Genomic DNA, 57,083 nt, shown 5'->3' with positions numbered 1-57,083 from the left:
CCAGGGCGATCGCAACGGAGAAGAACGTCACCACCAGCGAGTTGGTCAGATAGGCGCCAAACTGCTTCTCCGTGAACAGCCTGATGTAATTGTCCAGTGTCGGGACATGCGGATAGAGCGTGCCCTCCTGGGTGATCTCGCGATTGGACTTCAGCGATGTCGAGACAAGCCAGTAGATGGGCAAGAGCACGATGGCCAGCACCGCGCTCATCACCCCGATCCGGGCCAGACGACTGTTCATGACGCGTCGACCCTGCGCAAAAGCCGCACAGCGCTGAAGGCCAGCGCAAGCACGACGAGACCGATGGTGACGAAAAGTGCTGCTGCATAGCCCGTCTGTTGGAACTTGAAGGCAGTGTCGTAGCCATAGATCGAGACCAGCCGCGTCGCCTCGCCCGGTCCGCCCCGGGTGAGCACGAACACCTGGTCGAACGTGCCGAAGGCGTCGATTGTTCGAAGCACGATGGCGATCGCCAGCACGGGCCGCATCATCGGAAAGGTCAGGTCGGCAAACACCCGCCAGTTGCCGGCGCCGTCGACGCGGGCGGCCTCGAAGGGTTCGTGCGGCAGCGACTGCAGGCCGGCCAGCAGGATCAGGAACATCAGCGGCGTCCATTCCCAGACATCGAGAACGACAAGGCCGAAGAAGGCCTTGACGGGGCTGCCGAGGATCTGCGCCTGGCCGCCGCCCATCCACTCGGAAATCGCCGTCAGCATACCGGCGTCGCTGGCATAGATCAGCCGGAAGACGATGGCGACGACGACGGGCGTTATCACCATCGGGATGATCAGGATCGTCCTGAGCAAGCGGATGCCGCGAAACTCCCGCAGGCAGAACAATGCCAGCGCAAAGCCCAGGATTGCCTCGAAGGTGACCGACAGGGCGACGAATTCGACCGTCACCCGGAGCGAGTTCAGAAACTGCGGATCGCTCCACAGCTTGATGTAGTTCTGCATGCCGACATCGGCGACGACCGAGCCGTAGCGATAGACCTTGGTGCTGGCGCGCAGACCGTCCCACAAGGGATAGACGAGCACGCCAAGCACGATCAGCAGGCCTGGCGCCAGCATGAGATAAGGGAGGGCGAGGTCGAGCCCCGCCCCCTGCAGACGGTATTTGCGGCTCTGCGTCCCGCCATTTGCCATCAGTAGTAGCCGACCGAAGACAGGTAGTCCTTGACCTGCTTGGCGGCATTGTCCAACGCGGCGCCGCCGCCCGAGCCGGCCTGCAGCGCCTTGTTGAGCTCGATGCCGAGCAGCTCCTCGACCTTGGCCCAGTCCGGCGTGCGCGGCCGCGGCAGCGCGCCGGCGTCGAGCTGCTGCAGAGCGACCGGGATCAGCCGGTTGCCGGGCTTGGCGATGCCAAAGGCGCTGCGCTTGACCGGAATGGAACCTGCTTCCGACAGCTTGGCCTGGATGTCGGCGCTGACATACCACTTCAGGAATTCGACCGAATTGGTCTTGTTGGGCGCCGATTTCGGAATGCCGGCGATGAAGATGCCCATCTGGGCGATCGCCGCGGTCTGCTTCGGCACGACGCCGAAATCGAGCTTGCCCGCGACTTTGGTCTGCGTTGGATCATCGGCCTTCAGCGCATTGCCGGAATACTGGATGATCGCGCCGGCCTCGCCGCCCAGGATCGCCGCACCTTCCTGATCGGAGTCGAATTCGACGACGCCGCTCGGCGCGTTCTGCTTCATCGTGCCGACGAAGAATTCGGCGGAGGCCTTGCCTTCGGCGGAATTGAAAACCGGATTCCATTTGTCGTCGAAGAAGGAGCCGCCAAACGACAGGAAGACCGGATACCAGCTGGTCACGATCGGATTTCCGGAAACGCCGCGGAACACGACCGGATATTTGATCTTGCCGGCCGCAACGCCTTCCTTGCCCTTGGCGATGACCTCGTCCCAGGTCTTCGGCGCGCCGCTCGTGTAGACATCGTTGCGGTAGGTCAGGGTCTGCAGATCGCCGACGAACGGCACGCAGATCAGCGTCGGCGTGGCAGTCTCGAAGCCTTTCACGCGCGCGCCCTTCTGCGGCGGCCAGTAGCCCATGTCGATCATCGAGCCGATCCAGTCCTTGTCGCCGCCGTCGATACCGGCCGCGCCGAGATCCTCGAGCACATTGGCGGCGCCGAACTGCGGCACCCATGGGTCGTCGAGAAGATAGAGGTCGTACTGGCCGGCGCTGTTCTTGGCGTCGGCGAACCACTTCTCGAGCGTTACGCCATATTCATCCTCGAGGAATTCGATGTCGAAGCCGGCATCCTTGGCCAGTGGGATGATCTTCTGCTTGAACGGCGTCAGGCCGCCATCGGCGAAGGCCCCAATGATCACCTTCTTGCCGGCCGCCCTGGCCGGGACAGGCAGGCCGATTGCGGTAAGGGCGGTGGTGGCAAGCGCCAAGCCAAGTCCTCCCTTGAGTACGGAGCGGCGAGTAAGTCTGCTTCTGCGGGACTGCGTCATTTCACTCTCCATCACTGTTGACCCTGTGGACGGCCGTCAGGCCGGCCGAATTGAAGAAGCATGCGTTCGACACATCAAAAGTGACCGCGATATTGGCGCCTACCGCGCCCCTGAAGTCGCGGCCCGCGCGGACCGAGACATTGCCGCCGCCAAGGCGCATGTTGACCAGCGTCTCGTTGCCCATCGGTTCGACGACATAGATCTCGCCGGGCAGTGCGTTGGGGGCGCCCGGTTCCGCAACGCTCATGTCTTCCGGCCGCAGGCCGATCTCGACTACTTGCGCCGCGCGGCACGCCGCCAGCCGGGCGGCGGGAATCGCAACCGGCGTTCCACCGATCGCGATGCCTTGGTCGGCCAGTGTGACCGGAAGGATGTTCATCGGCGGATTGCCGACGAAGGTGGCGACGAAACGGTTGGCCGGGCGGTCGTAGATGTCGGCCGGCGGAGCCATCTGCTGCAGCTCCCCGCCGTGCATCACCGCGACGAAGTCCGCCATGGTCAAGGCCTCGACCTGGTCGTGGGTGACATAGAGGGTGGTTGCGCCGAGCCGCTGGCAAAGCCGCTTGATCTCGCCGCGCATGGTCAGGCGCAACCTTGCGTCCAGGTTCGACAGCGGCTCGTCCATGAGGAAGGCCGCCGGATCGCGAACAATGGCGCGTGCAAGCGCCACGCGCTGCCTCTGGCCACCGGAGAGCTGGCGCGGTCGGCGATCAAGCAGGTGGCCGATCTCGAGAACCGCTGCGACCTCGTCGATCTTGGCGCGACGCTCGGCATCCGGCATGCCGCGGATCCACAAGGGATAGCCGATGTTCTCGCCGACCGTCATCTGCGGATAGAGCGCGTAACTCTGGAAGACCATGGCGATGTCGCGGTCGCGCGGCTGCAGCCGGGTGACCTCACGCTCGCCGATGAAGAGCTTGCCGGCGCTTGGCATGTCGAGGCCGGCCAGGATACGCAGCGCCGTCGTCTTGCCGCAACCCGAAGGACCGAGCAGGGCCAGGAACATGTGGTCGGGGACGGCAAGGTCAAGCGACCGCAAGACGTTCAGCGCGCCGTAGTTCTTGACCACACTTTGGTACAGGACAGAACTCATTGCCGCTCCCCGGCGCCCCCGAAGGGTATCAGTTCTTCCGTTCCTTGACCTCGAAACCGGCTTTGAGAGCCAGATCGCGCAGGTTGCGATAGCCCATCGTCGCATAGGTGAGCGGGTGGGCCTTGGCCGGATCCTGTTCGGCCTCGACCACCAGCCAGCCAGCATAGCCATTGTCGGCCAGCACCCGCAAAAGCGTCAAATAGTCAATGGACCCATCTCCCGGCACGGTGAAGATGCCTTCCATCACCGCGCCCATGAAGCTCATATCCAGGGCGCGAGCGCGCTTCAGCACATCCGGTCGCACATCCTTGCAATGCACGTGGACGACGCGGCCGACATGCCGCCGCAGCAGCGCCTCGGGATCGCCACCGGAAAACAGGCAATGGCCGGTGTCATAGAGGAGGCCAACGGCTTGCCCTGAACCGGCCATCAGCCTGCCGATCTCGTGATCCGTCTCGACGATGGTTCCCATGTGATGGTGAAAGGCCATGCCGACGCCGAAATCGGCGAACCGTTCGGCCAGTCGCGTTATCTTGTTGCCGTAGGACTTCCACTCGCCGTCGGCAAGCTTGGGACGCTGCGAGATAGGATCGTGAATGGCGCCATGCCGGCCGCGCGACGTATCGGCGTATACGACGTGCTTGGCGCCGAGGTCGCGCAGCAGCGTCAGATGCGGCAGGATGGCCTCGAATTCCTCCTCGACCTCCTTTTCGCAGATCCGGCCATCGTACCAGCCGGAGACGAGTTTAAGGCCATGGGTCGCGAGAACCGCAGCCAGCACCTTGCTGGCACGTGGGAACTTGCCGCCGAGCTCCGTTCCCGCATAGCCGGCTTCAGCAGTTTCGGAAAGGCAGACTTCGAGTGGCGTATCCCCGCCCAGCTCGGGCACGTCGTCGTTGCTCCATGTGATCGGATTTATGCCTATGCGGACAGCCATCATCGCTCCTCATCGGACAGGCCGTGCCATTGCTGGCGGCGCCTCATCCGAACCAATCAGGTCGGTGAAGGCGTTCCGCTTGTGGTCTGTCTGGCCCGTCGTTCCCTCTTTTCTTTTCATCTAAGCGCCGATCTGTCTCCATCGCGAGAGCCAGTTTGATGGGAAGTGAAGGTGCCAGTTTCAATCGGCGCGGCGCTCGCCTAAGCTCGATCCGCTCTCATGCCGCGAGGCTTTTCCGATGCAGATATCAAGGCGAAGGCGCCAAGCCTTTCCGATGGACGCGCTGATCATCGATCGAACAATCGATGAACCGATCCATCGCCAGCTCTATCGGCAGATTGCCGCGATGATCCGTGGGCGTCGTCTGGCACCGGGATCGGAATTGCCGTCGACGCGCGCGCTGGCCGAGGATCTGGGCCTCGCCCGTAACACTATCGTCGGTGCATATGACCAGTTGGCGACGGAAGGCTATCTTGCAAGCCGGCAGGGCGCGCGCCCGGTGGTCATCGACCTGCCCGTGAACTCTACCGATCAAGGCAGCAAACCCGTGGCCACGGCAATCCATCGCCCGCTTTCCAGGCGCGGCGAGAGCCTGATGCAGCAACCCTTTCATCACGGATCGCCGGGACGCTTTGCCTTTCATCCGGGCATGCCGGACCCGCAAAACTTCCCGTTTGGCGTCTGGGGCAGGCTGCTCGCGCATCGGGCAACGTATGGCGCCGACATGTTGTTCGGCACCTATCATGTGACCGGCCTGCCGGCGCTCAAGGAGGCAATTGCCGGCTACCTGATCTCGGCCAGGGGGGTGCGGTGTTCTCCCGAACAGATCGTCGTGACGACGGGAGCGCAGGCGGCGTTCGATCTGCTGGCGCGTCTGCTGCTCGATCCGGGCGACACGGTCTGGCTGGAGGAACCGGGCTATTACGCGGCCAAGGCGACTTTCACCGTCGCTGGCGCCAATATTCTGCCGCTTGTCGTCGACCGCGACGGCTGGCAGATGAGCCAGCCCGAGGTTTCACCGCGCCTGATCTATGTGACGCCCGCCTGCCAGCATCCCTTGGGGATCACAATGCGCATGGACCAGCGGCTGCGGCTGTTCGAAATCGCCGAGCGCAACAATTCCTGGATCATCGAGGATGATTTCGACGGCGAGTACAGATTTCAGGGAAGGCCGGTCCCCGCCATACAGAGCATGGATTACGCTGACCGGGTCATCTATGTCGGCACTTTTGCCAAGTTGCTGTTTCCGGCGCTCCGGCTGGGGTTCATGGTCTTGCCCGTCGCCTTGTGCGAGGGCATTCCGCATGCCCTGAGCACCACCGGGCAGTTCGCACCCCTGGTGCTTCAGGCGGCGTTGGCCGATTTCATCGATGAAGGCCACATGAGCCGCCACCTCAAGCGCATGCGTCGCATTTACGCCGAGCGACGCAAGTTTTTCTACGAATTGTGCGAGACCGAACTGGCCGGTCACATGACCCTTTCGGCGGCGGAAGCCGGAATCCAGGTCGTTGCCTCGCTTCACGAACGTTGCGACGATCGGGCGGTCGTGCATTGCGCAGACAAACTCGGCGTCAACGCATCGCCGCTGTCGAACTATTACTGGTCATCCTCCGGTAATGGCCTGGTGCTTGGCTATGCCGCCTGCAACAAGGCCGAGAGCGAAGCGGGAATCCGACGTCTGCGCCAGGCCATCGAGCACGTGCGGAATTTGTCATGAGCTCGCCTGCCCGCGATGAACCAGTGGTTGGCCCTCGATTTGAACAGTTTCCGCGATACTGGGCCGAACTGCAGGGCCTGGCCAGCGGGCTCGAATTGAGGTTCGATGATGTCTTCCTGTGGAACTGCCGCGGCGACATATGGGCGATGGCTCCGGATGGCTGCACGACCGTGCAATTGCCCGGTTCACCGCATGTCATCGGCCACAATGAAGATGGCGACCCGGATTTTGCCGGCCATTGCGCACTGGCCCATGTCGCTTCCGAAGGCGGCAATGCATTCACCGCCTTCGTCTATCCCGGCTCGCTGCCCGGCCATACATTCGCGGTCACGTCGAGAGGGCTTGTGCAGACGGTCAACAACATCCGGCCGCTAGCCGGCGGCGCGGGAACGCCGCGCATGGTGCTCGCCCGAGCTATGCTCGACGCACCCGGTCTCGACGCGGCGCTGACGCTGCTCAGATCGGCACCGCGCGCTGGCGCCTTTCACCTCACCTTGGCGCAAGCTGGAGACGAGCGGCTTCTCAGCGTGGAGTTCACCGCTCAAGCCCTGTCGGCCGATCGTGTCGAAGCGGCGCGTGTCCATTCGAACCATCTGATCCATGCCGACACCGGACGCATGTCGCAGATCGTCACCGGTTCGTCGGGCGTGCGCCAGCGGCGGGGCGAAGCGGCTGCTGGATCAGGCGCCTCAGTCTGAGCCGCAAAGCCGCGCGCTCGGCATATTGTGGGACGCGGCGGACCAAGAGCTGCCGATCGATCGCACCGATCCGGCCGACAGCGATGTCGAGAATACACTCGCAAGCGCCGTCTTCCGCGTCGGGGCTGACAAGGTCGAGTGGGCTGTCTACGATGCAACACACGAAGCAGCGCGCTTCGAAATGCGGGATAGGCTGGTGCCTGTCGCGACGTGAACAGGAACGGGGCAATGCCAGACGAAGTCGTCGCTGAGTCGCCGCGCACCATCGAGGATCTGAGAGCGCTGGCGCTCTCGGTCGGCCGCGACGAAGCAGGTTTTTCCCTCGGGTCCAAGGCGCATGATGTCTTCGCCAAGCTGGTCGACGCGCCCGAACAGTCCGCGGTCCGCTCGATCTCGGAACTTGCCAGTCAGTTCGGCATCAATCCGTCGACGCTGACCAGGCTGGCCAAGCGTCTCGACTTCGAAGGCTTCAGCGATTTCCAGGCCGTCTTCCGCAAGGCCATCGCCTACGATCAGCAATATTTCTACAGCCGCCAGGCAGGAAGGCTGATGACCACGCCGTCGGCAGGCGGCGCCGAAGTCGGGGTCTTCGAGCGGCTGGCGCGGGAAACGGCGGCGAATGTCGACGGCTTCCTCGGCCAGTTGGACGGTGCCTCGCTGAAGGGCGCGACCGCGCGGCTGGCCAGCGCGCGGCGCGTGCGCGTGCACGGTGTCCGCCAGTTCCATTCGCTGGCGAGCTTCCTCACCTATTGCCTTGGGATGGTACGCTCCGACGTGGCGCTCCTGGACGCGCCGCGGTTGGGCGTCGCCGAAGCGCTGTCACAGCTAGAGCCGGGCGATGTGGTCATCGTCGCAAGCTGCGCGCCCTATACATGCAGCGTCGCCGAGGTCGGCCGGGTTGCAACTGCGAACGGCCAGAGCGTGATCGCGATCACGGATTCCCGATCCTCGCCGCTCGTTCCTCCGGCCGAGCATGCCTTCTTCATCCCGCACGCCAGCAGTTTTTACTCGAACAGCATGGGCGCATATATTGTCTTTTGCGAAGCGCTGCTCAACCTCGTCGCCCGCGAACTGGGCGATAAGGCGCTAAACTCACTGGCCGGGCGCGAGCGGCTCATTGCGGAGATGAACATAGAGGTTGGCTGATCGCGGCAGCCGCTCTGCTTTCAGCAAAGCCAAGTTCCGTCTGGATGATCGCGTCGACATCCTCGGCTTCTGACCGCGATGCCAGCTTTCCGGTGCGTTCAAAGCAAAGCTGGCCGGCCGAGATGCAAGGCTACATTCGCCCCGTGGAACATGTCGTCTTAGTCGGTGGGCGATCCATGCTGAGTTGTGGCTCGTTACAACGACGCACCCTGTACTGTTCGAGGCTCGCGGTGATCGCCAACTCCGAAAGCGTTAGGGTTAGAGGCGCAGTCAAAACCGATCCGAAGCAAATGCCGCCAAGCGCGCCGTATCTCCCCGCCCGGCGATCACGTCGGCGACCAGGCAGGCAGTGATTGGCGCCAAGGTGAGCCCGAGATGACCGTGGCCGAAGGCGTGGATGACGCCGGGAGTATTGCGCGACGGCCCGATGACCGGACGCGAATCGGGCAGCGACGGACGGAAACCCAGCCATTCGGATGACGGCCGGCCGAGTTCGGGAAAAAATTGCCGAACACCCCGATCGAGCAGCGTCAGCCGTCGCGGATTTAGAGGCGCCGCAAGCCCGCCGAGTTCGACTGTGCCAGCAACTCGCAGCCTGCCCTCCATCGGCGTCATGTAGAAGCCGAGATCAACCGGGCATACCGGCCGGTTGAGCAAAGGCGCGGCGGTCGGAAATTCCAGATGATAGCCGCGCTCGGTGTCCAGCGGGATTCTATCGCCCGCCTGCGTGGCGAGTGCCCGCGACCAGGCGCCGGCCGCGATCACTGCAGTCCGCGCGACGGTGGCAAGGCCCGGGCCGCTCAGCCGGACGCCGCCGGCCTCCGACATCAGACCGGTGACCTTCGCCCGCACCAATTGGACCCCGAGGTCCGCAGCAGCCGCCGCCAGCCGCTGCATGACCGTCTTGGGATCGCAGACATTGATCGAGTCCGGGAAAAAGAGGCCCTGCGCCTGAAACTCAGCCAGTCGCGGTTCCAGCGCGGCCACCTGCTCGGCGGTCAGAACTTCCTGGTGGACGCCAAGCTTGGCGCGCATGGCCCGTCCGCCAGCTGCGGCAGCGAAATCGCTCTCGCTACGGTAGATGTAAAGGCAGCCGTTGCGACGCAGCAGGTCGGCGACGCCAGCCTCGGCCGCCATCTCCTCCCAGGCCGGCAAGGACTCGGCAAGCAGTCCGGCGAGCGCCAGCGCATTGGCGTGGGTGGCCGCCGGAAGCGACTGCCGGACGAAGCGGAGCAGCCACGGTGCGAGCTGGAAAAGTGCCGCCCAGCGCAACGCGAAGGGGCTGTCGCGATCGAAAAGCAGCTTCGGCAGCGCGCGCAGCACTCCCGGGTTGCCGACCGGCATGCAGGCGTACTCGGCGACCGTTCCGGCATTGCCGAACGAAGCGCCCGAGCCCGGCTCGTTGGGATCGATAAGCAGCACCTCGCGGCCTTCGCCGGCAAGCCGCAATGCTGTCGCTAGACCGACGACGCCGGCGCCGACAATGGCGATCTCGACGGTTTTCGGTGCCGCGGCGGGTATGGAGATCATGATCTAGACGAAGCCAGGCAGTTGCAGATGGCCGGCCGCGAGCAGCTCGGCCATTGTGGTGAGTGCTGAACGCAAATCATCCTGGGAACGCGCGGCGCCGACATTGATGCGCACGCCATGCTGCACCGGCTCGCGCCCGACCGCGAAGGCATCGCCCGGCAGCACGGCCACGCCGCGTTCCAGGCAGGTGCGAGCAAAGCCGGCGCCGCGCCAGGGCTCGGGCAGGCGCAACCAGGCATGGGTCGATGTCGGATGCGCCTGGATGTCGAAGCGGCCGAGGATCTCGCTCAGGATCGCCTGGCGCTGGCGCAGCTCCTGTTTCTGGATCTCGATGATGCGGGCCGCCGCCCCCTCCTCGATCAGCCTCGCGCCGATCAGCGCCGTCAATGGGCTGATGCTCCAGCAGTTGATGCGCAGCGCCGCCGCGATCTGACCGGCGATCGGGCGCGGGGCGATGACGAAGCCGAGCCGCAGGCCCGGCGCCAGGCATTTCGACAGCGCGCCGAGATGGATCGTCAATTCGGGCTCAAGACTGGCGAATGACGGCGGCGGATCATCGGCCAGCGGCCGGTAGACGTCGTCCTCGATGATCAGCACGTTGTGGCGCCGGGCGACCGCGGCAAGCTGGTGCCGGCGCTCCTCGCTCAGCGTGATCGTCGTCGGATTGTGCAACGTCGGCACCAGGAACACCGCGCGCGGACGCAATTGCACGCAGGCGGCGTCGAAGGCGTCGGGGCGCATGCCGCCGCGATCCATGGCGACGCCCCGCAAGTCGAGCCCGTGCACGCGGCAGAGCGCGTTGATACCCTGGTAAGTCACCTCGTCGGCGAGCACGACCTCCCCTTGCCTGGTGACGGCACCGAGAACGCAGTCCAGGCCGTGCTGGGCGCCGGCGGCCAGAACGACGCGGCCCGGGTCGCCATCGCCGGCGACGGATTTCAGCCAGTCGGCTATGGGCGCGCGTCCCCAGAGCGGTCCTTCCGGCGGATGGTAATCCTGCAGCGCGGCATAGTGCCGGTCCTTGGAAAGGCGCGGCAGCAACGCTGCGACCGCATCGAGATAGGCGGAAGTGGGCGGCCGGTTCACGGAAAGGTCTATGATGCCGGTCTGGTCGCTCGGCGCCGATACGAAGCCGGGCCGCTCGACGACGTCACGGGCGGCGACGGTCGTGCCGCGTCCAGGGCGCGCCTCGAGCAGGCCCTGCTCCTGCAGGGTCGAGAGCGCACGCGTTACCGTGGTGACGTTGATGCCCAGCGCCCGCGCGATCTCGCGCTGCGGCGGCAGCCGGTCGCCGACCGCGAGCGTCCCGGCGGCGATGCGTTCCGCGATCGCGTCGGCAAGACGGCGGTAGACCGGACTTTCATCCTCCGCGAGGCGAAGATCTTGAAGCATGCGGGATTCGACCCAAGGCTGACGGACGTGTCACGGTGGGCATCTAACATAAGACATCGCCCCGTACAATAGAGCTTGTCTGACACATGTTCGCAAGATAGCCGATCAAAATAATCATACAACTTTGCAAAAACTCCCTTGACGGACAAAGTTGTCCGCATCTATGGTCGGCTTCAGCTTAATTGTGTGACCATACAAGTCGGGACGACCTGCCTAGTGGCAGGCTGGTTCCCGGGAGGACGAGGCATGGATCGCAAACCGCATCTCGAATCGATCGGCCGCGTCCAGGATTGCAGACAATGAGCACCGGCCAGGCCGCTATGCCGGCCACCCCGGCCATGGTCTCGCTTGCCGCTCCGGCCACCAGTGCCGCCGGCCGGGGGTTTGTCGAGTTCACCGACGTCGAGAAATCCTATGACGGCCGCACCTTCGCGGTGACGCGGATGAACCTCACCGTAGCACGCGGCGAATTCCTGACGCTGCTAGGCCCTTCCGGCTCTGGCAAGACGACGACGCTCAACATGCTCGCTGGCTTCGAGCGGCCGACGCGTGGCACGATCACGCTGGAAGGCCGGCCTGTCGACCGCCTGCCTCCTTATCAGCGCAACATCGGCATGGTGTTCCAGAACTATGCTCTGTTCCCGCACATGACGGTCGAGGAGAATGTCGCCTTCCCCCTCTCCGTCCGCCAGGTGAGCAAGGCTGATATCGCAGCCCGCGTGGCGCGCGCGCTCGACATGGTGCGGCTCAGGCAGTTCGGCGATCGCCGGCCGTCGCAGCTTTCCGGCGGCCAGCAGCAGCGCGTGGCGCTTGCCCGCGCGCTGGTTTTCCAGCCGAGCCTGGTGCTGATGGACGAGCCGCTGGGCGCGCTCGACAAGAAATTGCGCGAGCACATGCAGCTCGAGATCAAGCAGTTGCACACCATGCTCGGCGTCACCGTCGTCTATGTCACGCACGACCAGAGCGAGGCGCTGACGATGTCAGACCGCGTCGCCGTCTTCAACCAGGGCGGCATCGCTCAGCTCGGCTCACCCGACGACCTATACAACACACCGCAAACCTCGTTCGTGGCGAGCTTCATCGGCGAGAACAACACGCTGGAAGGAGTCATCGACCGCGTTTCAGGCAAAGAGTGCCGCGTCAGGCTGAATGGCGGCGGAGAACTCACCGCTTTGGCTGTCGGGGTGACGCAAGGCGCTGCCTGTCACGTCGCCATCCGGCCGGAGCGGCTCACCCTCGCGGCGGCACCCGCCGTCGGCAACGCGCTCTCAGCAACCGTCGACGGGCGCATCTATCTTGGCGACCACCTGCGCCTCCTGGCCAGACTCGCCAACGACCAGGTGCTGACCGTGAAGGTCGGTCCCGAAGCGACGATGGCAAACGGCGAGGCCGTGACGGTCTCCTGCGGGCCCTATGATTGCCGTGCCTTTCCGGTCGATGCCGGAAGGGGGGGCGCCATTCCAAAACAGGGGAAGACGACATGAAATATGTGAGGAAATATCTCATCGCGCTCGCGACCGCCACGGCGGTCATGACGATCGGCCACGCCGCCCTCGCCGAGGAGCTCTCCATCATGGCGAGCGGCGGCGCCTGGCAGGACGCGCAGCGCAAGGCCTGGTTCGAGCCGTTCAGCAAGGAGACCGGCGCCAAGATCCTCGAGCAGGAATATCTCGGCGATCTCGGCAAGGTCAAAGCCATGGTCGAGACCGGCAACGTGCCCATCGATCTTGTGACGGTGGAGACCGCGACCGTGCTCCAGGGTTGTGACGCCGGCATCCTTGAGCGGCTCGATTATTCCAAGATCGCGCCGCGCGACAAATTCATCCAAGGCTCGGCGCTCGATTGTGGTGTCGGGCTCGACGCTTACGGCGACATCCTCGCCTATGATCCGACGGTGCTCAAGGAGGCGCCGACCTCGGTCCTCGACCTCTTCGACATCAAAAAATTCCCAGGCAAGCGGGCCATGCGCAAATTCCCGGCGCAGAACCTCGAATGGGCGCTGATGGCCGACGGCGTGGCGCCTGCCGATGTCTACAAGGTGCTGGCAACGCCAGAAGGCGTCGACCGCGCCTTCAAGAAGCTCGACACCATCAAGAAGGACATCGTCTGGTGGGATGCCGGCGCGCAGCCGGCGCAGCTTCTCGCCTCCAAGGAAGTAGTGATGACCACGGCCTGGAACGGCCGCATCCAGAACGCCATCGACACCGATAAGAAGCCGTTCAAGATCGTCTGGAACGACCAGATCCTCGAATACGACATGATCAGCATTCCGAAGGGCGCGCGCAATCCGGAACTTGCCTACAAGTACCTCGCCTATATTAGCAAGCCCGAGAACAACGCCAAGCTCGCCAGCTACATCACCTACGGACCGGTGCGCACCGACGCCGCGTCCTTCGTGGCGGCGGACGCGCTGCCGAAACTGCCCAACGCTCCGGACCATCTCAAGGGCGCCTATCTTGTCGCCGACACCGAGTTCTGGGGCGACTATGGTGAGGATCTCGTCAAGCGCTTCAACGCCTGGCTTGCCCAGTAGGGGGCAAGGATGTCGGCGCTCCAGCCCAGCGAACTCGACCGGCCGACGCTGGCCCGCGACCGGTCTGCCGCCGACGCGGATCTCAAATCCGTGTCGGCGGCGCTCCGCCGCGCCGAATTCGGCGACCGGCTGCGCTCGCTGGCGCTGGCGGCGCCGCTGCTTGTGCTTCTGGCACTGAGCTTCGGCATCCCGATCGTGCTGCTATTGTCGCGCGCGGTCTACGATCCGACCATTGCAGATGCTTTGCCCAAGACGACCACGGCCCTGGCCGGCTGGAACGGCCAGGGCCTGCCGGGCGACGATACCTTTGCAGCGCTCGCGACGGACCTCAAGGACACCAAGGCCAAGGGCACGGCCTACGAACTGGCCAAGAGCCTGAACGCCCGCCTGCCGGGCGCGCGCAGCCAGGTGCTGAAGACGGTGCGCAAGCTCGAAAGTGCCGACGGCCAGGCCGCGCTCGATGCCCTGAAGTCGGTGCCGTTTTGGTCGGCGCCGGCGACCTGGCCGGCGATCCAGAGCGGCACGCACAGCTTGACCTCCTTCTACCTGCTCAGCGCGCTGGATTTGCGCTGGAACGCCGATGGCGGCATCGAACGCATACCACCGGAGCAGGCGATCTTTATCCAGGTGTTCCTGCGCACCTTCTTCGTCGCGGCATCTGTGACGCTGGCAACGTTGATCCTCGGATTCCCGCTCGCTTATCTCATAGCCAACGTGCCGAAGGGCTTGGCGGCGATCCTGATCGTCGCGGTGCTGCTGCCGTTCTGGACCTCTATCCTGGTGCGCACCGCCGCCTGGACGGTGCTGCTGCAGAAGTTCGGGCTGGTCAACGACTTCCTGTTGTTTATCGGCATCGTCAGCGACCGGCTCGACCTGATGTATAGCCGCATAGGGCTCATCATCGCCATGACGCATATCCAGCTCCCGTTCACATTGCTGCCGATCTACAGCGTCATGCGCACCATTCCGCCCTCGCAGATGAAAGCCGCCTATTCGCTCGGCGCCAGGCCGTTCACCGCTTTCCGCCGCATTTACATTCCGCAGGTCTTCCCGGGCGTGATGGCCGGCTGCCTGCTGACCTTTATCCTCTGCCTCGGCTACTACATCACGCCGGCATTGATCGGCGGCGCGAGCGACCAGCTGATCAGCAACTTCATCGCCAACTATGTCAACGTCGAGTTGAACTGGGAGATGGCGGCGGCGCTGAGCTTCATATTGCTGGTGTTCACGCTGGCGCTGTTCGGCATCTTCGCCCGCATCCTCGGCCTTGATCGCCTGAAGCTGGTATAGCCATGCTGCTCTCCCCCTACCCCACCACCGGCGAACGCATCCGCGTCACCCTGCTCTGGCTGTGGTGCGGGCTGGTGATGCTGTTCCTTCTGGTGCCGATCCTCATCCCGGTGCCGCTCTCGTTCAACAGCGGCGCTTTCTTCATCTTCCCGCTCGAAGGCCTCTCGACGCGCTGGTACGAGGTGGTGCTCGGCACGCAGCGCTGGCAGTCGGCGATCGGCAACAGCCTGATCGTCGCATTCGGCACGACGCTGATCGCAACGACGCTCGGCACGCTGACGGCGATCGCGCTTTCCGACGAGAAATTCCCGGGGCGCCGCATCATCATGCCGCTGCTTTTGTCGCCGCTGATCGTGCCGGTGGTGATCACCGCCGTCGGCTCGTATCTGTTTTACGCCCGCGTCGGTCTGGCCAGCACCTATGCCGGCATCATCCTGGCCCATACCGCGCTTGCCAGCCCCTTCGTGGTGGTGACGGTGGGCGCGAGCCTCACCGGCTTCGACCGCAACCTGATGCGTGCCGCCGCGATTTCCGGGGCCAGACCGCTGACATCGTTCTTCCGGGTGATGCTGCCGCTGATCCTGCCCGGCGTGCTTTCGGGGGCGGCCTTTGCCTTCGTCACGTCCTTCGATGAGGTGGTCGTCGTGCAGTTCCTGGCCAGCGCCAGCCAGCGCACCATGCCGCTCGAAATGTTCATCGGGCTGCGCGAAAAGCTGAGCCCCGCGATCACCGCCGCCGCGACGCTGATGATGGCGCTGTCGATCATACTTTTGGTGGTCGCCAACCTGTTGGCGCGGCGCGGCAGAAAGGCATCTAACCGCTGAACGGGATTCGCTGCCGCTGGTGCGTCGAGGCGTCAAAGGATCTAGCTAAAGTCATATTCGAAACGGCCAACCACCACCTTCATCGCAGGCAACGTCCACTTTCGGAGAGCGGAAAACCGGATCACTATGGCCGACATTGACGCGCAAAGCTTCCGTCGCGTCGTGGAAAACCTAGCGTTTCCAAATGTAGGAAACACGGTAACGCTTTAGCGATTCGACCCCTCGGACAACCTAATATCGGCTCGGGCGGCTCTGAGATCGCGAGGAAAATCGCTGGGGGGTTAGTTTTGGTCGGAGGGAGGGGTTCGAGTCCACATTGTGGGGCCCTCTCAAAAGAATGCAGCAAATCAATTACTTAGATCGGTCTTTTGGTGGACCTGGAGGGCCGCCGTCTTTTCAACAAAAACAATCAGTGGGTCGTTCGCCCAGCCATACCCTTCGTATCATCGAACTGGCGCTGCTTGTGGGCGCAGAGCGCGCTGCCGACGAGGGCGGCGCGGTCAGGCAGGGCCAGGAATTGCTGGGCGCGGGTACGCAGGCCGTGCTGATCAAGGGCGGTCATGCATCGGGACCCCGATCGACCGACATCCTATTGCGCTCCAATCAAGAACCGATCCGCTTCGATACGCCGCGCCTTGCCGCATCGATGCGCGGGACGGGCTGCATGCTGGCCAGCGCCATTGCGGCGCACCTGGCGAAGGCGTACCCGCTTGAAGACAGCGCGCGTAAAGGCAAGCTTTTTGTATTCGAGAGACTGGAGAAGCATGCAGCCGAGTGACGGCGGCTTTATGCGCAAGTTGATCTGCCCACATGAGCGGGCGCCGTCTTGCGAGGCCTTGGCCTTTGAACGGCTGTCATGGCGCGAAGCAGACCCCGCCGATTTGCACGCCATAGTACGCCATAGCTCTCTGTGAAACTGAGCAGGATTTACTTCCGACGCAACGACGTGTCAGATCCGCTAAACGGTCAGGAGGCATTCCGGCGTGCACCGAAATGGCCTGCTGCCGGTTTTTCGGACACCGAGATAAGGTGTTTAACGGAACTGGAGAGTTGGAATGCAAAGAAGGAAGTTCAGCCGCGTGTTCAAGATTGAGGCGGTGAGATTGATCAAGGATCGGGGCGTTGCGGTGGCCCAGGCTGCCCGCGACCTCGATCTCCACGAGAATGTGCTGCGCGAACGGGTGCGCGAGCTGTCGATAGAGGCTGATCGAAAAGTCAAAGTTGCGGATGTTGCGCGTGACATGCACGGCGTAAATCCAGGAGCGGAATGCCGGCAATCTTTTTATGCTGGTCGCCATCCACCAGCATCAGGGTTCAAGCCACGGCCTGTGCACCAGTAATCTCGACAAGCGATCCGCACATGAACTGGGCTTCGTCCGACGCGAGGAAGGCAACGAGTGCTGCGACTTCCTCTGGCTTTCCAATCCGGCCGAATGGGACAAGCCTGTCGAGGTCGGCAATCGTTCTGCCGGAGCGCTTCACGCCAGCCTCCAGCATCGGCGTGTGGATCTCGCCCGGACACACGGCGTTGACGCGGATCTTGTGCGGCGCGTAATCGCGGGCGAGGTTCTGCGTGAAGGACGCAACCGCGGCTTTCGTCACATTGTATGCGATATGGTTGGGCGCGGGATGCAGCCCCCATTGTGATGCGGTGTTGACGATCGCACCACCGCCACGCTCGATCATGTGCGGCAGCACGGCCCGGCAGAGGTAGAACATCGAGTGCAGATTGACGTCAAAGCAGGCGTGCCAGTCGCCTTCGGTTAGAGTGAGCAGGTTGCCGCGCCGGTTGATGCCGGCGTTGTTAGCAAGAATATCGATGCGTCCGTTGATGCGCAGGACATCCGCAACCAGATCGGCGCAGGCAACCGCGTTGGAAATATCGGCACAGATTGCGCGCGCCTTGCCGCCTTTCGCGGAGATGTCGGAGGCCACGGAACCAGCCGAGCTCAGGTCCATGTCGATAACCGCGACAAAGGCGCCTTCATCGGCGAGGCGATGTGAAATCGCCGATCCGATCCCGCCACCGCCACCCGTGACGATGGCGACCTTTTGTTCGAACCGCTTCATTTCAAACCTCTTGGATCCTGAAGGCATTTCATCTGATGTAGCTGGCGCCGTTGACGTCGAGCGTTGCGCCGCTGAGCGAGCGTTGCGAGGGGCGCAGCGCAAAGCTCACCAGCTCGGCGATTTCGGATGGCTCCGCCATCCTACCGATTGGAATGTCGGCGACCGCCGCCGCTTCGCCAAAGCGCGACACGAATTCCCTAGCCATTTGCGTCCGCACCCAGCCTGGCGCGATCGCTATCGCCACAATGCCGTCGGCGCCGAAACTGCGGGCGATCGATCTGGTGAGATTGATGAGCGCCGCCTTGGCCGCGCCATAGGGCATCGCTTCGGCACTGTAGCCGCGCTGGCCGGCGCGGCTCGCCATGTTGATGATGCGGCCGCCGCCATGCGCTCGAAAGTGAAGGATCGCAGCCTTGCAAAGGTCGGTAACGGCGAAAAAGTCGAGCTGAAACTCCCGGCGCCAGGCCGCTTGCCAGTCGTCGAGATCAGCCTCGACGGAAATCTCGGTGCGCACGCCCGCATTGTTCACAATGGCGTCGACACGGCCGGCAAGCCCGACGGCCTGGTTCCACAACCCTATTGGCCCCTCAGCGGAGGCCAAGTCTGCCTGAACCGTCCATCCGGCCCCGCCAATCTGGTTGAGGAGGATGTCCGCGCCGTGCTGGTCCCGGCCATAGTGAATGATCGGGCGGGCACCTTCCTGCACGAGCTCTTGGACAATCGCGCTGCCGATGGCGCCGGAAGCACCAGTCACAAGAACGGTCTGGCCGCTCAGAGGTTTGCTGTGGGACGACATTGAATCTCCAATCAACCGAGTTCGTCGACCTGCGGTCCCCAGCTATCGGAGAGCGCAAATCCAAAGGCGAACGGGTCATCGTCGTCCAGGCGCAATTGTTCCCGGCCATAGATCCATGCCTGACCGGTGATCCTGGGTAGCACCGCAGCCCTGTCACCGACCATGGTCAGGCCGATCGCCTCTGCGAGAAACTCGCCACCGATGATGGATCGCGACTTGCGCACATCGCCGATCTGGAGCTCGCCCCTTGCGTGCAGCACCGCCAGATTGGCAGAGCTGCCGGTGCCGCATGGCGAGCGGTCGACACGGCCGGGTTTCAGCGTGGTGCAGGTGCGCACCGCGCCGTCGTCGTCGCGTCCGCGAAACATCACATAGGCGATCTCGTCGATGTTGGGCAATTCGGGATGCTGCACCGAGATTTGCTCCGCCAGCAACGCCTTCAATTCGATGCCGGCTTCGGCAAGGGCGCGAGCGTGGCGTGGCGCGATTTCAAGCCCGACCTGTTCGACATCGACGATGGCATAGTAGACGCCGCCGTAGGCGATATCGGCCTTGAGACGCCCCCAGCGCGGCGTTTCGATTGTCTGGTCGAGGGCCTCGACGAAGGCCGGCACATTGTCGAGGCTGACGGAAAGACAGCGGCCGTTCGAACAGCGAGCGTGGGCGACGATCAAGCCGGCTGGTGTGTCCAGCCGGACGACGGTTTCCGGCTCCTGAATAGTCACGCGGCCGGATTCCAGCAGCGCGGTCACGACGCAGATGCAGTTACTTCCCGACATCGGATGCGCCAGGTCGGCCTGCAGCACGATGAAGCCGGCGTCCGTGTCCGGCCGGCAGGGGGCGACAAGCAGGTTCACCGACATGGCGACGCTGGCCCTGGGCTCAAAGGTCACGAAGCGGCGCAGGCTGTCGTCGACGCTGTTGATGTAGTTCATCTTGTCGAGCATCGTCGCGCCGGGAATCTCTGGCGCGCCGCCGACGATCACCTTGCCGATCTCGCCCTGGCAGTGCACCTGCAGCAGTTCGATGGACCGTTGCCAATTGGGGGCCGAAAGAGAATTCATTTGATGTACCAGCCCCATGGGTCCTTGCCAGTCATCCGGGTGATCTGCTTGGTCTCAAGATAGTTTTCCAGGCCCCACCGCCCCAGTTCGCGGCCGATGCCCGATTGCTTGTAGCCACCCCAGGGCGCTTCTGTGAAAGTCGGCTGCGAACAGTTTATCCAGACGATGCCGGCGCGAAGCGCCGCCGCCACGCGCTCGGTGCGCTCGTCGTCGGCCGACATGACAGCGGCGGCCAGCCCGAAGCGGCTGTCATTGGCCAGCGCGACCGCTTCGGCTTCGGTCGAGAAGGAGCGCACACAGACGACCGGACCAAAAATCTCTTCGCGCCAGGCATCGCTGTCGAGCGGTGCGTTGATGATGATCGTCGGCTCGATATAGTAGCCCTTGTTGAACCCCGGCGCCCGCTGGCCGCCGGCCGCTATCGTGGCGCCGGCGCTACGCGCTTCGTCGATCGCGCTGAGCACCTGATCGTATTGACGCTTGGACACAAGCGGCCCGAGCAACGTTCCAGTCGCCAGCCCGTCACCGATCTTGATCTTCCGGGTTTCCTCGACGAGCCGCCGCAGAAGCCTGTCATATATGCCGTCCTGGACGAGCACGCGCGAGGTCGCGGAGCAGACCTGGCCCTGGTTCCAGAAGATGCCGAACAGAATCCATTCAACGGCCTTTTCGACATCGGAATCGTCGAAGATCAGGAACGGCGATTTGCCGCCAAGTTCGAGACTGACTTTCTTGATGTCACGCGCCGCCGCCGCGATGACCCTTGATCCGGTCGGCACCGAGCCGGTAAAGGCCAGCTTGTCGACATCCTTGTGGTCGATCAGGGGCTGGCCGGCATCCATTCCAAAGCCGGTCACAATGTTGAGCACGCCAGCGGGCAGCCCAACATCATCGGCGATGGCGCCGACCTCAAGCGCCGTCAGTTCGGACGGCTTGAGCACCATGGTGCAGCCGGCTGCCAGAGCCGGTGCGACCTTCCAGGAGGCCATAAGCAACGGGTAGTTCCACGGGATGATGGCGCCGGCGACGCCGATCGGCTCCTTCACCGCCCTGGACGCGAAGCGGGCATCCGCAAGCGCGATCGGCTCGGCCCCGTTGGCATCCAGCCCCTCGGCCAAACCGGCATAGAAATCGAAGCAGCCGGCGGCGTCCGCCACATCCCAGTCGGCCTCGGGCAAGGGCTTGCCATTGTCAATGACTTCGAGCTGCGCCAGTTCGGCCTGGCGAGTCCGAATTCCATCGGCGATGGCACGAAGATACCTGGCGCGTTCGCCGCCCGACAGCCGCGGCCAAGGGCCTTCATCAAAGGCCCTGCGGGCGGCCGTCACTGCCGCGTCGATGTCTTCGGCCGTGCCGGCGGGCGCATGATGGATGATCTCCTCGCTGGCAGGATTGATGACCGCGAAGGTGCCGCCCTTGATGGGCTTGCACCATTGTCCGTCGATATAGAGGTCAGTCCGCATCTGATTGTCTCTTGATGGTTGGGCGTAGCGTACTCATGCTTGGCTCCGCTAGAACCGGTCGACGCGATAGGGGCGAAGGTCGATCGGCGGTTTTTTGCCCGCGGCGAGATCGGCTATGAGGCGGGCCGTGGTGGCGGCATAGGTCAGACCGAGATGGCCATGGCCGGTGGCGTAGTAGACCCCGCCTGTCTTCGCTGATGGGCCGATGATCGGCACCGTATCGGGCAGCGCCGGCCGGTGGCCCATCCACTCGGTCGTTGTGTTTGCCTGCAGGTCGGGCAGCGCTTCCAATGCGCGCTTCAGCAGCACCTTGGCGCGCCTGTAGTCGGGCGGCGCATCGAGACCGGCCATCTCCACCGTGCCGCCGACCCGGATGCCGCCGGCCGTTGGCGTCACCATGAAGGCGCGCGCGGGCCAGATGATGGAGTGCCGCATGGAGATCCCGGGTGCCATGATCTGCGTGTGGTAGCCGCGTTCGGTTTCGAGCGGAATATGTTCGGCCAGAAGCCTGGACAGACGTCCGGTATGGGCACCGGCGCACAGCACAGCCGACGGGATCGCAATGCGGCGCCCGTCTTTGAGGCGGATGGCTTCCAGCTTGTCACCCGAACGGTCGAAGCCGGCAACCTCGCCGGTTTCCATTCGGCCGCCGAGTGCAAGAAAACGCTCAGCCAGCGACACGACAAGTCTGTAGGGGTCGCGCACCGAGCGGTTTTGCGGAAACAACACCGCGCGGCCGATCTTCGTCGTGATCGCCGGCTCAAGAGCGCGGAGCGCATTAGCGCCGAGCACCTCGTGCGGAAAGCCGAAACGTTCGAGGACCTCAATGTGTTCACGGTCGGCCTTGAACTCGGCCTCGTCGGTATAGAGGCTGAGGCAGCCTTCGTCCGTCAGCATATCGGAAAGCCCTGCCGCATCGAGCATCGGCAGGAGGTCGTCGTAGACCCGCTTGCACAGCGCGGCACCCGCCGCCTCGAGTTCGCGGACGCGCGACGGACGGCTGGCTTCGAGAAAGCGCAGGAACCATGGCGTGAGCCTCGGCAGATAGGAGGGCCGCACTCGCACCGGCCCCTCGAGGTCGAGAAGCCATTTGGGCATCTGAGCCCACACCGAAGGGCGCGACGCCGGCATGAATTCGGTGACGGCGATGCTCGCCATGTTGCCGAAGGATGCGCCGAGGCCGGGCTTGTCGCGGTCGATCAGCGTCACGCTCTTGCCGCGGCGCTGCAACTCGTAGGCAATAGCCACGCCGATGATGCCGGCGCCGACAACCGCGATTTGCTCTGTGCCCGCGCCAGACATCGTTTTACCCGATCACAGGTTCTATGGCCTTGCGGAAAGCGGATTTTTCCTCGTCCGTCAGCGCCAGCAGCGGCTTGCGGCCCAGGCCGACAGGCGTGCCGGCCAGTTCGCAGCCATATTTGACCTTCTGGACGAACTTCCCCGTTTCGAGACTGGACATCGCGCCGTAGATGACCTGCATCATGTCGCGCGCGCCTAGCCAGTCGCCGCCTTCGATCGTGTTCACCAGATCGACGCAGGCCTTGGCCATGCAATTGGCTGGGCCGCAGATCCACGACGTCGCGCCCCAGAGATAGAAGTCGAGCGTCTGGTCGTCGGAGCCATTGGTCACCTGGTAGCGGCTGCCATAGCGCGAGCGGATGTCTATGGCGCGCAGCAGGTTGCCACCGGACTCCTTGATGCCGAGAATGCGCGGCTCGTCAACGAAGGCATCGAGCACGTCGAGCCCGACCTCGACTCCGACTTTCGGCGGGTAGTTGTAGACGACGATGTCAACGTCGACGGCGTCGAGGACGGAACGATAATGGCCGATCAGTTCGTTCGGAGCAGGCGTAGCATAGAACGGCGCCGACAGTAGAACCGTGTCGTAGCCGAGGTCTCGGGCGCGCCTGGTGTGCTCGATGACCTCCCAGGTCGATCCTGCATTTGTGCCGGCGATCAGCAGTTCGTCCTTGTTGGCGAAATCAGCCACGAATTTCAGTACGGACGCCCGTTCATCCGAAGTCATGGCGTTGTATTCGCCGGTCGAGCCGCACGGCACCCAACCCTTGACGCCATCATTGCGAAGCTTGTTCAGCAGCTTCTCGTACTGCTTGAAGTCGATCTTGCCGTCGTCGCCAAACGGGGTAACGAGTGCTGGCATTACACCTCTAAGTTTCATCATTGTCTCCTGGTAGGAAGCGCCTTTTCCGGACGCGTCAGATGGCGAGTTTGGTCAGAATGCGGCGCTCGATGAGCGTCACGGCGCGGGTCAGCGGGAAGGCGATGACGAAGTAGATCAGGGCGACTACAGTCAAAACCTCGACGGGATGCGCGGTATTGTTCGAAATGTTCTGGCCGACGAACATCAGGTCGGCCATGCCTACCGCCGAGACCAGCGCGCTTTCCTTGAAGAGGCTGATGCAGTTTGACAACAGGGTTGGGATGGCCCGCAGCACCGCTTGGGGCAGAACAACGCTGGTGATCTGGGTCCAGCGCGGCAGCCCCAGTGCCACGCAGGCGTCGATCTGCTCCTTGCCGACCGATTTCAGGGACGCGCGAAACGTCTCGCTCGTGATCGCGCCCATATAGAGCGAGAGCGCGATGACTCCCGAAACAAAGTTGGAGAGCTCAATGCCTAGCAGCAGCGGCAGGCAGAAGAAAATCCAGAACAGCTGGATGAGAACCGGCGTGCCACGAAAAAACTCGACATAGACGCTGGATACCGCGCGCAGCAGGCGGCTGGGGGATGTCCTGGACAGGCCGAGCAGAAAGCCCAGTGCACAGCCCAGAGCGACGCAAACCAGCGTCAGCTTGAGCGTCGTCCACAGGCCAAGCAAGAGCGCATATTCGAACCGCACCAGAACGTGAAAATCGAGGTTCATGGCCCGGCCCTCAGCTTGCCATCGCTTCGCGTCGACGCTCGAGATAGCCGACGATCTGCGTGACCGGAAACGAGACGGCGAAATAGATCAGCGCCACGACGGTAAAAGTCTCGATCGGCCGATATGTTTCGGTCGCGAGCGTCTTGCCCTGATACATGAGGTCTTGAACCGCGACGATCGCCACCAGCGCGCTTTGCTGGAAAATGACGATGCCGTTGGTCAGCAGTACGGGCACCGATGCCCGGAATGCAGTTGGCAGCACGATGTAGAGGATGCGCTGCCAGGGATTGAGACCGAGCGCGATGCCGGCGTCAATCTGCTCGCGAGGAACTGCCTGGATCGAGGCTCTGTAAGCCTCGGCGTTGAACGTGGTCAGGTTAAAACCGAGGGCCAAAATTCCCATGGTCATCGAGCCGAGAAACACGTTGAACAGCATCGGCACGCAATAGAAAAACCAGACTATCTGAACGATTGCCGGCGTGCAGCGGAAGAATTCGACAAACAGTGTCGCCGGGAGCCGGATCACTGCCCAGCGGCTCATAATCAGCAAGGCAACCACGAAGCCGAGCGTCAGCCCGATGAGATTTGCAGCTATCGTCAGCTGGAGCGTCACAACCAACCCGTCGAAAAGGGGGGGCAGGTTGCGTGTGACAGCCTGCAGATCGAAGGAATAATTCACGGCCCCCTCCTACTGCCTGATGTGGAAAACGCGGTCGATGAAGTCCTTGGTGCGCTCTTCCTTGGGAGAGCCGAGTACTTGTTCGGGTGGACCGTCCTCGACGATGACGCCGCCGGCGCAGAAGAGCACGCGCGAAGCGATGTTCTTGGCGAACCACATGTCGTGGGTCACGATCATCATCGGCATGTTCTGCCTGGCGAGCTGCAGGATCACTTGTTCTACCTCGCCGACCAGTTCCGGGTCGAGCGCCGATGTCACTTCGTCAAACAGCATCAGCTTGGGGTCAAGCATCAGGGCTCGGGCGATGGCCACGCGCTGTTTCTGGCCACCGGAAAGCTGCGCTGGGTAGGCCGCGATCTTCGGCTCCAGGCCAAAACGCGTCAAAAGTGCGGTCGCTCGCTCCGTGGCCACAGCCTTGGTCTCACCGCGGACCTTGCAGGGTGCAAGAATGAGGTTTTGCAGAACGTTGAGGTGGGGAAACAGCGTATAGTGCTGAAATACCATACCGATCGATCGACGAACCTTGTGGTCGATTGCTGTCTTGTGCGCCGGCGCCGACGAGGTGATGTAAGACTTGCCGCCGAAGGTGATCGAGCCGCTGTCGATACGTTCCAATCCCATCAGCACGCGCAGTAATGTACTTTTTCCACCACCGCTCGGACCGATGACGACAAGGCGCTCGCCCGCCTTCATTTCGATATTCAGGCCTTTGAGGACCTGCAGATTCGGGCCATAGCCCTTGTGCAGGTCACTGACCCTCACGAGAGCCGCATTCTCGGTTGCAGGCATGGCAATATCCCATCGAGGTCGGACAAACCGGGGATCGTGGGGCTGCTCGTATTGCAAAGCAGCCCCGCGCATTGTCAGTTCCCGGCCTTCAGGACCTCATCGACGGCCTTGTGGATGAGCGCATCGACCTCACCCGTGGCGACTTTCTCCTCCAGGAAGATGTTGACGACTTCGACGTCGGAGAACGACAGATCGCGCGGCAAGCCGAACGCCACGCCTTGATTGGCAAGCGCCGGCGTGGGGTCGTAGGCCACGGCCCAACTCGGATTGGACTGGGTGAACAGCTGGTTGGTATCGGAAGCGTCGACCAGGATGTCCGCGCGCTTCGAGGTAACAGCAAGACGAGTTTCATCATTGCCCGGCAGGCGCAGGATCTGCGCCTTCTTCACCGCGGCAGAAATGGCCTTGTCCTGGGCAGTTCCCGACATCACGGCTAGCGTGACATCTGGCTTGTCGATATCGGCGATCGAAGCGGGATTTGCAGGGATCTTGCTGTTGTCTTTGTTGTAGGCCAGCGAGATCTGGTACTCCATCGCCGGAATCGAGAAGTTCACCGCCATTGCCCTGGCCGGCGTGCGGTTTAGGGCCAGCGACATATCCCATTTGCCTGCCTGCAGCCCGGCGACGATGTTGTCCCAGGTGGTGTCGACGAATTCTGGCTTGACCTTCAGCGCGTCGGCGAATTCACGGCACAGGTCGGCAAAAAATCCGGAATATTCCCCGCTCGCCGGATCGCGCATGATGTAGGGAGGGGCGACCGCAGCGCCACATCGCAAGACGCCGGTCTGCTGCACCTTTTGCCAATAGCCTTCGGTAGCCTGGGCATGCGCGGCGCCTGTCGAAATACCAGTCATGAGTGCCAAGGCAGGCAGCGCCCGCAGTGCGGACGAGAGCATTTTCATGAGCATCGTTGTTCCCTTTGCGTAGAGCGCACGCGGTGCGCGGTTCCGGATGTCGGCTCGGGCCGATCTTGACTTTGCCTGTTGTCGTCATAGTGTCGACAGGATCAGATATGTCGACAGACAGTCGACAAAGTCAAGTGGAAAAAACAACGTGTCGACAACGCATGATCTTGCGAGTAGCGTCCCGGTTGCGAAAAAGGAGATTCCGTTGACCGCAGAAGTCGAAACGAAGCGTGCCAAGGGCGCCGGCTGGAAAGAGGTCTACGACACGCTGCGGACCGAAATCCTGTCGCTGACCATGGCCCCGGGTCACCTGCTCGATGAAACGACGCTGTCGGAGCGATTTGGTCTATCGCGCTCACCAGTGCGCGAAGCGCTGATCAGGCTCTCAGGCGAGGAATTGGTGGTCACGCTGCCCAACCGCAGCACGATAGTCGCGCCGATCGAGATCGCCACGTTCCCCAAATATGTCGAGGCCCTCGATATCGCTCAACGCATGAATACGCGGCTGGCCGCCGAACTGCGGACAGAGGCCGATCTGAAGGCAATTGCGCGGCGCCAGCGGGAATTCGAGGCCGCCGTGAAATCCGGCGATCATCTCGTCATGTCGGAAACCAACAAGCAATTCCACATGGCAATCGCTCGTGCCGGCCGCAATCCCTATTTGGCCTCGTTCTATGAGCGGCTTCTGGATCAAGGTCGGCGGATGCTCCACATGCATTTTGAGTTTCTGGAGAGAACCCATGAAGGCTATCTCCTCACCGATGAGCACCATCTGATGCTGGCGTCGATCAAAGCCAGGGATGTCGATCGCGCCGACAGCCTCGCGCATGCGCACACGCGCCAGTTCAGGGACAACTTCATCAACTTCATGAAGGAGAACTACACGACCGAAGTGTCTCTGGGGCACTACCGGGAAACGGCATAAAATCTCGCGGCGCCGCCACTGCGGATGACATGCGCCTCTGAACACCACATGGCGCATGCCAAGTACGCGCTGGTAGAAATCGATGGTCTCCGTCATATCCCTGACGGTGAGTACCACATGATCCAGGCCGGTTATCTTCATTAGTGCCACCTTTTGCTCCTGAAGCCGCGCACCTGCTTCGAATTCCGAGAAATGTCATGCATGCGCATTGCTTGAAACTGCCTTGCTTCCCTACGGCAGTCGAGAAACCATTATGCAATCCGACTTTGCGAAAATGGAAAGTCATGGCATTTTCTCCTCCATAAGGCACGGAACCTGTCGAACGTCATTTGCGCCGATGCCCGTGCATGGCTGGAGGAGCCAGTGCGGTGTGCAGCCAATTTGGTGGGTGAAATGTCACTGGATAAGACCAAATCCGAATAGACGCCGCAGCTAAGTGAGTCGCGCCCTCGTCGTCCTGGGCGTGGCCAGGAGAAGGCTGGTTTCGCTGCCGGTAATGCCGGGGATCAGCCTGATGCGGCGCAGCACCGCATCGAAATCGGTCAGCGAGGCGGTGCCGAGTTCGACCACAAGGTCCCAGCGGCCGTTGGTGGTGTGAACGGTGGAGACCTCGGGAAAGCCGCCGAGCGCCCTGATGACGCGATCCGCGGCATGGCCCTCGATCTCGATCATCATGACGCCGCGCATCCGCTGGTCAACCGCATCGGCGCGCAGCACTACCGTATAGCCGATGATCTCGCCCGATCTTTCGAGCCGCTCCATGCGCGCCCGCACCGTCGCGCGCGAGACGCCCAGATCGACCGCGAGATCGGAAATGCTGCGCCGCGCATCATGCCGCAGCAGCGTCACCAGCCGTTCGTCCAACGCATCCATGATTGTCCATTTCGATCAAGTCATATGCGCAATACGGTAGATTGCTCTTGCCGAAATGCCAATTCTTCCTGTTCAAACCGCCAGGCAGCGGTGGTCCAATTGTCCAATCAATCGCGAGGGCGGAAAGAAATCATGCGCTGCAGGATCGTTGGCGCGCCGGTACAGGACGGTGCGGGCAGGATGGGATGCGAGATGGGGCCGAGCGCGCTGCGCACGGCGGGGCTGGTCTCAGTGCTGGCCGATCTTGGCCATGAGGTCGAGGACTGGGGCGCGGTCGAGAAGGCCGTGGCCCGCCCGGTGGCCCATGGTAACCTCGCGCTGAAGGCGCTGCCCGAGATTTCCGCCTGGACGGCGGCGATCGCCGAGACGGCCTATGCGGCTTCGCGCGGCGCCATGCCGATCTTCCTTGGCGGCGACCACTCGATCTCCGCCGGCACCGTCTCCGGCGTGGCGCGCCGCGCCGCCGAGCGCCGCCGGCCGCTCTTCGTGCTGTGGCTCGACGCCCATCCCGATTTCCACACGCTCGACACCACCACCAGCGGCAATCTGCATGGCGTGCCACTCGCCTATGCGAGCGGGCAGGCGGGCTTCAAGGGCTATTTCCCGGATCTGCCTGAAGTCGTCGACCCGGCCCGCATCTGCGCCATCGGCCTGCGCAGCGTCGATCCGGCCGAGCGCCGCGCGATCACTGAAGCCGGCGTCACCGTGCACGACATGCGCGCCATCGACGAGTACGGCATCGCGCCGCTGCTGCGCGCCTTCCTGGCCCGCGTCGAGAATGAGAACGGCCTCCTGCATCTCAGCCTCGATGTCGATTTCCTCGACCCTTCGATCGCGCCGGCCGTCGGCACCACCGTTCCCGGCGGCGCCACTTTCCGCGAGGCGCATCTGGTGATGGAGATGCTGTCCGACAGCGGCCTGGTCTCCAGCCTCGACCTGGTCGAATTGAACCCGTTCCTCGACGAGCGCGGCCGCACCGCGACCCTGATGGTCGACCTCACCGCCAGCCTGATGGGCCGCCGCATTATGGACCGCCCGACCCGCAGCCATTCCGGGAGCCTCTGACCATGAGCCAGCCTTCGCGCCTTGCCATCGTCCCTTTCGTCAGCGTCGACCGCATGATGAAGCTGGTGCACGCCATCGGCGTCGAGCGCTTCCTCACCGAGCTCGCCGCCTATATCGAGGAGGATTTCCGCCGCTGGGAGCTGTTCGACAAGACGCCGCGCATCGCCTCGCACAGCCATGACGGCGTCATCGAGCTGATGCCGACCAGCGACGGCCGGCTCTACGGCTTCAAATATGTCAACGGCCATCCGAAGAACATGCGCGAGGGCCGCCAGACGGTCACCGCCTTCGGCGTGCTCGCCGATGTCGGCTCCGGATATCCGATGCTGCTCACTGAAATGACGATCCTGACGGCGCTGCGCACCGCGGCCACCTCTGCCCTCGCGGCCAAATATCTGGCGCCTAAGGGATCGCGCGTCATGGCCATCATCGGCAACGGTGCCCAGTCCGAATTCCAAGCCATCGCCTTCAAGGCGCTCACCGGCATCGACCGGCTGCGGCTTTACGACATCGACCGCCAGGCTTCGCAAAAATGCGCCCGCAACCTGGCCGGCAAGGGTTTCGACATCATCATCTGTTCGACCGGCCAGGATGCGGTGGAAGGCGTCGACATCATCACCACGGTGACGGCCGACAAGCAGTACGCCACCATTCTCACCGACAACATGGTCGGCACCGGCGTCCACATCAACGCGGTCGGCGGCGACTGCCCCGGCAAGACCGAGTTGCATCGCGACATCCTGCTGCGCTCCGACATCTTCGTCGAGTTCCCGCCGCAGACGCGCGTCGAGGGCGAGATCCAGCAGCTCGACGCCGACCATCCGGTGACCGAGCTGTGGCAGGTGATGACCGGCCAGGCTGAGGGCCGCAAGGCGCCCGAACAGATCACGCTGTTCGATTCCGTCGGCTTCGCCACCGAGGATTTTTCGGCGCTGCGCTATGTCCGCGACCAGCTCCAGGCGACCGGCCTCTACGAGGAGCTCGACCTGCTCGCCGACCCCGACGAGCCGCGCGACCTGTTCGGCATGCTGGAGAGGGCGGCAATGCAGCCGGCGGCTTGAGGGGGTCCTCTAGGGGCAGCAGCGAATTCCGCTGCCTTATGCGCGAAGTTCGGCGGCTGGAACTATTATTGCGTGATAGCGATTGACCGGAAGCGAGAGCAGATGGTCGCTGGTTCGGGAGACCACTGCCGTGAGGTGTGAACCAAGCGTAAAATGACTCAAATTCGCCCCGATTGGCCCAAGGCAAGGGCCAAAGCCGCGTCGGCTTGGCGTGTCCGAACTCCCCACCACCGACGCCGCGCTAGGCAATGGCGTATTCATTGGCCTCGAAAACATGGTGATGGACGCGGCCGGTGAACATCTTGAGAAGTTCGCTGGTCAGGTCGCGGCTCTGAAATCTCACGCTGGACTGAAGCGCCTTGTTACAAGTATCCATGTCGGGATAGCGGATGGCGAGCGCCATGGCATAGCCCGGCGCGCCGTCGTCACGAGCCGTGCCGTCCAGCACGCGCACTTCCTCGGCGCCCGGAAACTGCGTCCACAGGGGCACCAACCGCTCCCTGACGAAATGTCGGAACTCACTCTCGCGTCCGGCGTGGATCTCACCTTCAAAGAGTGCGTAGCGGATGATCATCGCGATGGTTCCTGATTTGCTTGCATTTGCACACCAAAGCCTTTGCGAGCGGATGCCGGCGGGAAGGCTTGCGGGCGCATCGCCTGAAACGCCCGCGTTGACGATGCTATTTGCCCCAGATTTTCTTGTACTCGTCGCGGTAGCCGTTACCGGGATCAAACGAATTGTTGGGGCCGCCGTCGAACTCGACATTGTCGGCCGTCACCACATGCAGCGGCGACAGATAGCCAGACCATTTTTCGCCGGCCATGGCGCGGTTCAGTTCGTCGACCAACTGCCAGCCCTGCAGGTTGAGCGGCTCGGCCACCGTCACCTTCTGAAACTGGCCGGCGCGGATGCGCTGATAGGCTGATTCCGAGCCGTCGCCGGCGGCGACATTGATCGGCGCATCGGTGCCGGCCTTGCCGGCAGCCGCGAGCGAAGGACCCATGAAATCGAAATAGAGGTCGTTGATGGCCAACGAATGCGTCCAGGCATCGCCGTATTTCTGCAGCAGTGAGGTCGTCAGCTGTGGCATGCGCTGCGAAGTCTCGGCGATCGGCGTGTCGACATATTCGAGCACCTTACCGCCAAGCCGCTCGATCTCGGCCTTCATCTTGTCGGCCTTGGCGATGGCAATCGCATAGGTCGAGTCGGTGAAGATGACGACGCCGGGCTTGCCCTTGGCGTCGGCATAGGCCCAGTCGGCGGCGGCGGTGGAGACCTGCATGGCGTCGGTCGACACGTTGGCGAAGACGCCGGCTCTTTCATCAGGTCCGATCACCGGGCCGGCATGCCAGGACACCAGCGGAATGCCGGCGGCCTTGGCCTGCTCCAGTGCCGGCGCCTGCTCGACGGCGTCGAAACCGTTGATGACAATGCCGTTGGGCTTCAGCGCCATCGCCTGGCCGAAAGCGGCGGTGCGGCCGCCAATCGAGCCGGCGCCGTCGATGACCTTGACCTCCCAGCCGATCGCTTTGGCGGCTTCCTCAACACCGGTGGTGACGCCGAGAATGCCGCCGTTTTTGAGGTCGCCGGCCAAAATGACGATGGTCTTGCCGGGCTGCGCCTTCGGCCCAGTGGTCGGACCGTCCCAGGCCGTGACCTTCTGGGCATACTTCTGCACAACCGCCATGGCATCAGCCATCGCGTCCGCCCTCGCCTGACCGGAGAACAGAACCGGAGTAGCGATGGCCATCGCCATCCAGGCGACGGAAGCGTTTAAAAATGTCCTGCGTTGCATGTTGGTACCTCCCTTAGCTTTCAAGAATTTGCGTGCGATTTGGAACGTTGCGGTGGAACGTCGGCGCCCCCTCACCGACTGATATCTCCGGCAACCGGGCCAACCCCGGCCGGATGGGCGTTGACGTAGATGGCGTAGAGCGATGTCTGCGCAGTGATGTAGAGGCGGTTGCGCTTGGGGCCGCCGAAACAGAGATTGGAGACCAGTTCAGGAACCAGCACCCGGCCGATCAGTGTCCCGTCCGGTGCGTAAACCCGCACCGAGTCGGCGCTGGACGACCAGATGTTTCCGTCGCGATCGACGCGGAACCCATCGAACATGCCGGCTCGACATTCTGCAAAAATGTCACTTGCCCGAACCGAGCGGCCGTTGTCAGCGAGTCCATACGCGTGGATGGCGCGCGGCAGGCCCGGCACATGGCTGGCGCCGGTGTCCGAGACATAGAGTATCTTCTCGTCGGGTGAGAAGGCGAGACCGTTCGGCTGCACCCTATCGGTGATGACAGTGGTCAGTTCGCCCGCGGCCTCGTCAAATCGGTAGACGTGAGAGCCACCGATCTCTGGATTGGCGATCTTGCCCTCATAGTGGCTATCGATGCCGTAGACGGGGTCGGTGAACCAGATCGTTCCGTCGGATTTGACCACCACATCGTTGGGCGAATTGAACCGCTTGCCATCGACGCTTTCGATCAGGGCCTGCCAGCGGCCGTCATGCTCGAGCCGGGAGACCCGGCGCCCGCGATGCTCGCAGCCGACGACGCGGCCTTCGCGATCAAGTGTGTGGCCGTTCTGGTTGTTGCATGGCGTCTCGAAGACACTGACGGAGCCGTCGGTTTCGTCGTAGCGCAGCAGCCGGTCGTTGGGGATGTCAGACCACAGCAAATGCTTTGCCGATGGCACATAGACAGGACCTTCCGCCCAGCGGCTGCCGGTCCACAACCGTTCGAGCTTGGCATGGCCGATGATCAGCTTGCCGAAACGGTCGTCCAGAATCTCGTAGTCGCTCATACTGTCATTCCGAATAGGTTCCGGGCACCGGGAGTGCGGCGCGGGCCGATTACTCCGCGGGTGGCTGGGCGTTCCTGATCCTGACGTGCTGGGCGGCACCGCGCTTACGTTGGGCGTAGCCGGCGATGCCGATGGCGACGAGCAGTGTCACCCCGTTGAACAGCGGCTCGACGAAAAAGGAGCCGCCAAACTGCTGGATGCCGGAAATGCCGACGGCCAGGATGATGACGCCGGTCATCGTGCCCCAGACATTGACGCGCCCAGGCTTGATGGTGGTCGAGCCGAGAAAGGCGCCGACAAGCGCCGGCAGCAGATATTCCAAACCAACGCTCGCTTGGCCGATGCGCAGTTTGGAGGCAAGCAGCACGCCGGTCAGCGCCGTCAGGAAACCCGAGGAGACGAAGGCGCCGATGACGAAGCGGCGCACAGGAATGCCATTCAGCGCCGCAGCCTTTGGATTGGCGCCGATGGCGTAAACGTAACGGCCGATCGGCAGGTATTCGAGGATGATCCACAGCGCGACGGCGATGGCCAAGACATAGAGGCCGGTGATTGGCAGCCCGAACACCATGGTGCCGTTAAGCGCATAAAAACCGTTGGGCAAAACGCCAACGACTTGCCTGCCGCCCGTGTGCCAGAGCGCCAGTGCATAGAGCACGGTGCCGGTGCCGAGCGTGGCGATGAAGGAATCGATGCGGGCGACTTCGACCAGCAGGCCGTTGAGGAAGCCGGTCGCGGCTCCGAGCAGCAACACAATCAGCACCGCTAGCGGCCATGGGAAGCCGAACATTGTCTGCAGGCTGATGGCGAGGATGTGCCACAAGACGATGCCATAGCCGACTGTCAGGTCGATGCGACCCGACGCCATCGGCATCATCGCAGCCAGTGATAACAGCGCAATGATCGCCTTGTCGGAAATGATCGAACGCAGATTGAGCAGCGTCGGAAAGGTGTTGGGCAGCAGGATCGAGAACAGCAGGATCAACAGCACGGTCAAGATCACCAGCCCGTAGACAGGCAAAAGCCGGGCGATCTTCTGCCTCATGGATAGGCTGGCCATCTCACCGCGGGTCGGCTCAAGCGCGCTGGATTCGATCGATTGCATGGGCTTTGCTCCCAGAAAAATCAGGCGGCTTCGGAAGCCGATGCCGCGGTGATCACGGCGGACGTGGTGAGGTCTTTTCCAGTCAGTTCGCGCACGATGCGGCCGCGCGAAAACACTAGGGCACGATGGCAGATATGAGCGATCTCCTCGAAGTCGGTCGACACGACGACGACCGCCAGGCCGGCTTCGAGCGCGTGTCCGATCAGCCGGTAGATCTCGGCCTTGGCGCCGACATCGACGCCGGCTGTCGGGTCCTCGGCGATCAGCAAGGTACGGCCGGTGTGCAGCCAGCGCCCAACCACAACTTTCTGCTGATTGCCACCGGACAATGCCTCGATCGGCAGGTTCGGATCATTGGGGCGCAAGCCCACCGAGGCGCCGATGGCTTGCGCGAGGGCTGCCTCTTTGTGGGGCGCCAAGAACGAGAACAGGCCACGCATCCCGGCGCCTGGATTAAGAAAGCTGTTTTCTCGGATCGACAGCGAAGCTGCGATCGATTCCTCGGTGCGGTCGCGCGCGATTAGCCCGACGCCGGACGCCATCGCGGCGATCGGGCTCGACAGATCCGGCGTGGCGCCGCGGATGGTCACCATGCCGGCAAATGGCTGGCAGCCGAACAAAGCACGACCGACCAGTTCCTGCCCGGCCCCGCGCAGCCCGACCAGACCAAGCAGCTCGCCCTTGCGCACCTCGAATGACACCGGGCCGGCGCCGACGCAAACCAGGTCGCGGACGGCACAGATGGTCTCACCGGCCTCGGTCTCTACCTTGGAGAAAACCTGGCTTACCGGACGGCCGACGATCATCTCGACCAGTTCTTCCGGCCTAGTGTCGGCGACCTGCTTCTGCCCGATCAGCCTGCCGTCACGCAGGACCGCTACCCTGTCGGCTATGCGGAAGATTTCATCAAGCCGGTGTGAGACATAGATCATGCCGACGCCGCGCTGCTTGAGCGGGCGTATCGCGTCGAACAGACGCTCGACCTCGTCGGCTGGGAGGCTGGCCGTCGGTTCGTCGAGCACGAGCACATCGGCCTCGGTGGCTAGCGCGCGGGCAATCGCGACCAGTGATTTTTCGGTCCGGGTCAGATCCTGGACGCGCGTCGTCGGATCGAAGTCGCAACCGACCAGCTTCAGCGCTTCACGTGCCCGCTCCTCGGTGGCGCGCCAATCGATGAGGCCGGAGCGCAGTGAAAACCCTTGGGCGAGGCCGACGTTCTCGCCGACCGTCATCCATTCGATCAGGCCGAGATCCTGATGGATGAAGGCCACGGGCTGGCGCTGGTTGGGACGTGGCGGGTGATGGTGATAGGGCTCGCCACAAAACAGTATCTGGCCGCCATCAGGCCGGTAGATCCCGGCAAGCGTCTTGATCAGCGTCGACTTACCGGCGCCGTTCTCGCCGAGCAGCGCCAGGATCTCGCCCTTGCCGACATCGAGTGTCACGTCGGAGAGAGCGCGGGTGCCGCCAAACTCCTTCGTAATCGACTTGAACTCGATCAGTTTTTCGTGGGCCACAATCGCGTTCCTCCCGAGATCGCCAAACTATGTTATCGATAACATTTCAGGGCGTCAAGCATCAAATTCGGAGCGATCGATCAGGCGGACTTACCGTCGAGCAGGCGCATCATCTCCGCCGAGTCCTTCGGCCCCAAGCCGGCAGCGCAAAGGAGGCGGTGGATCTCGACGACCTGCCCGGTCATCGGCAGCGGCGTCCTGGTCTTCAGCGCGAAGGATTGCAGAGAATCCAGATCCTTCAGCATGTTGTCGATGCGGCCGGTCGGCGAATAGTCGCGTGCGGCGAACTTCGTCATGAATTCCTGCATGATGCTGGAATCGGCGCGCCCGCCCTTGAGCGCCGCCGGGATCGTCCGGGGATCGACACCGCCGGCCTCGGCAAGCTTGACCGCTTCGGCAACCGCCTGGAACAGAACCGCGCAAAACAGCTGGTTGATGAGCTTTGTCGTCTGCCCTGCCCCGCTTGGACCCATCAACGTGTAATTGGCGCAAAGATGTTGCATCACGGCGCGGGCGCGTTCGAAGTCGGCCCGCTCTCCGCCGGCCATCACCGTCAGCCGGCCGGCCAATGCGCCGGGAACGCCGCCCGACAGCGGGCAGTCGAGCCATTTCATGCCCGTCTCGGCCGACAGTTTTCTTGCCATCCGCGCGGTGTCGGCAGGATCAATTGATGACATGTCGATCAGCAGCTTTTCGGACGACGCTGTGGCAGCGGCACCGCCTTCGCCGAACACCACCGCGCGCACGATGTCGGCATGGTTGAGGCTGAGGATGACGAAGTCATTGGCCCGCGTCGCCTCGGCAACCGACACCGCCGATGCCGCACCTTTGGCTGTCAGCGCCGCGACCTTGGCCTTGTCGAGATCGAACACCGTCACCTCTTGCTTTGTCTCGATCAGCCTTGTGGCGATCGCCGATCCCATGATGCCGGCGCCGATGACGGCGACTTTCGCTGCTTGGCTCATCTCAACGTGCCTCTCTCTTCAACTTGGCAGCCGGAACGATGCCGAGGGCGCTAAGCCCATTCAGCGCCGTATCTGCGATACTGTCCACCGGAGCGTCGATGTCGACGGTGACCACCAGCGGCTCGCCGGCAGGACTCTCCAGTGCGGCGAACTGGCTGTCGAGCAACGCCGGAGGAAAGAAATGGCCGCGGCGTTCCGCCAATCTCGCCTGGAGCACCGCGCGCGTCCCTTCGAGATGCACGAAGAACACCGGTCCGTTTGCCGCCTGACGCAACCGGTCGCGGTACGATGTCTTCAGCGCCGAACAACTGATGACAAGGCCACGGCCCTGTTGGCCCGCCAGACATAAGGCCGCGCCGACCAGATCGAGCCACGGCAAGCGGTCCTCGTCGGTCAGCGCCATGCCCGCAGACATTTTTTCGACATTGCCGTACGGATGCAACGTGTCGCCTTCGACAAAGGCAAGGCCAAACCGCGCGGCGATCTCGATGCCGACGCTGGTCTTGCCGCATCCGCTCACACCCATCACGACGATGAGTGCAGGCTCAAAGGCAGGTGGTGATGCCGCCGTCGACATAAAGCGTGTGTCCATTGACAAAAGAAGAGGCCGGGCTAGCCAGGAACACCGCGGCACCAACCAGTTCGCCGACGTCGCCCCAGCGTCCTGCCGGCGTGCGGTTGGTCAGCCAGGCCGAAAATTCGGGATTGTCGACCAGCGCCTTGTTGAGCGGAGTCTTGAAATAGCCCGGAGCAATGGAGTTGACCTGCAGCCCGTGCTTGGCCCAATCGGCGCACATGCCGCGCGTCAGGTTGCGCACCGCGCCCTTTGTGGCGGTGTAGGGCGCAATGTTGGTGCGCGCCAGTTCGCTTTGCACCGAAGCGATGTTGATGATCTTGCCGCGCTTACGTGGGATCATGTGCCGCGCCACCGCCTGCCCGACGAAGAAAACGCTGGAGATGTTGGTCCGCAACAGCTCCTCCCATTTGTCGGCGGGAAAGTCCTCGAGCGGCGTGCGGAATTGCATGCCGGCATTGTTGATCAAGATGTCGATGGCGCCGATGCCAGCCTCGATTTCGGCGACCCCGTTCGCTACAGCCGCATGATCTGTGACGTCGAAGATAGCGCTATGGGTTTTGAAGCCTCTCATTGTCAGCGCATCCGCCGCCGCCTCAATTTTGCTGGCGGTGCGGCCGTTGAGCACGATCTCAGCGCCGTGCTCAGCCAGCCCTTCCGCCAGGGCCAGGCCGATGCCCTGCCCCGACCCGGTGATCAGCGCCCGCATGCCGGTCAAGTCGAACAATGAACTGCCCATGGGCCCTCCCGCGAGATGTCCTGAAGCAGACGCGATTTGCGTTGCGCTTCGCCAATGCCTATTGACATGGATGTTATCGATAACATAGTCAATGGGAAAAAATGAACTGGGAGCAGAGAGCGCCATGACCGACATTTTGATGACTGGCCCCTATCCGGAATGGGACATGGAGGACCTCGAGCGCACCTATCGCGTTCACAAGCTTTGGCAGGTCCAGGACAAGGATGCGCTGATCGCCAGCCATGCCGGCACCATCCGCGCCATCGCCACCCGGGGCGAGCTTGGCGCCAGCGCCGCGCTGATGGCGAAGCTGCCGAAGCTCGAGATTGTTTCCTGCTACGGCGTCGGCACCGACGCCATCGATCTAGCCTACGCCAGGGCCAACGGTATTCGCGTCACCAACACGCCTGATGTGCTGACCGAGGACGTGGCCGACATCGGCATCGGTCTGCTGCTTGCCGTCGCGCGAAAAATCCCGCAGGCCGACGCCTATGTGCGCGATGGAAGCTGGCGCAAGGGGAATATGGGGCTGGTCACGCGTGTCTGTGGAAAAAGGCTGGGCATTGTGGGCATGGGCCGTGTCGGCGCGGCAGTGGCCAAACGCGCCGCGGCCTTCGACTGCGAGATCGCCTATTTCGATGTGCGCAAGCGCGAGGACCTGCCTTACGACTTCTGCAGCGATCTGGTCGAGCTGGCGCGAACGAGCGAATTCCTGATCGTCACGCTGGCTGGCGGCGACAGCACAAAGCACATCATCAATGCTGCGGTATTGGCCGCACTCGGACCGGACGGCATCGTGATCAACATTTCGCGCGGCAGCACGGTCGACGAGACGGCACTGCTGACGGCGTTGGAATCGGGAACGATCAAAAGCGCCGGGCTGGACGTGTTCTGGAACGAGCCGACGATCGACGAGCGCTTCCTGAGGCTTTCCAACGTCGTACTGCAACCGCACCACGCCAGTGGTACGGTAGAGACCCGCAAGGCGATGGGGCAGCTGGTTCGCGATAATCTTGCCGCCCATTTCGGCGCAAGATCCTTGCTGACACCGGTCGTCTGAGAAAGGATCGCCGCCATGAAGTCGATCGTCATCCACGCGGCAAAGGATTTGAGGATTGAAGAGACCGATCCGGGGACTCTCGGCACGGGGCAAGTCGAGATATCAGTCGAAGCTGGCGGCATCTGCGGCTCGGATCTGCACTATTACAACCACGGCGGCTTCGGCGCGATCCGCCTGCGCGAACCGATGATCCTCGGCCACGAGGTCGCCGGCACGGTCAGGGCGCTGGGCAGCGGCGTCTCCTCTCTCGCCATCGGCGACCGCGTCGCAATCTCACCAAGCCGGCCGTGCAATGCCTGCCGCTACTGCCTGCAAGGCATGCAGAACCAGTGCCTCAACATGCGTTTTTACGGCAGCGCCATGCCGATGCCGCACATCCAGGGCGCCTTCCGTCAGCGCCTCGTCGCCGAGGCGTGGCAGTGCCACAAGGTCGCCGACGACGTTTCCATCAACGAAGCCGCCTTCGCCGAGCCTTTCGCTGTCACGCTGCATGCGGTGAACCGCGCCGGATCGCTGCTCGACAAGCGAGTCCTTGTCACTGGTAGCGGTCCGATCGGCGCGCTTTGCATCCTCGCCGCAAGAGCCCACGGCGCGCGTGAGATCGTTGCCACCGATGTCATGGACGGCGTGCTGGCCAAGGCTTCGGAGATCGGCGCCGACCGCACGATCAATGTCGCTGCCGAGGGCGACAAGCTCGCCGCCTACAATGTCGACAAAGGCAGCTTCGATGTGATGTTCGAAGCCTCCGGTAATGAGCGCGCCGTGCGGGGCGGGCTCGACGTCCTGAAGCCGCGCGGCGTGCTGGTGCAGCTCGGCCTTGGCGGCGACCTGTCGATCCCGCAAAACCTCATCGTCGCCAAGGAGATCGAGATGCGCGGCAGCTTCCGTTTTCACGACGAGTTCGCACTTGCCGTCGACTTGATCAACCGGCGCCGCGTCGACGTCAAACCGTTGCTGACCGGGGTCTATCCGATCGATGAGGCGATCGCCGCTTTCGAGGTCGCCGGCGACCGCAACAAGTCGATGAAGGTGCAGATCGCCTTCTGAAAGTCCGCTAAACGCGCGGTTGCGCGCAGCTCAAACAACGTCGGCACCAATCGCAGCCAACGCTGCGCGAGCCACGTCGAAATCGTGTTCGCCGGTTCCCGAACCAACTCCGATGCCACCGGCCAGACGGCCGTCGAAGCGGATTGGCAGGCCGCCAGGTAGATTGGTCACGCTACCTTGCGAAGCGATCCCGGCACAAAGCGCCGCATCGGGCGCCATGCCGCCTGTAGCAGCGTTGACCGACGCCGCCGTGCGCGCCTTTGCTTGTGCCGTGCGCAGGCTGAGAAACCGGGCACCGTCCATGCGCAGACTGGCCAATGTCTCGCCGCTCGCATCGACGATCACAAGACATTGCGGTACGCCAATGGCGGTCGCGCGTGCCGAGCCGGCCGCGACCGCCTTCAACGCTCCGGCATGCGTGAGGCTGATGGTTTCGCGAAACATGGCCATTGAACCGCCCTTCTTCCTCATGTCGGGGGGCTCAGGTACTTTCGCGCTCAACCACGCGATAGGCTGTCAGAACGATTTCCTGGTCTCGCTTTTTCTCGTCACCACGGATGATCTGGATTAGCCTGCGGGCAGCCTGCCGGCCGATGCCGTAGCAGTCCACATTCACGGTGGTGATGCCGGGGTGGCAAAAGGCGGCGACCTCATAGTCGCCAAAGCCAGCAATGGCGATGTCTTTCGGCACCTGCAGGCCACGGCGCTTGCATTCCATTAGCGCGCCGAAGGCCGACAGGTCCGAGACGCAAAGCACCGCCTCGGTGTCGGGCCAGCGCTCAAGCATGCTGACGAGCGCCTGGCCTCCCTGCTCGATGGAAATCGGCGGCACGCCGAAGGACACGAGGCGGCCGGGCGGCAGGCCCAGCTCCTCTATGGCCCTGACAAAGCCTTCGCGCCGTTGGCTGCCTCGCGTATCGCGTGAGGTCGTGCCGCCGATATAGCCGAACTTCCGGTACCCCTTCCTGGCCAGTGTCTTGACGAGCAGGCCCATCGCCTCCTCGTTGGAAAAGCCGACGACCTGGTCGATGGGCCTGACCGGCAACTCCCAGGTTTCGACCACCGGGATGCCAACGCTTGCCAGCAGGCGGCGTGCCCGTTCCGTGTGGGCGCCGCCGGTCAGAATTATGCCTTCCGGCCGCCGGCGCAGCATCGCCTCGATCAGCCTCTCTTCCTTCTCTATTGTGTAGTCCGTGTAGCCGAGCAAGAGCTGAAGTCCCGTGCTCTCCAATTCATCGGTAATGCCGCGCGCTGTGTCGGCAAAGTTCGAATTGTTGATGGAGGGCACGATCGCCGCAACGAAGCCGGTCTTGCGCGACGACAGCGTGCCGGCCGACTGATCGAGCACGTAGCCGAGGTCGTTGACCGCAGCCATGATCTTCTCGCGCGTCGTCTTCGAAACACGGCTGCCCTCCTTCAGGGCACGCGAGACGGTCATCGCCGATACTCCCGCGCGCTCCGCCACGTCGGCCATTGTCGGCGCGTGGCTCTCGACGGATTTCGAAGAAACAGCCTTGGCCATCAGATCGTCCCATGGATCAGTAGTACTGGTCCGCGCGCTGCCACAGGCACGAGTGCAGCGCGCCAACGCAGCAGCTTGATCTGACGTCCACCCCAGTTCATCCCCCACCCCTTGATAATCGGACTGCCGCCGGCATGTTATCGATATCACGCCGCCTTGGCAACACGCGTCGGCGGGCGACTGCGCTTCGATTTGTCGCTGAAAGAGAGATCGGCAAATGGGTTCTTCTGCTCGGGGAATCCCAAGTGGCGAAAATAATCGCCGTAGAGTGATCGCAGGTTGCCCATGTTGCGGTTGCCAGTCGAGGCTGAGCGATCGCTGGGACCCTCGTCCGACGCCACCCGGTCGAGCCAGTATTTATGAACCTTCAGCGCGTCCTCGCGCGTGATCTTGCTCATCGGCTTGCTGCGAAGTCAGATACTTACGAGGGAAATCCGATGGTACCGTTGGCTGGGATCGAACCAGCGACCTCCGGATCCACAATCCGGCGCTCTAACCATCTGAGCTACAACGGCACGTCTTAACGTTAGTAGCAGGATCGAGGTGGAAGGTTCATTCTCCGCGATCCGCTCTGTCGTTCGGCGATGCGTCCTTACGGGCTTATGAATTCTAATTCAAGGCTTTTGCAAAGCAAAGGCCACTTCCCCACAGCGGTGCACCCATCGCCGGGCAAAGAAAAAGGCCGGCGGGAGGAGGTGCCGGCCTTTTCCTGTTACGAGCCAGCGGGAGGAGGTGCTGGCTGGTCACCCCGGAGGTGGAGGGAGGAGGTTCCACCCGCCGGGTATTCAATTAACCGTCACTATCTCACATCTATTTGTCCGACAAAATGCGACCTTTTGCTGCATCCGCGGACGATGCGCATTTATTAGGCGGCCTTGATTTCCTTGATCGCCTTTTCGAAGGCGGTCTTGATCGGCTTCGAGACATCCTCGGCCGCCTTGGAGGCAACAGCCTGGAAGTCCTTGGCCTGCTCGACGCTCAGTTCGACGCGCTTGCGCAGGAAGGCGGTCTGCAGTTCGACAACTTCCGACAGCGACTTGGCACCGATCAGGGCTTCGAGATGCGAGAAGCCGGCCTCGGCGTTGGCGCGCAGCGCCGTGATGGTCTTGAGCGACAGATCGCTGGAAACAGCCTTGGCTGTTTCGTAGGTCGACTCCAGGGCCTTCTGGGTCTCCTCGGCACCAGTCTTGAGCTTGGCGTAGGCCTCCTTCGACTGCTCAACGCCCTTTTCGGCGAAAGCGCGCATCTGGTCGGTGGCCTTGGAAGCGTCGAAGCTCGGGAATTCAACGTTTTCGATCGTCTCGGCAGTCTTGGTCCTGGACATTTTCCATCCTTTTCAGCGGCAGCGGCTTTGACAGAAAGCCGTCTCGTTCATGTATGATGGCAATATAAAGGCAAATTTTGTGCATTGCAATATCTTTGTTGCAGTGCACAAAAAAATGTTTTTGGCCGTTAACCAAACGGCCAAAATTCAGCCTTTGCACGTTCTGGCTTGTGGACCTTCGTGGCTGCGGCTTTTATTAACAAAGCGTTAACTGCAAATTCGCCGCTCCGTGAGGGTCCGCCAAGCGCATGCCGTCCGAATATTCCTTCCTCGACGTCGCCGTGCTCGACGCGGTCCGCCAGCGGTTTGCCGCCGGCGACGCGATCGCGATCCTGTCGGTGGACCTCGAGCAGGTGGTCTGGGCCAATGGGCCTGGAGCCGCCATGTTCGGCTATCCCGATATCGAAGCGATCATCGGCGCGTCGACGCGGCTGCCGCTGATCGCGCGCCGTCAGATCATGGCGACCAGCGGTTTCCCGCAGATCGGCGGCGATCGCTCGATCACGGTGCGCCTGGCGACCGGCATGACCAGCCGCGCCGTCGGCTTTCTTGCCAGTGCCGTGACGCTGCCCGACGGCGAGAACGCCATCATGCTGGCGGTGCCTGCGGCGCAGACCGGTTCGCGCAGTGCCGCCGAGATCGCCGGCCGGGCGATCAGCGGCTTAACCGAAGACGGCCATTTCATTGCCTTCGTCGATGCCAAGGGCAATGTCGAGGCCGCCTCGGAAGGATTTTCGGCGCTCGGCATCCAGCCCGCGACACTGGCGGCCCTGGTGGCCGACGTCGCGGCCGAGGGCGAGCGCATCGTCAAGCGCCTCGTTCCGGGCGGCAGGACCTCCTACCCGGCGGGCCTCGCCCGATTGACGCCGGAGCGGCATCTGCTGGTGGTGATCGACGAGGACCAATTCGAAGACAGCGCATCTGCCGCGGCGGCTTCGGCGGACGGCTCGTCCGCGGCAACGGAAGGCCCCGCCAAAGAGACTGGCGCCACAACGGAGGCAGCGGAAACCGCCGCGCCAGAATTCAGGTCTCGGCAGGACAATCAGCCGACAACAGATGTTTCGCGGACGGAGGCGATCGAACGGTTGCCGGCCGCTGCCGAGATCGAACAGGAGCCCGCCCCTTCCGAGCCCGTGGCTGACGATATGCCTGAACGGGCAAAGCGGGAGATCGAGGAGCCGACCGCGCCGGCACCGGTCGCCGCCGACAATGACCAGCCGGCGGCGGGCACGCCGGCACAGCATGATCATTGGTATTTCAATGCCGGAGAAGACGACGCGCCGGCCGCGCCGGAACCCAAAAGCACGACCGAGGCTGGCACCGAGGCTTCGATGGACAGCGTGAAGCAGGACGAGGTCCCCTCCCCGGCAGCCCCGACTACAGCTTCGGCCACCCGGACGATAGACCGCTCGGCGGCACCGCTGCGTTTCGTCTGGCGTACCGACGCCGAGGGCAAGTTCAGCGCGCTGTCGCATGAATTCGCCGATGTCGTCGGCCATCCGGCCGCCGACGTGATCGGCCGACGCTTTAGGGATGTCGCGGCGGCCTTCGGCCTTGATGCGTCCGGCGAGATCGCCGGCCTGCTGGAGCGGCGCGACACCTGGTCCGGCCGCTCGGTGCTGTGGCCGGTCGTCGACACCGACCTGAAGATCCCGGTCGACCTGGCGGCATTGCCTGTCTATGGCCGCAGCCGCGCTTTCGAAGGCTTCCGCGGCTTCGGCGTCGCGCGAACCGGGGATGCGGTCGTCGATCCGGAGGCGATCGGCATGGCATTGGTGCCCAATGGCGAGAGGCCGGCGGCACCGAAACCGGAAGCCGTGGAGACGGTGCCTGAAGAACCAGAGGCCGGAGAGCCAAAGGCATCGGATCCGTTCAAGGGCGAAGTGCCGGCGCTGGCCATCGTACCGAAACCGGAGCGGCGGTTCGCCGACAAGGTCATCCGGCTGGCCGAACATAGGCAACCAGCCAATGACAAGGGGCTGTCGACGCTGGAACGCAGCGCGTTCCGCGAGATCGGCGAGCGGCTGAAGAAAGACAGCTCCGCGGCGGAGCCGCCGGAGGCTGAAGCAATAGAGCCGGCAAGTCAGGCGGAACCAGATGCCGGGACAGGCTCATTGTCGGAGCCGCAAGACACGACCAAGCCCGCGACCGATGCGAAGCCGCCGGCGGCGGACATCGCCACCCCGGATGCCGAACCGACAGATTCGACCCAGGGACCGGTGGCCGGCCCGGCGCATGAGATGCCAGCGCCCGATGCGGAAGACGAGCCGGATGCGGGCGAACCTTCCCCGGGCGATGCCGAGGATCAGAGGGATCTGGCGCGGCTCGACGGTGCGGAGCCGGATCAGGTCGAACAACAAACACCGACTTCCGAATCTCCGCAGCCGTCGGCCTCGGGCTCCCTGCTCGACTATGCCGGCAAAGAGCACGAGCCTGCCCATGCCGCCGGCGGCACCGACGAGGCGCCGGCGCCCGAGGCGCAGGAGATAATCGGGGATGGCGAGGCGCCGGCGCAGGCAGGGCCTGCCAAGGCACCGCCGGCCGATGGCGACGGCATGACGTCAGACGATTTTCGCGACGCCGAGGACAATGAGGATTGGGCCGGCGAGGAAGCGGCTGCATCAAGCGCGCCTGCGGCCACCGGCGAAACCGGCGGCACGCATGAAGCGACCGAAACAATTGCCGAGCGACCACGCCTGCAAGTGCCGCCACTCAAAACCGCAGGGTTCATGCCGTCGGCTTTTTCCGTCGGCAACGAAAACAAGACGCCGGATACATCGCTTCTCGGCAAGCTGCCGGTGCCGCTCATCATCCATTCGGGCGACCAGTTGCACTATGCCAACGAGGAATTCCTCGACCTGACCGGGTACGGGACGCTGGAGAGCTTGGAGGATGCTGGCGGCCTCGGCGCTTTGTTTGCCGATCCTTATGCCGGTGACGGCGCCTCCGACGGCAGCGACCGGGCTCTGCGGCTGAAGACGCGCGACGGACAGGAATTTCCGATCGACGCCATCCTGCGCTCCGTACCCTGGCGCGATGGCAAGGGCCTGATGCTGGTCGTTCGCCGTTCCGGCGAGGATGATGCGCCTGTGGCCCTGCACGCGATCGGCGAGGAGCCGACGCAGCCCGACATTTCCGAGCTCAAGGCACGCATCGCCGAGATGCGCACCATCATCGACACCGCCACAGACGGGGTCGTGCTGATCGGCAGCGACGGCACCATCCGTTCGATCAGCCGCCCGGCCGAGGCGCTATTCGGTTTCGACAGCGACGAGGTGACCGGCAAGCCGTTCGCCTCGCTGTTTGCCATCGAGAGCCAGCGCGCGGCGCGCGACTATCTCACCGGCCTGTCGGAGCCTGGCGTGGCGAGCGTCTTGAATGATGGCCGCGAGGTGATCGGCCGCGAAGCACAGGGGCGCTTCATCCCGCTGTTCATGACCATCGGCCGGCTGCCCAACGACAGCGGCTTCTGCGCCGTGGTGCGCGATATCACGCAGTGGAAGCGGGCCGAGGAGGATCTCACCCAGGCGCGTGCCGTGGCCGAACGCGCTTCCTCGCAGAAGACCGATTTCCTCGCCCGCATCAGCCATGAGATCCGCACGCCGCTCAACGCCATCATCGGCTTTTCCGAACTGATGGTCGACGAGAAGTTCGGGCCGGTCGCCAATGACCGCTACCGCGACTATCTGCGCGACATCAACCGCTCGGGCAACCACGTGCTCGACCTGGTCAACGATCTCCTGGATATCTCGAAGATCGAGGCCGGCCAGCAGGAAATGGCCTATGAGGCGGTGTCGCTCAACGATACGCTGGCCGAAACCGTGGCGATGATGCAGCCGCAGGCCAACCGCGAACGCGTCATCATCCGCTCCAGCTTCGCCTCGCGGCTGCCGGAAGTGGTGGCCGACCTGCGCAGCGTGCGCCAGATCGCGCTCAACATCCTGTCCAACGCCGTCCGCTACACCCAGGCCGGCGGCCAGGTGATCGTCTCGACCGCCTACGAGACCTCGGGCGACGTCGTCATGCGGGTGCGCGACACCGGCATCGGCATGAGCCAGTCCGAGATCGAGCAGGCGCTGAAGCCATTCAAGCAGATCAACGCCCTGAAGCGCGGGCGCGGCGACGGCACCGGCCTTGGCCTGCCGCTGACCAAGGCCATGGTGGAAGCCAACCGCGCCCGCTTCAGCATCAATTCGACACCCGGCGAGGGCACGCTGGTGGAGGTCGCGTTCCCGTCGACTCGGGTGCTGGCGGAATAGCAAGCCGAAAAGAAAAGGCGCCCAGAGGACGCCTTAAGAGATGGGATTGCTGTCACAACGGGGGCTTGAGCTGAATTCAGATCCTCCGGGGGCTGAGGAACGGGATTTCTCCCTCAAGTTACGTGCGACTATCGACGCCGGGCCTTAACAAGTCCTTACCGGGTCGCCAAAAAATTTACGAATGTGTACCACTCGTGAAATCTAGGTAAATTCGCGCGACATATTTCGTTAACCATGCCGGTTGCGGTCACTGCGCAAGTTGCGGCAGGTCGCGGAACAACTCCAGCGCTTCCGGGTTGGCGAGCGCTTCCTTGTTCTTGATGGCACGACCATGCACGACATCGCGCACCGCAAGCTCGGTGATCTTGCCCGACTTGGTACGGGGAATGTCCGAAACGGCGACGATCCTGGCCGGCACATGGCGGGGGCTCGCGCCGCTGCGTATCTTGGCGCGGATGCGTTTTTCCAGGTCCTCGTCCAGTTGGACACCCGCGGCCAGCCGCACGAACAGCACGACGCGCACGTCATTGTCGAAATTCTGGCCGATGCACAGCGCCTCCAGGATTTCGGGCATCTGCTCGACCTGGTTGTAGATTTCCGCCGTACCGATGCGCACGCCACCTGGATTGAGCGTCGCGTCCGAGCGGCCGTGGATGATAATGCCGCCATGATCGGTCCATTCGGCGAAATCGCCATGGCACCAGACATTGTCGAAACGCTCGAAATAGGCCGCCTGGTATTTCTTGCCGTCGGGATCGTTCCAGAAGCCGATCGGCATGGACGGAAAGGCCTTGGTGCAAACCAATTCCCCCTTCTCCTGCCTGACCGGCTTGCCGTCGTCGTCCCAGACATCGACGGCGAGGCCGAGGCCCGGCCCCTGGATCTCCCCGGTCCAGACCGGCTCGATCGGCACGCCGAGCACGAAGCACGAAACGATATCGGTGCCGCCGGATACCGAGGCCAGATGCACGTCTTTCTTGATCCCGTCATAGACGAAGCGGAAATCCTCGGGCGAAAGCGGCGACCCGGTGGAGGATATGGCGCGCACCGTCGAGAGATCATGACTGCGGATCGGCTTGAGACCGGCCTTGCGCACGGAATCGATGAACTTGGCCGAGGTCCCGAAGAAGGTCATCTTCTCGGCATCGGCGAAATCGAACAGCACGTTGCCGTCGGGGTGGAAGGGAGAGCCATCGTAGAGCAGCAGCGTTGCGCCAGAGGCCAGACCCGATACCAGCCAGTTCCACATCATCCAGCCGCAAGTGGTGAAGTAGAAGAAGCGGTCGCTGTCGCCGAGGCCGGCATGCAGCCGGTGTTCCTTGACATGCTGGATCAGCGTGCCGCCGGCCGAATGGACGATGCATTTGGGAATGCCGGTGGTGCCGGACGAAAACAGGATGTAGAGCGGATGCGAAAACGGCAGCCGCTCGAAGGTGACGGGCTTGACGGCGAAGGGCGACAGCGCCTCCTCCATCGCCACGGCCTTGTCGATGGTATCAGCCACGTCGGCGGAGGTGCCGAGATAGTCGACGAGCAGGATCTTGCGGACGCTGCCGAGCCTGGCCGCGACCGCCTTGACCTTGTCGGCGACCTCGATCGCCTTGCCATTGTACCAATAGCCGTCCGGCGCGATGAAGATGACGGGCTCGATCTGGCCGAACCGGTCGAGGACGCCCTGCTCGCCGAAATCGGGAGAACAGGATGACCAGACGGCCCCGATCGAGGCGGCGGCCAGCATGGCGGCGACGGCTTCGGGCATGTTCGGCATCATCGCCGCGATACGGTCACCCTTCTTCACCTCGAGCGACAGGAAAAGCTGCTGCAGGCGCGAGACCAGGCCATGCAGTTGGTTCCACGACAGTCGCCTCTCGACCTTGTCCTCGCCACGAAAAACGATTGCGTCGCCGGCCCCGGTTTTCTTCAGAAGGTTTTCGGCGAAATTCAGCGACGCGTCCGGGAAGAAAGAGGCGCCGGGCATCTTCTCGCCATCGAGCAACAGTCGTTCGCCCTTGTCGCCTTCAAGACCGCAGAAATCCCAGACGAGATCCCAGAACGCCTCCCGGTTCTCGACCGACCAGCGGTGAAGATCGGCGTAGGAAGAGAATGGACTGCCGGTACTCGCCGCCGCGGCCTTCATGAAGGCGGTCAAGGGCGAGGCATCAATCTGGTCTTGCGTTGGGGTCCAGAGCGGTACTTCGCCAGCCATGATCGATCCTCCCACGGTCGTCATCGCTTATGCATATCGCAGCGCAGCAGAGCAAGATTTTGTTGGGCCGACTCAGCCAAGTGTGCGCAAATGCCATCGCCGGGCCATAAAGACTTGAAATGCGTCAGCCCTAAGTCGTAGTGACGCCACGGGTTACACCCGTCGGACGATCGTTTTTATCGGAATGGAAGCATACGGGGCTATATGCCATCATCCTTGATCCGCCGCGGAGTATGGGCGATCGGTGTTGCCGCGATCGTCATCGCCCTGGTGGTCGCGGCCCTGCCGCTGATCGCCTCGACGCGGATCGTGCGTGACCGCATCGCTTGGGAATTGAGCGCCTGGAGCGGCTTTCGGGTTGCCATCGAGGGGTCGCCGCGCATCGAGGTCTGGCCGAAATTCCGCGCGATCCTGACCGATGTGACGCTGTCGAAGTGGACGGATGCCGATGCGCCGCCGGTCGTCGAAGCCGAACGGGTCGAGGTCGACCTCTCGGCCATGGCGGCATTGCAGGGCGATGTGGTGTTTTCCACGGCACGGCTGATTAGGCCGACGATCCGGGTCCAGCGCACGGCGGACGGGCTGTTCCTGCCCACGGCGCCGACCGGCGGGCGCATCGCGCGCTCCATCGACGCGGCCCGTGGCCTGGTCAAGACCGACCCCGCCAAGCCCGACCTGGACAAGCTGCCGACCGACACTTTCGGCACTGTGGAGTTCAGGGACGGCCGCATGGTGGCGTCCGTCAACGGCAAGGATATGGAGATCTTGAGCAGTCTTAGCGGCCAGGCCACATGGGCGGCGATGAACAGCAATGCGACGCTATCCGCGACAGGGATCTGGCGTGGCGAAAGCGTGACCGTGGATGCCGCCTCGCCGAGACCGCTAGTGCTGTTTGCCGGGGGCATGGCGCCGCTCACCCTGTCCTTCAAGGCAGCGCCCGCCACCTTCTCGTTCGACGGCACGGCCAACATGTCCGAAAACGCCTATTTCGACGGCCAGGTGAAATTCGCGGCCCCCTCGCTGCGCCGCGTGCTGGAATGGTCACAGGCCGGCATTGCGCCGAGCGCGGCGATCGGCTCGGTCAGCATTTCGAGCAAGGTGACGGCGTCGGCCGGACGCGTCAAATTCGAAAACACGGCGCTGGCGCTGGACAACAACCCGGGCATGGGCGCGCTGGACCTGTCTCTTGGCGAGACGCAGCCGGTGATCTCGGGCACACTTGCCTTCGACACGCTCGACCTCAGGTCGTTCCTATCCGCCTTCACGTCGCTTGGACCGGCGAGCAGCGGCGAGCCAGGTCAGGTCAATACGAGTTTCGCCGACCGGGTCAATCTCGATCTCAGGCTGTCGGCGGCCCATGCCACGGCGGGGAGCATCCAACTTGCCGATGTCGCGGCCACCGCCCAGGTCAAGGACGGTCTTTCCGTCTTCGACATCTCCGACGCCTCGGCTTTTGGCGGCAACATCCAGACCAGCCTTCGTTTCGACCGCAAACCCGAGGGCACCCAGGTCGAGATCCGGCTGCTGGCCTCCGATGTCGATGGCGGCGCGTTCGGTACCGCGGCCGGGATGACCCGGCTGGTGCCGGTCGGCACGGGCACCGTTTCGGTCATCCTCAAGGGGCCGGGAAGGACCTGGGATTCGATCTTTGAAAACGCCGACGGCTCGGTCTCGGCGATCTTCGGCCCTGGCGCGCTCAGCAAGTTCAACCTGCCTGCCTTTCTCAAGCATACCGAACAGGGCGGCTTCTTCGCGCTCGACGATGTCTCGGACGGGACGCTGCCCATCGATGGGGCCGAAGTGAAGGCAACCATTTCGAGAGGCGTGGCCAGACTCGACAAGGCCGAGGCCAATTCGGCGAAATACAAGATCTGGCTTTCCGGCATCGCATCCTACGCAGGACGCGGACTGGCGCTGTCGGGCGGCGTCATCCAGTCGGATCAGCCGGCAGCGCAAAAGAGCGGCCAGCAGGGGCCTAACCAGTCGTCGTTTTTCGTCGGCGGAACCTGGAGCACGCCATTCATTTCACCGATAAGCCGCGGCGTTTCGGGCGAATAAGGCCTTGCGCCCGAAGCGCAGCTCCTAACCGCGCTGAGCGGCGCGCTCGTCAAGCTGCCGCTGCACCTCGCGCCGCTTGTTGGCGACCGAAGCGATGATGACGCCAACCGTGACGATAGCGATCAGAAGGGTGCAGGCGGCATTGATCTCCGGCGTCACGCCGAGACGAACCTGGCTGTAGATCTTCATCGGCAGCGTGGTGGCGCCAGGACCCGAAGCAAAGCTGGCGATGACCAGGTCGTCCAGTGACAGCGTGAAGGCCAGCATCCAGCCGGACACGATCGCCGGCAGAATGACCGGCAGCGTGATCTGGAAGAAGGTCTTCACCGGCGGCGCGCCAAGATCCATGGCGGCTTCTTCCAGCGAGCGATCGAAGCTGACAAGCCGCGACTGCACGACGACCGCGACAAAGCACATAGTGAAGGTGATATGCGCCAGGATCACGGTCGTCATGCCGCGATCCATGCCGATGGCGACAAACAGCAGGAGCAGTGACAGGCCGGTAATGACATCAGGCATGACCAATGGTGCGAAGATCATGCCGGAGAACAGGACCCTGCCCCGGAAGCGTGTGTAGCGGGTCAGCGCCAGGGCTCCCATAGTGCCGAGAACCGTGGCCACCGTCGCTGAAATCAGACCGACGCGGATGGTCACCCATGCGGCGTCCATCAGGCCCTGGTTGTGGAACAGCGAGACGTACCATTTGGTGGAAAAGCCGCCCCAGACGGTGACGAGCTTGGACTCGTTGAAGGAGAAGACGACGAGCAGCACGATCGGCAAATAGAGAAAGGCAAAACCGAGCGTGATCGAGGTGATGTTGAAGCGGCTCCAGGTGGTGTTCATTTGTCCTGCTCCTGCGCGCGGGCCTGGGCATGCTGGAACAACACGATCGGTACGATCAGCAGCAACAGCAGGATGACGGCAACGGCCGACGATACCGGCCAGTCACGATTGGCGAAGAACTCGTTCCACAGCGTCTTGCCGATCATCAGCGTCTGCGAGCCGCCGAGCAGGTCGGGAATGACGAATTCGCCCACCGCCGGGATGAATACCAGCAGGCAGCCGGCGATGACGCCGGGCAGGGACAGCGGAAAGGTGATCTTCCAGAAGGCAGCGGTCGGCGGACAGCCGAGATCCTTGGCTGCCTCGATCAGCGAGTAGTCCATCTTTTCCAGCGACGAGTAAAGCGGCAGCACCATGAACGGCAGGTAGGAATAGACGATGCCGATGAAGATGGCCGTGTAGGTGTTGAGGATCACGAGCGGCTGGTTGACGATGTGTAGCGACAAGAGCAACTGGTTGAGCAGGCCCTCGGGCTTCAGGATACCGATCCAGGCATAGACGCGGATCAGGAACGACGTCCAGAACGGCAGGATGACCAGCATCAGCAATGTCGGGCGGATCGTGGCCGGAGCGCGGGCCATGCCATAGGCGATGGGATAGCCAACCAGCAAGGTCAGCACCGTGGAAGTGGCAGCGATGACGACGCTGGTGAGGTACGCCTTGAAATAGAGAGCGTCCTGCGTCAGCCATACATAATTGTCGAAGTTGAGGTCGCGAAAGCCGGCGAAGAAGCCGGAAACGCCGTCCCTGAGGTCGAGCACCGGCGTGTAGGGCGGCATGGCGATAGCCGTCTGTGACAGCGAGATCTTGAAGACGATGACGAAGGGGACGAGAAAGAAGAACAGCAGCCAGAGATAGGGAACGATGATGACGAGCCGGCTGACGAAGCCGGCACCCAAACGCGTCAGGAACGGATTGGCGGCAGTCGATGGCGCGGCGGCATCGGCGACGGCGATATTGGACATGACCGCCCCTTACCGCGCCAGCACGACGCCGGCGTCGGGCCGGAAGGACACCCAGGCACGGTCGTTCCAGGTCAGCGGATCCTCGGTCACACGGGCCGCGTTCATGGCGCTTGCCCGCACGATCTGCCCATCGTCCAGCCTGACGTGATAGACGGTCATGTCGCCGAGATAAGCGATGTCGTAAACCTCGCCCTCCAGCGCGTTGACGGCGTCGGCCGGCTTCTTCGACGAGACCCTGATCTTCTCCGGCCTGATGGCGAAGACGATATTGGCATCAGCCTTTGCGTTCGCGCCACCATTTTCGACGACGATCTGGGCTCCGGTCGCGCCGGTGATGCGAGTTGTCTTGTCGGTCCGCTCGGCAACCTTGCCCTCGAACATGTTCACGTTGCCGACGAAATGGGCGACGAACCGCGACGTCGGGGCTTCGTAGACTTCCGGCGGCGTCGCAACCTGCATGACCTCGCCCTTGTCCATGATGGCGATGCGATCGGCCATCGTCATCGCCTCTTCCTGGTCATGGGTGACGACGACGAAGGTCAGACCAAGCTCCTGCTGCAGATCCATCAGTTCGAACTGGGTTTCCTCGCGCAGCTTCTTGTCGAGCGCGCCGAGCGGCTCGTCCAGCAGAAGCACCTTCGGTCGCTTGGCGACCGAGCGGGCAAGCGCGACGCGCTGGCGCTGGCCGCCGGAGAGCTGGTGCGGCTTGCGCTTGGCGAACTGCTCGAGCTTGACCAGTTTCAGCATATCGGCGACGCGCTTTCCGATTTCGGGCTTCGGCATGCCTTCCTGCTTGAGGCCAAAGGCGATGTTGTTCTCGACCGTCATATGCGGGAACAAGGCATAGGACTGGAACATCATGTTGACCGGCCGGCGATAGGGCGGAATGCCGCGCAGATCCTGGCCATCGAGCAGGATGCGGCCGGCCGTTGGTTCCTCGAAGCCGGCAAGCATCCTGAGCAGCGTCGACTTTCCGCAACCCGAGGCACCAAGCAGGGCGAAGAATTCACGCTCGAAAATGGTCAGCGACAGATTGTTGACGGCGGTGAAGTCACCGAACTTCTTGGTGACGTTGTCGAACTGGATATAAGGCTTGGCGTTCGGGTCGTTCCATGGCGCGAAGTCCCTGCGGATGCTGCCAAGCGATTTCATATCCCACTCCGTACTTTTTTCGTTCCCCAAAAGAAATCGACCCCGGCAGTTGGCTGCCGGGGTCGCGTCGGATCGCCTACTGGCCGGTGACGATCTTGGTCCAGCTGCGCGTGATGATGCGCTGCGTCTTGGGATCGTAAGGCTGGGTGGTATAGAGCTTCTGCAAGGTCGCGGCGTCCGGATAGACGGACGGATCGTCGAGCAGCGCCTTGTCGACAAACTGCTGCGATGCCTTGTTGCCGTTGGCATAAAGGACATAGTTCGACGATTTCGCAATCACTTCCGGCGTCATCATGTAGTTGATGAATTCGAGCGCCTCGGCGACATGCGGCGCATCGGCGGGGATCGCCATCTGATCGAACCACATCTGCGCGCCTTCCTTCGGCACGGAATAACCGATCTCCACGCCTTGCTTGGCTTCGACCGCGCGGTTGCGAGCCTGGAACACGTCACCCGACCAGCCGACCGCCAGGCAGATATCGCCATTGGCAAGTGCGTTGATGTATTCGGACGAGTGGAATTTCCTGATGTAGGGACGGATCTTGAGAAGAGCTTCCTCGGCCTTGGCGATATCGTCAGGCGAGGTGCTGTTGGGGTCCAGACCGAGATATTTCAGCGCCGCGGGCAGGATGTCTGAGGGAGAATCCAGCACATAGACGCCGCAATCCTTCAATTTGGCCAGGCTGTCCGGGTTGAAGAAGGTATCCCAGCTGTCGATCTTGTCGGTGCCGAGCGCTGCCTGCACTTTCTTGGTGTTGTAACCGATGCCGACCGTTCCCCACATGTAATTGACCGAGTATTCGTTGCCGGGGTCGTATTTGGCGGTGCGCTCCATAACCGTATCCCACATGTTGGAGAGGTTCGGCAGCTTCGACTTGTCGAGCTTCTGGAACACACCGGCCTGGATCTGGCGGGCGAGGAAATTGCCGCTCGGCACGACGACGTCGTAGCCGCTACCACCGGCGAGCAGTTTGGTTTCGAGGATTTCGTTGGAATCGAAGGTGTCGTAGACGACCTTGATGCCGGTCTTCTTGGTGAAATCGTCGATGATCGAACTGTCGATATAGTCAGACCAGTTGAAGACGTTGACGACGCGGTCCGCGGCGTGACCGGCGGGTGTCAAAAGCGCCAGAAATACCGAGGTTGCCGAAAGCCAGAGCGCTTTGCGGATCATGCTATTCTCCTTTGGTGAGTGTTCCATCGCCGGCGCGTCGCGACATGCTCGCGCGGCCGGGCATTTGCTTCAGACTATTGGGCTTTCCAGGGATCGACAAGCACCATCCGGCACGCCGCCTGCCGCCACCCGGTCGTTCGGGGCGGGAAGGAATTGCGGTGCCGTCAGAAGCTTTCGCCGCCGCGCGGAGAGAGATACAAGAATGTGGTCCGGTCTCGATCGAGCCGCCGGGGAGACTTGGCAAGATAAGCCTGTCTTGTTGTTGCCGTGTTCCCAGCCTGCCCGGGCGGCAGCGACGTTGTCAATGGGCAAAGCTTCGGCGCCGGCATCAATTAGGCGAAGGTACTCCGGTGACCCCCGCCCGCTGCGGTCGCGCCTGGCGCTTGAATTCGAGCCCAATATGGACAAGCAGCGCCGTGACCACCACCGCGCCGCCGATGATGGTGCGCCCGGACGGCACCTCGGAATGGATGAGCCAGACCCATATCGGCCCCAGGATCGGCTCGAACGTGCCGAGCAGTGCCGCGATCGCCGCCGGGATCAGGCGCGCGCCGGTGGCGAAGAACGCGAGGCCAAGGCCTAGATTGACCACGCCGAAGACGAAGAGAAAGCCCATGTCGCCGGCCGACACCATGAAGGTCGAGGCCTGCGAGGCAGCGAAGCCCGCCGCCAGGATCGTGCCCAGACAGGTCGCCGGCGTCATGCGCACGCTGGAGAAGCGCCGGGTGATGACGGTGGCGGTCGAGAACATGAACGCGATCAGCAGCGCCAGTCCATCGCCTATGGGCGAGACGGCACCGTCAAGAGATTCAGAGACCATGATGGCGACGCCGGCGATGACGGCGGCAATCGCCATCCAGGTTGCGACGGTTACCCGTTCGCGAAACAGCGCCCAGGCAAACAAGGCCGCCAGGAGCGGCACGCCGGCCTGCATCAAGAGGATGTTGGCGACGGTGGTGTAGGCAAGCGCCACGACGAACGAGGTCGACGCGATGGCGAAGCAGAATCCCACCGCAATGCCTGGCAGGCCCATGTGCCGGAATGACTTCACCATGCCGCGCCAGCCGTCACGCCAGACCATGAAGCAGAGCAGGAAGGCGGCAGCCCAAACGGAGCGCCAGAAAATAACCGTCCAGCTGTCACCGACGCTTATGAAGCGGGCGATGGTGCCGCCGAAACTCCACATCAGCGCCGACAGGAATACCAGAAGCATGCCGACGCGTTCCTCGCGCGGCGAGACTGTCGAGGTAGCAAGGCCGGTCGACGCAACGAGGGTCGGAGATGATGCTGTGTCTGTCATGGCGCGACTGTCGAGCTTTTGTGGACGGGACGATGCGCAAGGGACGACAAAAAACTACTCTGTTCACGTAACGCAAAGGTGCAGACCGGGGATGATCCAGTGCGGCGCTCCGTTTGGCGCACTGCAAGGCTTGACCAACCTTACGGAGTGTTTTTCTTGCCGCGAATGAGGCTCCAGAGACCCGCCAAAGGGACTAGGGCGTAGTGACGATTTAACTACCTGAGCCAGATGGCGATAGCTGCAAGTTTGACAAAGCCCATGAAGTTGGCG

General features: G+C 63.0%; 51 protein-coding genes, 1 tRNA gene and 2 pseudogenes (1 of these 54 running past the window's edge). 16 read left to right on the top strand and 38 right to left on the bottom strand.

Going from position 1 to position 57,083, the window contains the following annotated elements; translation table 11 throughout:
• The 5 genes from FJW08_RS26935 to iolE all read right to left on the bottom strand — a co-directional run.
• On the bottom strand, nt 1–241 hold the start of the coding sequence (locus tag FJW08_RS26935) for a carbohydrate ABC transporter permease (protein ID WP_140812981.1). 578 nt of this gene lie to the left of the window's left edge; only the first 241 of its 819 coding nucleotides appear in the window; the start codon lies at nt 239–241; its stop codon lies off the left edge, out of view.
• The gene (locus tag FJW08_RS26930; protein ID WP_140812980.1) at nt 238–1,146 is read right to left on the bottom strand and encodes a sugar ABC transporter permease; all 909 of its coding nucleotides are present in this window, start codon (nt 1,144–1,146) and stop codon (nt 238–240) included. Before FJW08_RS26930 ends, FJW08_RS26935 begins: the two co-directional genes overlap by 4 nt.
• Nucleotides 1,146–2,405 (bottom strand): extracellular solute-binding protein, encoded by a 1,260-nt coding sequence (locus FJW08_RS26925; RefSeq protein WP_181183059.1) that lies wholly within the window; start codon nt 2,403–2,405, stop codon nt 1,146–1,148. The genes FJW08_RS26930 and FJW08_RS26925 overlap by 1 nt, the downstream gene beginning before the upstream one ends.
• Before the next feature lie 61 nt (nt 2,406–2,466).
• Nucleotides 2,467–3,558 carry an ABC transporter ATP-binding protein gene (locus FJW08_RS26920; RefSeq protein ID WP_140812979.1) on the bottom strand — a complete coding sequence of 364 codons (1,092 nt, stop codon included), beginning with the start codon at nt 3,556–3,558 and terminating at the stop codon, nt 2,467–2,469.
• A 28-nt stretch (nt 3,559–3,586) separates the two neighbouring features.
• Nucleotides 3,587–4,495 (bottom strand): myo-inosose-2 dehydratase, encoded by a 909-nt coding sequence (iolE, locus tag FJW08_RS26915; RefSeq protein WP_140812978.1) that lies wholly within the window; start codon nt 4,493–4,495, stop codon nt 3,587–3,589.
• Between the two features lie 274 nt (nt 4,496–4,769).
• Between iolE and FJW08_RS26910 the strand changes: the two genes are divergently transcribed.
• The 3 genes from FJW08_RS26910 to FJW08_RS26900 all read left to right on the top strand — a co-directional run bounded on the left by FJW08_RS26910 (nt 4,770) and on the right by FJW08_RS26900 (nt 8,056).
• A complete protein-coding gene (locus tag FJW08_RS26910; protein WP_246682589.1) occupies nt 4,770–6,212 on the top strand; it encodes a PLP-dependent aminotransferase family protein in 1,443 nt (480 codons plus the stop codon).
• Entirely contained in the window at nt 6,209–6,910 is a 702-nt protein-coding gene (locus tag FJW08_RS26905; protein WP_246682588.1) for a C45 family peptidase, read from the top strand. The genes FJW08_RS26910 and FJW08_RS26905 overlap by 4 nt, the downstream gene beginning before the upstream one ends.
• Nucleotides 6,911–7,138: 228 nt before the next feature.
• The gene (locus FJW08_RS26900) at nt 7,139–8,056 is read left to right on the top strand and encodes a MurR/RpiR family transcriptional regulator (protein ID WP_140812976.1); all 918 of its coding nucleotides are present in this window, start codon (nt 7,139–7,141) and stop codon (nt 8,054–8,056) included.
• A 270-nt stretch (nt 8,057–8,326) separates the two neighbouring features.
• Here FJW08_RS26900 and FJW08_RS26895 read toward each other — a convergent pair whose 3' ends face one another.
• Together FJW08_RS26895 and FJW08_RS26890 are read right to left on the bottom strand one after the other, a co-directional pair.
• Nucleotides 8,327–9,586, bottom strand: coding sequence for an FAD-dependent oxidoreductase (locus FJW08_RS26895; RefSeq protein WP_140812975.1), 1,260 nt, complete (start codon nt 9,584–9,586; stop codon nt 8,327–8,329).
• Nucleotides 9,587–9,589: 3 nt separating this feature from the next.
• Nucleotides 9,590–10,978, bottom strand: coding sequence for a PLP-dependent aminotransferase family protein (locus tag FJW08_RS26890; RefSeq protein ID WP_140812974.1), 1,389 nt, complete (start codon nt 10,976–10,978; stop codon nt 9,590–9,592).
• Nucleotides 10,979–11,316: 338 nt separating this feature from the next.
• Between FJW08_RS26890 and FJW08_RS26885 the strand changes: the two genes are divergently transcribed.
• The 6 genes and pseudogenes from FJW08_RS26885 to FJW08_RS26860 form a co-directional block, all read left to right on the top strand.
• Nucleotides 11,317–12,462, top strand: coding sequence for an ABC transporter ATP-binding protein (locus FJW08_RS26885; RefSeq protein ID WP_140812987.1), 1,146 nt, complete (start codon nt 11,317–11,319; stop codon nt 12,460–12,462).
• Nucleotides 12,459–13,511 carry an ABC transporter substrate-binding protein gene (locus tag FJW08_RS26880; RefSeq protein WP_140812973.1) on the top strand — a complete coding sequence of 351 codons (1,053 nt, stop codon included), beginning with the start codon at nt 12,459–12,461 and terminating at the stop codon, nt 13,509–13,511. Before FJW08_RS26885 ends, FJW08_RS26880 begins: the two co-directional genes overlap by 4 nt.
• 9 nt (nt 13,512–13,520) lie before the next feature.
• Entirely contained in the window at nt 13,521–14,801 is a 1,281-nt protein-coding gene (locus tag FJW08_RS26875; protein WP_140812972.1) for an ABC transporter permease, read from the top strand.
• Between the two features lie 2 nt (nt 14,802–14,803).
• Complete coding sequence (locus tag FJW08_RS26870) at nt 14,804–15,625, top strand: ABC transporter permease (protein ID WP_140764400.1); 822 nt, start codon at nt 14,804–14,806, stop codon at nt 15,623–15,625.
• A 337-nt stretch (nt 15,626–15,962) separates the two neighbouring features.
• The gene (locus FJW08_RS26865; RefSeq protein WP_140812971.1) at nt 15,963–16,403 is read left to right on the top strand and encodes a bifunctional hydroxymethylpyrimidine kinase/phosphomethylpyrimidine kinase; all 441 of its coding nucleotides are present in this window, start codon (nt 15,963–15,965) and stop codon (nt 16,401–16,403) included.
• Nucleotides 16,404–16,680: 277 nt separating this feature from the next.
• Nucleotides 16,681–16,821: pseudogene (locus FJW08_RS26860) on the top strand (transposase); the annotation flags it as partial.
• 118 nt (nt 16,822–16,939) lie between these two features.
• Here the strand turns inward: FJW08_RS26860 and FJW08_RS26855 are convergent.
• The 10 genes from FJW08_RS26855 to FJW08_RS26810 all read right to left on the bottom strand — a co-directional run bounded on the left by FJW08_RS26855 (nt 16,940) and on the right by FJW08_RS26810 (nt 26,279).
• Nucleotides 16,940–17,695, bottom strand: a complete 756-nt coding sequence (locus tag FJW08_RS26855; protein WP_140812970.1) for an SDR family NAD(P)-dependent oxidoreductase — start codon at nt 17,693–17,695, stop codon at nt 16,940–16,942.
• A gap of 28 nt (nt 17,696–17,723) precedes the next feature.
• On the bottom strand, nt 17,724–18,491 hold the full coding sequence (locus FJW08_RS26850) for an SDR family oxidoreductase (protein ID WP_140812969.1): 768 nt from the start codon (nt 18,489–18,491) through the stop codon (nt 17,724–17,726).
• Nucleotides 18,492–18,502: 11 nt separating this feature from the next.
• Nucleotides 18,503–19,555, bottom strand: coding sequence for a proline racemase family protein (locus tag FJW08_RS26845; protein ID WP_140812968.1), 1,053 nt, complete (start codon nt 19,553–19,555; stop codon nt 18,503–18,505).
• Entirely contained in the window at nt 19,552–21,018 is a 1,467-nt protein-coding gene (locus tag FJW08_RS26840) for an aldehyde dehydrogenase family protein (protein WP_140812967.1), read from the bottom strand. Before FJW08_RS26840 ends, FJW08_RS26845 begins: the two co-directional genes overlap by 4 nt.
• 48 nt (nt 21,019–21,066) lie before the next feature.
• A complete protein-coding gene (locus FJW08_RS26835) occupies nt 21,067–22,320 on the bottom strand; it encodes an FAD-dependent oxidoreductase (protein WP_140812966.1) in 1,254 nt (417 codons plus the stop codon).
• A gap of 4 nt (nt 22,321–22,324) precedes the next feature.
• A complete protein-coding gene (locus FJW08_RS26830; protein ID WP_140812965.1) occupies nt 22,325–23,200 on the bottom strand; it encodes a dihydrodipicolinate synthase family protein in 876 nt (291 codons plus the stop codon).
• 37 nt (nt 23,201–23,237) lie between these two features.
• Nucleotides 23,238–23,903, bottom strand: coding sequence for an amino acid ABC transporter permease (locus FJW08_RS26825; protein WP_140764379.1), 666 nt, complete (start codon nt 23,901–23,903; stop codon nt 23,238–23,240).
• A 10-nt stretch (nt 23,904–23,913) separates the two neighbouring features.
• Nucleotides 23,914–24,582 carry an amino acid ABC transporter permease gene (locus tag FJW08_RS26820; RefSeq protein WP_140812964.1) on the bottom strand — a complete coding sequence of 223 codons (669 nt, stop codon included), beginning with the start codon at nt 24,580–24,582 and terminating at the stop codon, nt 23,914–23,916.
• Between the two features lie 9 nt (nt 24,583–24,591).
• A complete protein-coding gene (locus FJW08_RS26815; RefSeq protein ID WP_140764453.1) occupies nt 24,592–25,371 on the bottom strand; it encodes an amino acid ABC transporter ATP-binding protein in 780 nt (259 codons plus the stop codon).
• Nucleotides 25,372–25,445: 74 nt separating this feature from the next.
• Entirely contained in the window at nt 25,446–26,279 is an 834-nt protein-coding gene (locus FJW08_RS26810; RefSeq protein WP_140812963.1) for a transporter substrate-binding domain-containing protein, read from the bottom strand.
• A gap of 202 nt (nt 26,280–26,481) precedes the next feature.
• Between FJW08_RS26810 and FJW08_RS26805 the strand changes: the two genes are divergently transcribed.
• A complete protein-coding gene (locus FJW08_RS26805) occupies nt 26,482–27,201 on the top strand; it encodes a GntR family transcriptional regulator (protein ID WP_181183058.1) in 720 nt (239 codons plus the stop codon).
• Between the two features lie 60 nt (nt 27,202–27,261).
• Here the strand turns inward: FJW08_RS26805 and FJW08_RS33400 are convergent.
• Nucleotides 27,262–27,342, bottom strand: a pseudogene (locus FJW08_RS33400) (VOC family protein); the annotation flags it as partial.
• Nucleotides 27,343–27,633: 291 nt separating this feature from the next.
• Nucleotides 27,634–28,074, bottom strand: a complete 441-nt coding sequence (locus FJW08_RS26795; protein ID WP_140765945.1) for an Lrp/AsnC family transcriptional regulator — start codon at nt 28,072–28,074, stop codon at nt 27,634–27,636.
• 132 nt (nt 28,075–28,206) lie between these two features.
• Here FJW08_RS26795 and rocF point away from each other — a divergent pair, with 132 nt between their 5' ends.
• Together rocF and FJW08_RS26785 are read left to right on the top strand one after the other, a co-directional pair.
• On the top strand, nt 28,207–29,139 hold the full coding sequence (gene rocF, locus FJW08_RS26790) for an arginase (protein ID WP_140812961.1): 933 nt from the start codon (nt 28,207–28,209) through the stop codon (nt 29,137–29,139).
• A 2-nt stretch (nt 29,140–29,141) separates the two neighbouring features.
• Nucleotides 29,142–30,200, top strand: a complete 1,059-nt coding sequence (locus tag FJW08_RS26785; protein ID WP_140812960.1) for an ornithine cyclodeaminase — start codon at nt 29,142–29,144, stop codon at nt 30,198–30,200.
• A gap of 241 nt (nt 30,201–30,441) precedes the next feature.
• On the opposite strand, the gene FJW08_RS26780 is transcribed toward FJW08_RS26785, so the two are convergent.
• The 8 genes from FJW08_RS26780 to FJW08_RS26745 form a co-directional block, all read right to left on the bottom strand.
• Complete coding sequence (locus FJW08_RS26780; RefSeq protein WP_140758965.1) at nt 30,442–30,774, bottom strand: hypothetical protein; 333 nt, start codon at nt 30,772–30,774, stop codon at nt 30,442–30,444.
• 106 nt (nt 30,775–30,880) lie between these two features.
• Nucleotides 30,881–31,996: a substrate-binding domain-containing protein gene (locus FJW08_RS26775; RefSeq protein ID WP_140758964.1), complete on the bottom strand. Its 1,116-nt coding sequence runs from the start codon at nt 31,994–31,996 to the stop codon at nt 30,881–30,883.
• 71 nt (nt 31,997–32,067) lie between these two features.
• A complete protein-coding gene (locus FJW08_RS26770; RefSeq protein ID WP_140758963.1) occupies nt 32,068–33,003 on the bottom strand; it encodes an SMP-30/gluconolactonase/LRE family protein in 936 nt (311 codons plus the stop codon).
• A 49-nt stretch (nt 33,004–33,052) separates the two neighbouring features.
• On the bottom strand, nt 33,053–34,108 hold the full coding sequence (locus FJW08_RS26765) for an ABC transporter permease (protein ID WP_140812959.1): 1,056 nt from the start codon (nt 34,106–34,108) through the stop codon (nt 33,053–33,055).
• A gap of 20 nt (nt 34,109–34,128) precedes the next feature.
• Nucleotides 34,129–35,625 carry a sugar ABC transporter ATP-binding protein gene (locus FJW08_RS26760; RefSeq protein ID WP_140812958.1) on the bottom strand — a complete coding sequence of 499 codons (1,497 nt, stop codon included), beginning with the start codon at nt 35,623–35,625 and terminating at the stop codon, nt 34,129–34,131.
• An 80-nt stretch (nt 35,626–35,705) separates the two neighbouring features.
• Nucleotides 35,706–36,590, bottom strand: coding sequence for an NAD(P)-dependent oxidoreductase (locus FJW08_RS26755; protein WP_140812957.1), 885 nt, complete (start codon nt 36,588–36,590; stop codon nt 35,706–35,708).
• Nucleotide 36,591: 1 nt separating this feature from the next.
• Complete coding sequence (locus FJW08_RS26750; RefSeq protein WP_140812956.1) at nt 36,592–37,167, bottom strand: gluconokinase; 576 nt, start codon at nt 37,165–37,167, stop codon at nt 36,592–36,594.
• Nucleotides 37,136–37,903: an SDR family oxidoreductase gene (locus FJW08_RS26745; RefSeq protein WP_140758973.1), complete on the bottom strand. Its 768-nt coding sequence runs from the start codon at nt 37,901–37,903 to the stop codon at nt 37,136–37,138. Before FJW08_RS26745 ends, FJW08_RS26750 begins: the two co-directional genes overlap by 32 nt.
• A 124-nt stretch (nt 37,904–38,027) precedes the next feature.
• On the opposite strand from FJW08_RS26745, the gene FJW08_RS26740 reads away from it, so the two are divergent.
• Together FJW08_RS26740 and FJW08_RS26735 are read left to right on the top strand one after the other, a co-directional pair.
• Nucleotides 38,028–38,963: a 2-hydroxyacid dehydrogenase gene (locus FJW08_RS26740; RefSeq protein WP_140812955.1), complete on the top strand. Its 936-nt coding sequence runs from the start codon at nt 38,028–38,030 to the stop codon at nt 38,961–38,963.
• 15 nt (nt 38,964–38,978) lie between these two features.
• Nucleotides 38,979–40,010 carry an L-idonate 5-dehydrogenase gene (locus tag FJW08_RS26735; protein ID WP_140812954.1) on the top strand — a complete coding sequence of 344 codons (1,032 nt, stop codon included), beginning with the start codon at nt 38,979–38,981 and terminating at the stop codon, nt 40,008–40,010.
• A 30-nt stretch (nt 40,011–40,040) separates the two neighbouring features.
• Here FJW08_RS26735 and FJW08_RS26730 read toward each other — a convergent pair whose 3' ends face one another.
• The 5 genes from FJW08_RS26730 to FJW08_RS26710 form a co-directional block, all read right to left on the bottom strand.
• Nucleotides 40,041–40,460 (bottom strand): heme-binding protein, encoded by a 420-nt coding sequence (locus tag FJW08_RS26730; protein WP_140758956.1) that lies wholly within the window; start codon nt 40,458–40,460, stop codon nt 40,041–40,043.
• Between the two features lie 31 nt (nt 40,461–40,491).
• Nucleotides 40,492–41,532, bottom strand: a complete 1,041-nt coding sequence (locus FJW08_RS26725) for a LacI family DNA-binding transcriptional regulator (protein WP_140812953.1) — start codon at nt 41,530–41,532, stop codon at nt 40,492–40,494.
• A 146-nt stretch (nt 41,533–41,678) separates the two neighbouring features.
• Nucleotides 41,679–41,930, bottom strand: coding sequence for a hypothetical protein (locus FJW08_RS26720; RefSeq protein ID WP_181178617.1), 252 nt, complete (start codon nt 41,928–41,930; stop codon nt 41,679–41,681).
• 40 nt (nt 41,931–41,970) lie between these two features.
• Nucleotides 41,971–42,047, bottom strand: a tRNA-His gene (locus FJW08_RS26715).
• A 350-nt stretch (nt 42,048–42,397) separates the two neighbouring features.
• Complete coding sequence (locus FJW08_RS26710; RefSeq protein WP_140758954.1) at nt 42,398–42,856, bottom strand: phasin; 459 nt, start codon at nt 42,854–42,856, stop codon at nt 42,398–42,400.
• 248 nt (nt 42,857–43,104) lie between these two features.
• Between FJW08_RS26710 and FJW08_RS26705 the strand changes: the two genes are divergently transcribed.
• The gene (locus FJW08_RS26705) at nt 43,105–47,115 is read left to right on the top strand and encodes a PAS domain S-box protein (protein ID WP_140812952.1); all 4,011 of its coding nucleotides are present in this window, start codon (nt 43,105–43,107) and stop codon (nt 47,113–47,115) included.
• Nucleotides 47,116–47,362: 247 nt separating this feature from the next.
• Here the strand turns inward: FJW08_RS26705 and FJW08_RS26700 are convergent, their stop codons facing one another.
• Complete coding sequence (locus tag FJW08_RS26700) at nt 47,363–49,321, bottom strand: acetoacetate--CoA ligase (RefSeq protein ID WP_140812951.1); 1,959 nt, start codon at nt 49,319–49,321, stop codon at nt 47,363–47,365.
• A gap of 204 nt (nt 49,322–49,525) precedes the next feature.
• Between FJW08_RS26700 and FJW08_RS26695 the strand changes: the two genes are divergently transcribed.
• The gene (locus FJW08_RS26695; protein ID WP_140812950.1) at nt 49,526–51,379 is read left to right on the top strand and encodes an AsmA family protein; all 1,854 of its coding nucleotides are present in this window, start codon (nt 49,526–49,528) and stop codon (nt 51,377–51,379) included.
• 24 nt (nt 51,380–51,403) lie between these two features.
• On the opposite strand, the gene FJW08_RS26690 is transcribed toward FJW08_RS26695, so the two are convergent.
• The 5 genes from FJW08_RS26690 to FJW08_RS26670 form a co-directional block, all read right to left on the bottom strand.
• On the bottom strand, nt 51,404–52,222 hold the full coding sequence (locus FJW08_RS26690; RefSeq protein WP_015316315.1) for an ABC transporter permease subunit: 819 nt from the start codon (nt 52,220–52,222) through the stop codon (nt 51,404–51,406).
• On the bottom strand, nt 52,219–53,187 hold the full coding sequence (locus FJW08_RS26685) for an ABC transporter permease subunit (protein ID WP_140758949.1): 969 nt from the start codon (nt 53,185–53,187) through the stop codon (nt 52,219–52,221). The genes FJW08_RS26690 and FJW08_RS26685 overlap by 4 nt, the downstream gene beginning before the upstream one ends.
• Before the next feature lie 9 nt (nt 53,188–53,196).
• The gene (locus tag FJW08_RS26680) at nt 53,197–54,339 is read right to left on the bottom strand and encodes an ABC transporter ATP-binding protein (protein ID WP_140812949.1); all 1,143 of its coding nucleotides are present in this window, start codon (nt 54,337–54,339) and stop codon (nt 53,197–53,199) included.
• Between the two features lie 76 nt (nt 54,340–54,415).
• Nucleotides 54,416–55,513, bottom strand: a complete 1,098-nt coding sequence (locus tag FJW08_RS26675; protein ID WP_140758947.1) for a polyamine ABC transporter substrate-binding protein — start codon at nt 55,511–55,513, stop codon at nt 54,416–54,418.
• A 328-nt stretch (nt 55,514–55,841) separates the two neighbouring features.
• On the bottom strand, nt 55,842–56,813 hold the full coding sequence (locus tag FJW08_RS26670) for a DMT family transporter (RefSeq protein ID WP_140812948.1): 972 nt from the start codon (nt 56,811–56,813) through the stop codon (nt 55,842–55,844).
• Nucleotides 56,814–57,083: the final 270 nt, after the last annotated feature.

It is taken from the genome of Mesorhizobium sp. B3-2-1, assembly GCF_006439515.1.
Taxonomy (GTDB): Bacteria; Pseudomonadota; Alphaproteobacteria; order Rhizobiales; family Rhizobiaceae; genus Mesorhizobium.
Note: the sequence above shows the minus strand (reverse complement) of the source record. Positions and strands in the feature narration are given on the sequence as shown.

Bases quoted from the DNA above. Each gene is read 5' to 3' on its own strand.
- FJW08_RS26695 (WP_140812950.1), top strand. From the start codon at position 49,526: ATGCCATCATCCTTGATCCGCCGCGGAGTATGGGCGATCGGTGTTGCC.
- FJW08_RS26815 (WP_140764453.1), bottom strand. From the start codon at position 25,371: ATGCCTGCAACCGAGAATGCGGCTCTCGTGAGGGTCAGTGACCTGCAC.
- FJW08_RS26770 (WP_140758963.1), bottom strand. From the start codon at position 33,003: ATGAGCGACTACGAGATTCTGGACGACCGTTTCGGCAAGCTGATCATC.
- FJW08_RS26835 (WP_140812966.1), bottom strand. From the start codon at position 22,320: ATGTCTGGCGCGGGCACAGAGCAAATCGCGGTTGTCGGCGCCGGCATC.
- FJW08_RS26725 (WP_140812953.1), bottom strand. From the start codon at position 41,532: ATGGCCAAGGCTGTTTCTTCGAAATCCGTCGAGAGCCACGCGCCGACA.
- FJW08_RS26840 (WP_140812967.1), bottom strand. From the start codon at position 21,018: ATGCGGACTGACCTCTATATCGACGGACAATGGTGCAAGCCCATCAAG.
- FJW08_RS26720 (WP_181178617.1), bottom strand. From the start codon at position 41,930: ATGAGCAAGATCACGCGCGAGGACGCGCTGAAGGTTCATAAATACTGG.
- FJW08_RS26775 (WP_140758964.1), bottom strand. From the start codon at position 31,996: ATGCAACGCAGGACATTTTTAAACGCTTCCGTCGCCTGGATGGCGATG.
- FJW08_RS26745 (WP_140758973.1), bottom strand. From the start codon at position 37,903: ATGGGCAGTTCATTGTTCGACTTGACCGGCATGCGGGCGCTGATCACC.
- FJW08_RS26890 (WP_140812974.1), bottom strand. From the start codon at position 10,978: ATGCTTCAAGATCTTCGCCTCGCGGAGGATGAAAGTCCGGTCTACCGC.
- iolE (WP_140812978.1), bottom strand. From the start codon at position 4,495: ATGGCTGTCCGCATAGGCATAAATCCGATCACATGGAGCAACGACGAC.
- FJW08_RS26670 (WP_140812948.1), bottom strand. From the start codon at position 56,813: ATGACAGACACAGCATCATCTCCGACCCTCGTTGCGTCGACCGGCCTT.
- FJW08_RS26700 (WP_140812951.1), bottom strand. From the start codon at position 49,321: ATGGCTGGCGAAGTACCGCTCTGGACCCCAACGCAAGACCAGATTGAT.
- FJW08_RS26845 (WP_140812968.1), bottom strand. From the start codon at position 19,555: ATGAATTCTCTTTCGGCCCCCAATTGGCAACGGTCCATCGAACTGCTG.
- FJW08_RS26765 (WP_140812959.1), bottom strand. From the start codon at position 34,108: ATGCAATCGATCGAATCCAGCGCGCTTGAGCCGACCCGCGGTGAGATG.
- FJW08_RS26910 (WP_246682589.1), top strand. From the start codon at position 4,770: ATGGACGCGCTGATCATCGATCGAACAATCGATGAACCGATCCATCGC.
- FJW08_RS26825 (WP_140764379.1), bottom strand. From the start codon at position 23,903: ATGAACCTCGATTTTCACGTTCTGGTGCGGTTCGAATATGCGCTCTTG.
- FJW08_RS26685 (WP_140758949.1), bottom strand. From the start codon at position 53,187: ATGTCCAATATCGCCGTCGCCGATGCCGCCGCGCCATCGACTGCCGCC.
- rocF (WP_140812961.1), top strand. From the start codon at position 28,207: ATGCGCTGCAGGATCGTTGGCGCGCCGGTACAGGACGGTGCGGGCAGG.
- FJW08_RS26675 (WP_140758947.1), bottom strand. From the start codon at position 55,513: ATGATCCGCAAAGCGCTCTGGCTTTCGGCAACCTCGGTATTTCTGGCG.
- FJW08_RS26750 (WP_140812956.1), bottom strand. From the start codon at position 37,167: ATGTCGACGGCGGCATCACCACCTGCCTTTGAGCCTGCACTCATCGTC.
- FJW08_RS26875 (WP_140812972.1), top strand. From the start codon at position 13,521: ATGTCGGCGCTCCAGCCCAGCGAACTCGACCGGCCGACGCTGGCCCGC.
- FJW08_RS26895 (WP_140812975.1), bottom strand. From the start codon at position 9,586: ATGATCTCCATACCCGCCGCGGCACCGAAAACCGTCGAGATCGCCATT.
- FJW08_RS26930 (WP_140812980.1), bottom strand. From the start codon at position 1,146: ATGGCAAATGGCGGGACGCAGAGCCGCAAATACCGTCTGCAGGGGGCG.
- FJW08_RS26680 (WP_140812949.1), bottom strand. From the start codon at position 54,339: ATGAAATCGCTTGGCAGCATCCGCAGGGACTTCGCGCCATGGAACGAC.
- FJW08_RS26705 (WP_140812952.1), top strand. From the start codon at position 43,105: ATGCCGTCCGAATATTCCTTCCTCGACGTCGCCGTGCTCGACGCGGTC.
- FJW08_RS26690 (WP_015316315.1), bottom strand. From the start codon at position 52,222: ATGAACACCACCTGGAGCCGCTTCAACATCACCTCGATCACGCTCGGT.
- FJW08_RS26730 (WP_140758956.1), bottom strand. From the start codon at position 40,460: ATGGCCATGTTTCGCGAAACCATCAGCCTCACGCATGCCGGAGCGTTG.
- FJW08_RS26735 (WP_140812954.1), top strand. From the start codon at position 38,979: ATGAAGTCGATCGTCATCCACGCGGCAAAGGATTTGAGGATTGAAGAG.
- FJW08_RS26885 (WP_140812987.1), top strand. From the start codon at position 11,317: ATGGTCTCGCTTGCCGCTCCGGCCACCAGTGCCGCCGGCCGGGGGTTT.
- FJW08_RS26710 (WP_140758954.1), bottom strand. From the start codon at position 42,856: ATGTCCAGGACCAAGACTGCCGAGACGATCGAAAACGTTGAATTCCCG.
- FJW08_RS26830 (WP_140812965.1), bottom strand. From the start codon at position 23,200: ATGAAACTTAGAGGTGTAATGCCAGCACTCGTTACCCCGTTTGGCGAC.
- FJW08_RS26920 (WP_140812979.1), bottom strand. From the start codon at position 3,558: ATGAGTTCTGTCCTGTACCAAAGTGTGGTCAAGAACTACGGCGCGCTG.
- FJW08_RS26780 (WP_140758965.1), bottom strand. From the start codon at position 30,774: ATGATCATCCGCTACGCACTCTTTGAAGGTGAGATCCACGCCGGACGC.
- FJW08_RS26785 (WP_140812960.1), top strand. From the start codon at position 29,142: ATGAGCCAGCCTTCGCGCCTTGCCATCGTCCCTTTCGTCAGCGTCGAC.
- FJW08_RS26900 (WP_140812976.1), top strand. From the start codon at position 7,139: ATGCCAGACGAAGTCGTCGCTGAGTCGCCGCGCACCATCGAGGATCTG.
- FJW08_RS26880 (WP_140812973.1), top strand. From the start codon at position 12,459: ATGAAATATGTGAGGAAATATCTCATCGCGCTCGCGACCGCCACGGCG.
- FJW08_RS26755 (WP_140812957.1), bottom strand. From the start codon at position 36,590: ATGAGCCAAGCAGCGAAAGTCGCCGTCATCGGCGCCGGCATCATGGGA.
- FJW08_RS26855 (WP_140812970.1), bottom strand. From the start codon at position 17,695: ATGAAGCGGTTCGAACAAAAGGTCGCCATCGTCACGGGTGGCGGTGGC.
- FJW08_RS26870 (WP_140764400.1), top strand. From the start codon at position 14,804: ATGCTGCTCTCCCCCTACCCCACCACCGGCGAACGCATCCGCGTCACC.
- FJW08_RS26905 (WP_246682588.1), top strand. From the start codon at position 6,209: ATGAGCTCGCCTGCCCGCGATGAACCAGTGGTTGGCCCTCGATTTGAA.
- FJW08_RS26795 (WP_140765945.1), bottom strand. From the start codon at position 28,074: ATGGATGCGTTGGACGAACGGCTGGTGACGCTGCTGCGGCATGATGCG.
- FJW08_RS26865 (WP_140812971.1), top strand. From the start codon at position 15,963: ATGCAGCAAATCAATTACTTAGATCGGTCTTTTGGTGGACCTGGAGGG.
- FJW08_RS26740 (WP_140812955.1), top strand. From the start codon at position 38,028: ATGACCGACATTTTGATGACTGGCCCCTATCCGGAATGGGACATGGAG.
- FJW08_RS26810 (WP_140812963.1), bottom strand. From the start codon at position 26,279: ATGCTCATGAAAATGCTCTCGTCCGCACTGCGGGCGCTGCCTGCCTTG.
- FJW08_RS26850 (WP_140812969.1), bottom strand. From the start codon at position 18,491: ATGTCGTCCCACAGCAAACCTCTGAGCGGCCAGACCGTTCTTGTGACT.